The organism is Buchnera aphidicola (Hyadaphis tataricae), from assembly GCF_005081445.1.
Lineage (GTDB): Bacteria > Pseudomonadota > Gammaproteobacteria > Enterobacterales > Enterobacteriaceae > Buchnera > Buchnera aphidicola_AE.
This window is the reverse complement of the sequence record NZ_CP034873.1, coordinates 403,701-461,371: the sequence shown is the minus strand read 5'-3', so window position 1 is coordinate 461,371 and position 57,671 is coordinate 403,701. Positions and strand designations below refer to the sequence as shown.

Here is a 57,671-nt window from a genome sequence, read left to right as displayed (position 1 = left end):
AATTTGCTACTCAAAACACGTTATATAGTTCAATTCGATTAACTAATCGTCAAACTTTTCAATTTCATGGTATTTTAAAGAAAAAATTAAAAGATGCGCATAAAATGTTACATGAAATAGAATTAGATGCTTTAGGAACAGCAAATGACGTCAATAGAAATGTGCTATGCACATCTAACCCGATGGAATCTTTAATTCATAAAAGCGCTTATGCATGGGCTAAAAAAATTTCAGAATTATTATTACCACATACTAAAGCGTATGTAGAAATTTGGTTGGATCAGAAAAAAATTACTAAAAAAGATAAAGAACCTATTTTAGGTAAAACTTATTTACCAAGAAAATTTAAAACAACAGTAGTTATTCCACCATATAATGATGTCGATTTATACGCTAATGACATGAATTTTATTGTTGTTTCTAAGAAAAATAACATTATTGGTTTTAATGTTTTAATAGGTGGTGGTTTATCTTTTGTTCATGGAAATAAATTGACATGGCCTTTTCTTGCGCAAGAATTAGGTTATATTTCAATAGAAAAAACGTTATTGATTGCTGAATCAATAGTCACAACACAAAGAGATTGGGGCAATCGAACCAATCGTAATAATGCCAAGACTAGATATACTATTAAAAATGTTGGTTTAGAAAATTTTAAAAGAGAAGTTGAAAGAAGATCAGGCGTAACTTTTGAAGAAATTAGACCTTATAATTTTACAAATCGAGGAGATAGTTTTGGATGGAAAAAAGATATTTGTAATTACTGGAGTTTAACATTATTTATTCCTAATGGACGTATTGATGACAATAATAATCAATCATTAAAATTAGGATTGTCAAAAATTGCAAATATTCATGATGGTAATTTTAGATTAACATCTAATCAAAATATTATCATTACAGAGATCCCTGAAGATAAAAAAGATGACATTGAAAAAATAGCTATTACACATGGATTAATAAGAAATATAAGTAATTTGCGTCAAAATTCTATGGCTTGTGTTTCATTTCCTACATGTCCTTTAGCTATGGCTGAAGCGGAACGTGTTTTATCTTTTTTTATTACTAAACTAGAAAACATCATGCTAAAATATAATGTAGAAAAAGAAACTATAATTTTTCGTATTTCTGGTTGCCCTAATGGTTGTGGAAGATCTTTATTATCTGAAATAGGTTTAATTGGCAAATCAATTGGTAGATATAATTTATATATAGGTGGTAATAGAATAGGTAGCCGTATTCCTAAGATTTATAAAGAAAATATAACTGAAAAAGAAATATTAATTAATTTAGATTTTTTAATAAAAGTTTGGTCTAATCATCGTCAAAAAGAAGAAGATTTTGGAGATTTTACTATTAGAAAAGGCATCATTAAAGAAGTTGTTGATCCTGTGTATGATTTTTGGAATTAATGTGGAGAGACAAAAATGTCAAAACTTGATATTAAAAATATTAATCAATTGAGTTTAAAAGATAGAATTAAAGTTTTATCTAGATTAAATTTATTTATGTCCCGCATTTCTGCGGAAGAGCGAGTTTCTTGGGCATTAGATAATTTACCTGATAAACATATTATATCATCTAGTTTTGGTGTTAATTCCATGGTTTTATTACATATATTAATTCAACAAAAACCTAATATTCCTGTTATTTTAATTGATACGGGTTATTTATTTCCGGAAACATACCATTTTATTGATTTTATAACTAATAAATATCATTTAAATTTGCAAGTATTCAGATCAAAAATTTCTCCTGCATGGCAAGAAGCAAGATATGGACAATTATGGAATAAAGGAATACAAGGTATCAATCGTTATAATCAGATCAATAAAGTGCAACCAATGCATGTCGCTTTAATCCAATTATCTGTTCAAACATGGTTTGCTGGTTTACGTCGTGATCAGTCAAAAAGTAGAAGTTTATTACCGTATATTGAAATTAAAAAAGGCGTTTTTAAGGTTCTTCCTATTGTCGATTGGTCTAATAATCAATCGAATGAATATTTAAGAAAACATAATCTTAAATTACATCCTTTATCAAAAGATGGTTATTCTTCTGTTGGTGATGTTCATACAACGCTGAAACATGCACCAGGTATGCTAGAAGAGGAAACGCGATTTTTTGGACTCAAACGAGAATGTGGGTTGCATGAAGACTAGATGCTGATATTAAAAATAGTTTTTCTATAATCTAATCTGTTTAACTCTGTTTAAGTATGTTGAAACAACATTTGTTATCTTATCAAAATAAATAGAAAAAATATTAATATTTAAATACTGTTTTATTATTTTCTAGTACTTTATATCAGATGTGTGATTTTTGATTTTATTTTTTAAAAAAGGTTAACGTGAATTATCTTCCTGTTTTTTTAGATTTACACTTAAAAACTGTTTTAGTGATTGGTGCTGGAGAAGTGGCATTCAATAAAATTACACTGTTGCTTCGTTCAAAAGCTAAAGTTAATGTTATTGCAAAAAAACTGTGTTCAGGAGTAAAAATACTTTTTAATGAAAAAAAAATTTATTGGTTATCTCGAGAATTTAATGAAATTTATTTGAAAAACGTTTATTTAGTGGTTTCAGCGACAAACGATTTACAATTAAATAAATATATATTTCAATTATGTATAAAACATAGTTTATTAGTTAATGTTGTTGATGATAAGTCAAAATGTTCTTTTATCTTTCCTTCTATTATTGATCGTTCTCCAATTATTATATCGATTTCTTCTGGAGGATTTGCTCCAGTTTTATTGCGTTTGTTAAGAGAAAAAATTGAATCAATGTTACCTATGAAATTAGGTAATGTTGCAAAAATAGCTGGTGAATGGAGAGAAAAAATTAAACAACGTTTTCATACTTTATTAGAAAGACGTCGATTTTGGGAAAAATTGTTTAAGAGTATTTTTGTTGAACATGTTTTGAATGAAAATTATGAAAAAGCAATTAATATTTTAAAAAAAATGATGAAAAAAGATATTTTATTGCGAGGTGAAATTATTTTAGTAGGAGCTGGTCCTGGCGATAGTGGTTTATTAACTTTAAGAGGGTTTCAAATATTACAACAAGCAGATGTGGTTTTATATGATGCTTTGGTGAGTGCAGATGTGTTAGATTTAATTCGTCGTGATGCAAAACGTATTTATGTTGGTAAACGAGTTGGTTTAAAAAGTATTAAGCAAGATAAAATTATTAAATTGTTAATATTTTTGGCACGACAAGGCAAGAAAGTAGTTCGATTAAAAGGTGGCGATTCCTTTATTTTTGGACGTGGCGCTGAAGAAATAGAAGCTGCAAAAAAATATGGTATAGATTTTCAAGTGGTTCCAGGTATTACTTCTGCTATTGGAGTTTCTGCGTATACTGGAATACCGTTAACACATCGTAAATATTCTCATGGTGTTATTTTAATTACTGGTCAAAAATGTGGAAATATTTTTTCACAAAACTGTTCTGTGTTAGCAGATTCTTCTTATACCCTAGTAGTGTATATGGGAATGTTCAATGCAACAGATATTGCAAAAAAATTAATGCAGTGTGGTCGCGCAGCGTCAACTCCAGTAGCTATTGTTGAAAAAGGAACGACTGTAAATCAAAAAGTGATTATAGGCTGTTTAGAAGACATCGAAAAAATAATCAAATTTTCCATTACTCCATCTTTATTTATTATTGGCGAGGTTGTTCGGTTTCATAAAACATTAAAATGGTTTCAAACTTCAAAAACATTTACGTACGTTCGTAATACATCTTCTATAGTAAAAGTTATTTAAGGAAAAGTGATGTTGAAATTTAACACTACTCATTTAAGTCAATTAGAATCTGAAAGTATTTATATTATGCGCGAAGTCGTTGCAGAATTCAAAAATCCAGTAATGTTATATTCTATTGGTAAAGATTCTTCAGTGATGCTACATCTTGCAAAAAAAGCTTTTTATCCTGGAAATATTCCATTTCCTTTGCTTCATGTAGATACCGAATGGAAGTTTAAAGAAATGTATCAGTTTAGAGAACATATTGCTAATACTCATAAAATAGAATTAATAGTTCATGTGAATTCAAAAGCTAAAATGCTCAATTTAAACCCATTTGAACATGGAGGTGAAAAATATACTGATGTCATGAAAACAGAGAGTTTAAAAGAAGCGATAACAAAATATAATTTTGATGCAGCATTTGGCGGTGCTAGAAGAGACGAAGAGAAATCACGCTCTAAAGAGCGTATTTATTCTTTTCGTAACTCATTTCATCATTGGGATCCTAAACAACAACGACCAGAATTGTGGTGGAATTATAATAGTGAAATTAAAAAAAATGAAAATATTCGAGTTTTTCCTCTTTCGAATTGGACAGAGTTAGATGTTTGGCAATATATTTTTTTAGAAAAAATAGACATTGTACCGCTTTATTTTGCTCGTTTACGTCCTGTTCTAGAGCGTAACGGAGCGCTGATTATGGTTGATGATGAACGTATGAAAATACATTCTAACGAGATTGTAAATAAAAAAATGGTTAGATTTCGCACTTTGGGATGTTGGCCTTTAACAAGTGCAATTCTTTCTCAAGCAAAAAATGTTCCAGAGATTATTATAGAAACGCTAACTGTAAAAACTAGTGAAAGAAAGGGTCGAACTATTGATTATAATCAAAAGAGTTCAATGGAATTTAAGAAAAGACACGGTTACTTTTAAAAAAAGGTACATTAAAAATGAACGTAGATACAAATAATCATTTTCAAAGCTGGTTGAATACACATCAAAAAAAAACTTTACTAAAATTTTTAACATGCGGTAGTGTAGATGATGGCAAAAGCACTTTAATTGGAAGATTGTTACACGACACCCAGCAAATTTATGAAGATCAATTGTTTTCTTTAAAAAATGATAGCAAAATTCATGGAACTCAAGGAAAAGCAATAGATCTTGCATTAGTCGTTGACGGACTTGAATCAGAACGTGAACAAGGTATTACAATTGATGTAGCTTATCGTTATTTTTCTACTAATAAAAGAAAATTTATCATTGTAGATACACCCGGTCATGAACAATATACATCAAATATGATTACAGGAGCATCTACATGTGATTTGTCTATTTTATTAGTTGATGCTAGAAAAGGATTATCAGAACAAACATATAGACATAGTTTCATTTCACATTTATTAGGTATTCAACATTTTATCGTGGCGATAAATAAGATGGATTTAGTTGAATATAAAAAAGATGTTTTTATAAATATTCAAAAAAGTTTTTTAGATTTTGCCAAAAAAATTTCTAAAGAATTAAAAATTATTTTTGTACCTATTTCGGCTTTAATTGGAGAAAATATTGTTTTTAAAAAAAACCTTATGCCTTGGTATGATGGATGTACATTGTTAAATATTTTAGAAACTATTATAATTAATAAAAACGAAGATTCACGTGAAATAAGATTTCCAGTACAATATGTTAATCGTCCTAGTTCAGATTTTCGCGGTTATTCTGGAATGTTAGTATCGGGTACAATTACAACAGGACAGTCAATTAAAATATTACCCTCTAATAAGATTTCTCATGTTTCTCGTATTGTTAGCTTTAATAAAGATTTAAAAATTGCAGAAGTAGGAGAACCAATTACTATTGTTTTAGAAGATGATATAGATGTTAACAGAGGTGATTTTTTCGTCAATTGTGATTCTAATTTAACAGCTTCTCAAGAAGCTATTATTGATATTGTTTGGATGACAGATAATATTTTATCAATAGAACAATCATATAATGTTAAACTATCAGGAAAAAAAACACGCGCATACATTAAAGACATTTTATTTAAAATAGATATTCAAACATTAAAAAAAACAAAAAGCCATTTTTTATCTTTTAATAATATTGGAAGAGTAAAAGTAATATTTAGTGATTTTGTGATATTTGATGACTACTATCAAAATCGTTTTACAGGCAATATAATTTTTATTGATTTATTAACAAATATCACGGTTGGAGCAGGAATGATTAATAAAACATTAGAAAAAACAGACACTATTTTTTATAATGATAAAAATGATTTTGAATTACATTTTCACGCTTTCATTTCCCAACATTTTCCACATTGGAACATTCCAAAATTAGCAATCAAAAAGGTTTCCAATTAATATGCATGATAATTTTAGAAATAATATTATATGGCAGAAAAACACTATCACACGTATAAAACGTGAAAATAAAAATGGTCATAAATCTATTTTAGTATGGTTAACAGGATTATCTGGATCTGGTAAATCTAGTATTGCTAATGTTGTAGAAGCTATGTTATTTAAACATGGTGTTAATACTTATTTATTAGATGGAGATAATATCAGATTAGGTTTGTGTTCTGATTTAAGTTTTAGCTTGGTTGATAGACAAGAAAATATTAGACGTCTAGGAGAAGTTAGCAAAATAATGTTAGATTCTGGTATACTAGTTTTGGCATCAGTTATATCTCCATATAAATGTCACAGACAACTTATCTTTGATATTGTAGGAAAAAATAATTGTTTTGAAGTATTTGTTGATACTCCAATTAGTATTTGCAGAAAGAGAGATTCTAAAGGGCTATATAAAAAAGCCGATTCAGGAGAAATACGTGATTTTACTGGTGTTCAATCAATCTATGAAACTCCAGAAGCTCCTGATCTTATTTTAGATGGTACTTTACCATTAAAAAAAAATGCAGAAAAAATAATAAAAAAGTTATATAATAAAAATATTATACCGAAGTTTAAATCAATGGAATAGATATTCAATCATACTTTATTGATATCGATTATTTTGAGTCTTATATGAAAATATTAAAAATTTTTTTTTTATTATTGTTAATTTTTTTTCAATGTTCTTTTTGGTTAGGAAAAAATGGTATTATAGATTATATAAAAATGTATAAAAAAGTAGTTTCTTATGAACAAAATAATTTTTAATCTTAATTGTTTTAAAATAATCTATTTAGATATTAATTAGTTAAAGAACGTAATTAAAAAAATAAATAATAAAAAACATATCTAAATATTCACAAATATTCATATTAATCTCATTAATATTGATCTTGATCGTACTAAAAATATTCAACATTTTGATATAAGATGATTTTAAATAATAAAGTACCACCAAAAATTATTGCTATTGTTCCTGCATCTGGAATGGGTACGAGAATGAAATCTAGTATACCAAAGCAATATATAAAAATTAAAGGTTATACAATTCTTGAATATACCTTAAAAACATTACTATTACATCCTGCAATAACTCATATTATTGTTAGTTTGAATAAAAGTGACAACTATTTTTATAAATTATCTATATCATCTCATCTTCGTATCACTTCTGTGATAGGAGGAAAAAAGAGAATAAATTCAGTCTTATCAGGGTTAAGTGTCAAAACTAATGCAAATTGGGTGATAATACATGATGCTGTTCGTCCTTGTTTAAAATACCAAGATTTATCAAAATTAATTGATGTTGTTCATACAAAACTGATAGGTGCTGTTTTAGCGCGACCTGTTTCTGATACGATAAAATACAGCGATAAAAATAAAACAGTTTTATGTACTATAAATAGAACAAATTTGTGGCATGCGTTAACACCCCAATTATTTCAGATTCATATATTAAAAAATTGTTTATATAAAATTATTAAAAAAAAAATTGATATCACAGATGAAGCGTCCGCACTAGAATATTATGGATATTACCCAGTTTTAATTTTAGGCAGCGCGAGTAATATAAAAATTACTTATCCAGAAGATATTGCTCTTGCAGAGTTTTATTTAAAACGTTTTCATGTTATTTGATTTATAAAGGAAATATTCATGCGTATTGGATATGGTTTTGATATTCATTCTTTTGGAAGCATAAAACCTTTAGTTATTGGTGGTGTAACCATTCCTTATAAAAAAGGTTTAATTGCTTATTCGAATGGAGATCTATTAATACATGCATTAATTGATGCTTTATTGGGAGCAGTGGCAATAGGTGACATTGGTACATTTTTCCCAAGTGATAATATTCTTTATAAAGATATTGACAGTCGAGTATTATTAAAAAATGTTTGGAGTAAAATCCAACTTATGCAATATGTTATTTGTAACATAGATATCACTATTATAGCTGAATCTCCGAAAATGTCTTCTTATATATCCTATATGAAAACTAACTTAGGATCAGATCTTAATACTCAAGAAAATAAAATTAGTATTAAATCAACTACTGCAAAACAAATCAGCGCTATTGGTCGGAAAGAAGGTATAGCGTGTCAAGCTGTTGTTATGTTATTAAAAAAAGTTATAAACAATTGTTCTATAACATAATAATCATTAAAAACATTTTTTGATTTATTTGATTTAATAGAGTATATAATGCCTGTAAAAAAAAATATATTTAAATTGATTCTTGCTATATTGATATATACTCTATTTTATAGTTTTGCTTTTGCTTATTCTGTCAAAAAAAATAATATAAAAAAGTTTATTTTTTTAAAAAAAAATGAATGTTTTACCAATTTTAATTTTAATGTAGTTTTTTTTAAAAAAAAAGAACAGTTTGTTATGAAGAATAATCGTTTTTTTGGCATTTTGTTTCAAAATAGATTTAAAATGTTTTATGTTGTTAAAAAAAAAGAAACGCTTTATTCAATATCAAAAATATCTGGTCATAATTATCATAAATTATCTGAATTTAATCATATTAAATATCCTTATCAGATTTATGTAGGTCAAAAAATTTGGATAGGTGATATTTTTATTGATAATAATCAAAATATCTGTCTAGTTAATACCGTAAGTAAAAGCAATAACTTATCTAGTTGTCGAACGCTATTTAAAAATATCGCAGATTTTATAAATTTTTTAAAAAAAGATTTTTCAAATAATATAAAAAAAGAAAAATTATGTTTTTTAAATAATCCAAAAAAACAAAAAACAAATCCTTTATTTAAAAATAATCGTTTTCGTTTTTCTAATATTTGGTTTTGGCCTGTAAAAATTAAAAATGTTCAACATTTTTACAATCGTAAATCAAAAAATATTTTTAGTTTCACACAAGAACCTATATTTGCAGTGTCTTCTGGTGAAGTAGTATGTATTACTGATGTTTTTGAAAAATATGGTAAATTAATTATTATTCGACATAACAATCATTATCTTAGTATTTATGGTTGTAATGGTTTTGTTTTAGTCAAGGAAAAAGATAAAGTGTTTGCACAACAACAAATTTCTACAATGAGTTTATGTAAAAATCATTTGTTCCACATTTATTTTGAATTACGTTACAAAGGTGAACCCATAAATCCATTAAATATTTTACCAAAATAAATATGAAAAAGTAATTATTTTTAAACCATTTAAAAAGTATATCTTTGATAAAAATATGAAAACTACAATATTTAAAGATTTTTATTTTGAAGCTGCTCATTATTTACCCTATGTTTCCAAACAACATAAATGTAGACGATTACATGGTCATTCTTTTTTGGTGCGTTTAGAAATACGCGACAAAGTAGATCAAAAAACTGGATGGATCATGGATTATGCTGATATTCAATTAAAATTTAAACCTATTTATGATCAGTTAGATCACCATTTTTTAAATGATATACCTGGTTTAGAAAATCCTACAAGTGAAGTTTTGGTTAAATGGATTTGGAAACATTTAAAACCTCATTTACCATCTTTATACACTGTAACAATTAAAGAAACATGCACAGCTGGATGTACATATCAAGACGATTCAAAAAAAATCAAATCATAATAATGTGACAATATCATTTAATTGAAATATATTTATGCATTTGTATAGATAGACGCCAATTTTTTATGATACATGTTTCAATGCAAATATTTAGCGCATCTATCTTTTGACTAATAGGTTGTAAAAAAATGTGACATGGTTTTCTATGTTTTAACATGAATAAAATTTTATCTAAATAAAATAAATCTTGTTTTTTTGATACAGGAAATTTAATTTCATTGGCACGTAATATTGAAGATAATAATGGAAACTTGTGCAGTTTAGGTGAAAGAGTTACCCACGTTTTTGGAGAAGCATAAATTAATTGCGTACCACTTGTTTCTATTTGACATGTAAATCCTTGATGTTCTAAATCTTTGATTAGAAAAGATAAATTATATATACATGGTTCTCCTCCGGTAATAACTATATGTTTAGCTTGCCATTTTTGTTTTTTAATATTTACAAGAATGTTTTTTATGTTAACATAACTCCATGTTTTGTTAGAGATATTTTTATTAATTAATGCCTTATAAGATATTTGATTATCATTTATACAATTCCATGTGTATTTGGTATCGCACCAATGGCAATGTACTGGACAACCTTGTAATCGAATAAAAATCGATGGCATTCCAGTATAGTATCCCTCTCCTTGTATTGTTTGAAACATTTCATTAATTGGATAACGCATGTTTTTCAGTTAATTGTCCTATTTTTAAATATATTTTTGACTCGTTTTTTTATAAAAAGAAACAGGTATATTAATACAATACCTGATTCTTTTTGAATATATTTTTTTATAATTATTAAATTAATTGAAATTTATTTCAATTTTTGAAACGGTGCATTATTTGTTCCTAAAGTTTCTTCAATTCTAATTAATTGATTATATTTTGCAGTTCGATCAGATCTACTCATAGATCCTGTTTTGATTTGTCCTGCTGATGTCCCTACAGATAAATCAGCTATATATGCATCTTCTGTTTCACCGGATCGATGAGAGATTATATTATTATAGTTATATTGTTTTGCCATATTTATAGCGTCTAGAGTTTCTGTCAAGGTACCAATTTGATTTAACTTAATTAAAATTGCATTTGCAATATTGTTGTCAATTCCTTTTTTTAAAATTTTTGTATTTGTAACGAATAAATCATCTCCTACTAATTGAATTTTTTTGCCTAGTATTTTTGTTTGATAGGCAAATCCTTGCCAGTCTGATTCATCTTGTCCATCTTCAATAGATACAATAGGATATTTATTAGATAATTTTTCTAAATAATGAGTAAATTCTTTTGAGGAAAAGTTTTTATGCTCTCCTTTTAATTGATATATTTTATCCTTTTTGTTATATAATTCAGACGCAGCGCAATCTATAGCAAATTTAACATCTTCTCCTAATTTGTATTCAGTTTTATATATAGCGTCTTGAATAATATCAAAAGCCTCTTCATTTGCACTCAAATTAGGCGCATATCCTCCTTCATCTCCTACTGTTGTACTCATTTTTCTTGATTTCAATACAGATCCTAGAGCATGAAAAATTTCTGATCCCATACGGATAGCTTCTTTAATATTTTTTGCTCCAATTGGTTGAATCATAAATTCTTGGATATCGATGTTATTATTCGCATGTTTGCCACCGTTGATAATATTAATCATTGGCATCGGCATAGAAAAGATATCTGGAGTATTATTAATCTCTGCAATATGTTTATATAAAGGTATACCCTTCGATAGAGCAGCAGCTTTTGCTACTGCTAATGAAACAGATAAAATAGCATTGGCTCCTAATCTAGATTTATTTATAGTACCATCTAAATCAATCATGATATTGTCAATATATTTTTGATCTTTAGCATTTTTATTTTTTAATGATTTTGATATTTTATCATTAATCAATGAAACTGCTTTCATTACTCCCATACCAAAAAATCTTTTTTTATTACCATCTCTTAATTCAATAGCTTCTAAAGCTCCTGTAGAAGCTCCAGAAGGAGATGATGCTAAACCAACAAACCCGCCTTCTAAATGTACTTCTGATTCTACAGTAGGATTTCCTCGAGAATCTATTATTTCACGTGCTATAATGTTGATAATTTTAGACATTTTTCACCCTAATATTTAAAAAAAACGTTTTTGATTAATTTTTTTTGTATTTTTCTGCTGACTTTATAAAATCTATAAATAATGGGTGTCCGTCACGTGGTGTCGAAGTGAATTCTGGATGAAATTGACATCCTAAAAACCAAGGATGATTAGAGATTTCTATGATTTCTACAATGTTATTGTTTTGAGAACGTCCTGCAACTTTTAATCCAGCTATTTCTATTTTTTTTAATAAAGTACTATTTACTTCATACCTATGTCTATGTCTTTCTGTGATAATTTTTTTGTTATATAGTTTATAAGATAAGCTATTAAGACTCAATTTGCAAGATTGACTGCCTAATCGCATTGTACCTCCTAGATTAACATTATCTTCTATTTCTTTAGAATAACCCTGTTTTTTATTTTTATTGATATCTTTTATTAAGTCAATAATTGGATATTTACAGTATGGATCAAATTCTGTTGAGTTTGCCTCTTTTATGCCTACAACGTTTTGTGCAAATTCTATAATAGCTATTTGCATTCCTAAACAAATTCCAAAATATGGAACGTTATTTTCTCTGGCATATTGTATAGATAATAATTTTCCTATAATACCCCGATCTCCGAAACCTCCAGGTATTAAAATTCCATCGAGATGTTTTAGTATTTTATTTTCTTTATCCTCAATTTCTTGAGAATTAATTAATTTTATATTAACTTTTATTTTATTTTTTAAACCTGCATGTTTAAGTGCTTCTATCACTGATTTATATGCATCCGGTAAATCTATATATTTTCCAATAATACCAATAGTAATCGTTTTATTAGAGTTCTGTTCTGCATAAATGACTTTTTCCCATTCTTTTAAATTTGCTTCAGGTGCGTGTAATTTAAAATATTTGCAAATATAATCATCTAGTTTTTGATTTTTTAAGAGTTGTGGTATTTTATATATGGAATCAACATCTTTTAAAGAAATTACAGCATTCACTGGCACATTGCAAAATAACGCAATTTTATTTCTTTCATTAATAGGAATTATTTTTTCAGACCGACAAATTAAAATATCTGGTTGTATTCCTATTGAGAGCAACTCTTTCACTGAGTGCTGAGTTGGTTTAGTTTTGATTTCACCTGCAGTTGCAATATATGGTACTAATGTTAGATGAATATATATAACATTTTTTCGTCCTATATCTACTGCCATTTGTCTAATTGCTTCTAAAAATGGTAGTGATTCAATATCTCCAACAGTACCACCTATTTCTACAATAATCATATTGCTATGTTTGGCGCATAAAGTAATTCTTTCTTTGATGGCATTAGTAATATGAGGTATTACTTGAATAGTCGCTCCTAAGTAATCACCTCTTCTTTCTTTTTTTAATACTTGTGAGTAAATACTACCAGTAGTAAAGTTATTTAGATACGTCATTTTCGTGTTAATAAATCTTTCATAATGGCCTAAATCTAAATCTGTTTCAGCACCATCTTCAGTAACAAATACTTCTCCATGTTGAATAGGACTCATGGTACCAGGATCTACATTAATATATGGATCGAGTTTAATTATTGTTAATCTGATTTTTCTTGCTTTTAATATTGCGCCTAAAGAAGCTGCTGCAATACCTTTTCCTAAGGATGAAACAACTCCACCAGTGATAAAAATATAATTTTTAGTCATTCTAAATATAAAATATTAGTTAAGATAAATGAGTGTTTAATTAAAAATCATAATTTTTTAACTTGAAATATTTTATTATGATATTGAATTATAAAATATAGGTATGCATTAATAATGTTTATATGTACAACATGATTATGTTGTTGCAATTACTAAAATAAATCAATTTTATTACTAATTTATTTTATATTTAATTTCAAGAACTGTTGATTTTTATAAAAATGCAATCCTGTTCATTCTATATTGATATGTTTTTAGTTATATTATATTTATTCAATTCATATTTTTAGGATTCCATAGTTCTCGTAAGCTAACAGTACGATTAAAGATTAATTGTCTTTTTTTAGACTCTATCTCATCTATACAAAAATAACCAATTCTTTCAAATTGAAAAAATATTCGCTTTTCTTTTCGTTCGATTGTTTCTTGAATATTTTGCCCAATCTTCTTTTCAATAAAACCATTTTTTATAATTTTTGATTTTGAATTGATATATGATAAAAAATTTACTTCTTTTTCTGGATTTTGAATTTTGAATAACTGATCATATAATCTAAATTCTGCTGGAAATGCATTTTTTTCTGAAATCCAGTGGATCACCGAAGGGTTGGTGTTATTTTTTGTTTTTTTTCCTAAAGTATTGAGATCACAATAACATATTATTTTTGTAATATTACCTTCTCTATCTTTTTCTATTTTTTCTGCATTGATTACATAAGCATGCCTTAAACGTACTTCTTTTCCTAATGTTAATCGTTTATATTTTTTGTTATGCTGCTCTTTAAAATCATTTCGATCAATATATATTATATTAGTAAAAACAATTTCATGACTTCCTAAGTCTGGATTATTAGGATGATTAGGGACTACAAATATTTCCTTATGATCATGATCTAAATTATATAAAAATACTTTTATTGGCTCTAGTACAGCCATTGTACGAACAGCTGTTTTATTAAGTTCTTTTCGGATGCAATGTTCTAGCATTGAAAATTCTATTAAATGATTTTGTTTGGTAACGCCTATTTTTTTACAAAATTTTTTAATAGCATCAGGTGTATAACCTTTTCTTCTCAAACCAGATATTGTTGGTATACGGGGATCATCCCATCCTGTTATAATGTTTTTTTTAATTAATATTGATAGTTTTCTTTTAGATAAAATACAAAATTCTAAATTTAATCTCGAAAATTCATATTGTTTAGGATGCGTTTTTATATTGATATTTTTCAAAATCCAGTTATATAGTAACTTGTTTTCTTGAAACTCTAATGTACATAATGAATGAGTAATTTCTTCAATTGCATCCGATATACAATGAGCGAAATCATACATAGGGTATATACACCATTTATTTTTAGTTTGATGATGTTCAGCAAAAATAATTCTATATATAACTGGATCTCGCATAATAACAGAAGCAGATTTCATATCAATTTTTGCTCGTAAACAGACTTCTCCTTCAGAAAATTCACCCTTTTTCATTTTTTTAAATAAGGTTATATTTTCTTCTATGGTTCTATTTCTATAGGGGCTGTTTTTTCCAGGTTTCGTTAAACTACCTCTATATTCACGTATTTCTTCTTTTGTTAAGTGATCTACATAAGCAAGACCTTTTTTGATAAGTTCTTTTGCATATTGATATAATTGTGAAAAATACTCAGAAGTGTAACAAATATTATCATATTTATAACCTAACCAATGAATATCGTCTTGAATAGCCTGAATATATTGCACATTTTCTTTTAATGGGTTTGTGTCATCGAATCTCAAATTGCATTTACCTTGATATAATTTTGATAATTCAAAATTTAAACATATTGACTTAGCATGACCAATATGAAGATAACCGTTTGGCTCAGGTGGAAAACGAGTATGAAAAGATAAATGTTTATTTTGATTAAAATCTTTATTGATAATTTGAGCAATAAAGTTATTTTGATATTTTTTTATTTTAGTATTCATTTTTTTATCTTTTGATCTATGAAAAAATTCATAGAAATATTTTTGTTGATTATTAAACTAATATATTATAAAGTAGATTAATTGTTATGTATTTAATTTTTATAGGCTATGTAGCTCAGTTGGTTAGAGCACAGCACTCATAACGCTGGGGTCATGGGTTCAAATCCCGTCATAGCCAAAATTTTAGCGGGAGTGGCGAAATTGGTAGACGCACCAGATTTAGGTTCTGGCGCCGAAAGGTTTGCGAGTTCAAATCTCGCCTCCCGTATATTTTTACGTGTTTTTCATGATCATAATGGGGTATAGCCAAGAGGTTAAGGCACCGGTTTTTGATACCGGCATCCCTGGTTCGAATCCAGGTACCCCAGAACATCTTGACAATTTTTTTGAAACCTGTATCACATATATTTTTTTAAAATATCATTTAATATTATTTAAAATAAATAAATTTAACATTTATTATTTGGTAGTTTATTAAAAAATCAAATCATTTTTTATATCATGACCTTAAATCAATTTAAAAAAAAAGCGGCATTTGCTGCATTGCATTATATTCGTCCTGGATCTATCATTGGTGTAGGAACGGGTACTACGATTTTTTATTTTATTGAAGCTTTAAAAAATATAAAACATAAAATATGTGGAGCTGTCTCTAGTTCAAATACCTCTACTTTATTACTCAAAAAACAAGGCATACCAGTTTTTGACTTAAAAAATTTTCATTCTCTTACGATTTATATTGATAGTGCTGATGAAATAAATCATCAGATGCAAATGATTAAAGGCGGCGGAGCCGCTTTAACTAGAGAAAAAATTATTGCAGCGATCGCTAAAAAATTTATTTGTATTGTAGATAATTCAAAAATTGTAAGTGTTCTTGGAAAATTTCCATTACCTATAGAAATTATTCCTACCGCTTTGTCTTATATATCTAAAGAAATAGTTAAACTTGGGGGAAAGCCAAAATATCGAAACAATACCATTACAGATAATGGTAATGTTATTCTTGATGCATATAATTTAAATATAGAAAATCCTATACAGATGGAACATACTTTTAATGCACTACCCGGTGTAGTGACAGTTGGTTTATTTGCTTCACGATGTGCTGATATTGCTTTAGTTGGCACAAAAAATGGAGTAACTACAATGAAAAAAAATAAATAACAATATTATGGCGCTAAAAATTTTTAAAAATCATCTTCGTGCACATATTCGAAAAATTCGTAATTCATTAAGTATCCTGGAACAACAAAAACAATCTATTAAAATTGCTAAAATAGCTGATAATTTTATTTTTTTTAATAGAGCTGAACATATCGCTATATTTTTGCCATTTGATGGAGAAATAAATACTTATCCATTAATATATAACTTGCTACTGCATAAAAGAAAAATCTTTGTTCCGGTAGTACATTCTTTTACAAGAAAAGAGTTATTATTTGTTGAATTTAAAAATTCTTCTCTATTACAACGTAACAAATATAACATATTTGAACCTATTTTAAATAATAACAATTATATTTCGATTAATCAATTAGATATCATTATTGTTCCTTTAGTAGCTTTTGATCAAACTGGTCTTAGATTAGGAATGGGTGGTGGTTTTTATGACATACTTTTAAGAAATTGGACGATGAAAAAAAAGTATTTTCCCATTGGTTTGGCTTATGATTTTCAGTTTGTATTAAAAATACCTAAAGAAAAATGGGATGTATCGTTACCGGTTGTTTTAACACCAAAAAAAATATGGACTTTTTAATTTTTGAAATATTATAGTTTTTAGATGAATATATATATTTAATACTAAAATGTTGCAAAATCGCCAAATTTAGTTTGCAATACTGTAATAGCAGCTAAGGTTGCTGTTTCTGTTCTTAAAATTCTTGAACCTAATCTTATAGGAATGAAACCGTATTCAATAATTTTTTCCATTTCATACTTTGAAAAACCCCCTTCTGAACCAATGATTATTCTAAAATTTTTTTTTGGTTTTTTAAAATGACAAATGTTTAAATCAGATGTTGGATCAAAAACAATTTTTGTTTCATTTTTTTCATTTTCTTGACACCAAGAAAAAATATCTTTAGGATGGTTAATGTTAGGAATAATGTTCCTATGACATTGTTGACACGAAGAAATGATAATTTTCTTCCATCTTTCTATTTTATGTTTCACATTAAAAAACTTTTTCTGAATATTACAATATTCAGAAAACAACGGTGTAATCGTTGTGATACCCATTTCAACTGATTTTTGAATAATAAAGTCAATTTTGTCATATTTTGTCATCACTTGTCCCAAATGAATATTAATTAAGGATTCAATATTTTTTTCTTTTTTTTCAACAATTTGAACTGTCATAGTTGCTTTAAAAAAATTTATTATTTGAGCAAAAAAAACATAATTAGTATTATTGAATATTTCTATTATATGTTTATTTTGCATTCTTAAAACTTTTTTTAGGTAGTGTGTATTATTTTTTGATAGATAATAATATTGACTAATTATCAAATTTTCTTGCATATAAATACGTGGAAGATTATTTAGATTATTATAATTACTATTTTGAATTAAAGCATTTTTTATACACATAATAATTGTGATTTCCTTGGACTGAAAATATTAATTGTTCTCTTTTACACTCCCAGAATGTTACTGGAAAAGTCCTATCCCATATTTCAAATAATCTTTTTTGATTCTTGGATAAAACAATATTGTATTTTTGATGCATATAAAAATAAGTTCTAGCTATTGGGCCTCGAGCTCTTTTAGGTGGTTCAATTAATTTCTTTTTAAAATCAATTTTTACTTGACATTGTCCATATTTTGAGATTGAATTATTTAGTTCACTATACATAAAATTAGAACGATCACCGTTGATTTCGCCAATAGCGGGTTGTATATTATGAAGGTCTGATTCAATATAGGTGTACATTTTATCTTTCATGCATTTTTTACGACCTCCTTGTTTCCAACATTTTTTATTATGTCCAAATTGCCAAGCTGGTACTACATGTTCCCATTCAATTCTTGTTGCTCGATTATAATTCTTGCGAATTTTATATCCGCAAGATGATAAAATAGGAATGCCTTTTTTTTGTTTCCAAATAATTTTACACCCACAATAAAATGAACCTGGTGTCTTGGCATGAATTTTTATTGCTATGAGTTTTGTTTGATAGAAATTTTTTCTGCTATGTTTTTTAAAAATATTTTGCGTATTAAAAAATAAAAAAAAAACATACTAATTAAAATAAACAATTTTTTTATCATATTTTGTATTTTGAATGATTTTATATTAAATGTTTGATTAATAAATCTTTTATCAATGAAAAAATATTTATTATTTTTTTTATTAATCAATATATATAATATACTTTATTTTATAAAGAACAAATATTAAGTTAAAATTTTATAAAAATGGTTTTGAATATAAAAACTATATTTTAAATTTTTTATATTATTAAAACCTTTAATATTTTAAAAATAATAAAATATATCACTAATCAATATAAGGACGTTAAAAATGACTGAATATTTTTTTACATCTGAATCAGTATCTGAGGGTCATCCAGATAAAATTGCTGATCAAATTTCTGACGCATTACTTGATGAAATACTTAAACAGGATAACAAATCTCGTGTAGCTTGTGAAACATATGTCAAAACAGGTATGGTTTTAATTGGCGGAGAAATTACTACAAAAGCATGGGTTGATGTAGAAGAAATAACTCGTAATACGATTAAGAATATCGGTTATACTGATTCTGATACAGGATTTAATGCAGATTCTTGCGCGGTTTTAAGTACTATAGGAAAGCAATCACCGGATATTAATCAAGGAGTAGACCGATTTAATCCTTTAGAACAGGGTGCCGGTGATCAAGGAATTATTTTTGGTTATGCTACAAATGAAACTGAAGTATTAATGCCTGCGCCAATTACCTATGCTCATCTTTTAATGAAAAAGCAATCTGAATTAAGAAAAAATAAAGTTTTATCTTGGTTAAGACCAGATGCTAAAAGCCAGGTAACATTCAAATATCAAAAGGGGAAGATAATAGGTATAGACACTGTTGTGTTTTCTACGCAACATAAAGAAAATGTTACTCAAAATACTTTAAAAGAAGCTATTATGTATGAAATTATTAAACCAGTTCTTCCTAAAAAATGGTTAACAAAACATACTAAATTTTTTATCAATCCTACAGGTAGATTTGTTATAGGTGGACCTGTAGCCGATTGCGGATTAACTGGACGAAAAATTATTGTAGACACTTATGGTGGCATGTCGAGACATGGCGGAGGTGCGTTCTCGGGAAAAGATCCTTCTAAAGTAGATAGATCTGCAGCATACGCTGCGAGATATGTTGCTAAAAATATTGTAGCGGCTGGTTTATCCGATCGTTGTGAAATTCAATTATCTTATGCTATTGGTATAGCTGAACCAATTTCTATTATGGTAGATACTTTTGGTACAGGCAAAATAAGCAATAAATCTTTAATTTCTTTGATCCGTGATATTTTTGATTTACGTCCTTATGGATTAATTAAAATGCTTGATCTTTTAAGACCTATTTATCTTAATACAGCTGTTTACGGCCATTTTGGACGAAACGAGTTTCCATGGGAAAAAATTGATAAAGTAAAAGAACTTTTGAAATAAAATTTTTTGTCAAAAATATTTTTTATACTGAAAACAATCATTAATTTTTTATAAAAGTTCTGATTTAAAAAGAACTCATTCTTGTCCTTCTATTTCTTTTTGTTTTTTATGAGAGTTAATGACTTCTTGTTCTAACATATTTTTATGTATATTGTGACTACAGGTTTCAATAAAGTTTTTATGATATTGATTAGATAAATATAGTGCGGTATTCATTGCTCCATCTTCAAGAAAAAGTTTTAAACATTTTGCAGAATAGGTTAACTCAGGATTTTTAAAAAATAAAATCATTTTTTCACATGTTTTTTGATATAAAAAGTTCTTTTCGTTATCATCAAGAATCCATGCAATTTTTTTTAAATCATTAAATATAATTTTCACTATCTCTTCTAATGTGTTGGCTTTACTTGGATTAGTAATATATATTTTTTGATTGGGCTTTCTTCCTTCAAAAATAATTTTTTTCCAATTTTGAATAATCAATAAAAACTTATTTTTATTCATTGGCGGTGAATCAATTAAAGCACACCAAATTAAAAATAAATCTAAAAATAATATTTGAGTTTTGTTAATACCAATAGAAGAAAAAGGATTAATATCTAAAGAACGTATTTCTACATATTCCACGCCTCTTTTTTGAAGAGCTTCAGTAAAAGATTCATTATTATATGTTCGTATTTTAGGTCTGATTTGTGTATATAGTTCACTTTCCATTTGCAAAAAATTAGTATTTAATTGCTGAAGATTTCCGTTAGCATCTTTTAAACCGATATTGACAAATTTTTTTGATGGAGTTGTTATAGCATTGTTTAATGATCTAACATATGAATTCAAATCGTTAAACATAATATTCAAATCTATAATTTTTTTATGAATGCATTCAATGTTACTTAGTCTTAATGAAGTAGACCATGGCAGGTACAATATGTTTTCTTTTGGTTTTTTAAAGTTATATATTTGATGTTTATCTCGAAAAAGATGTTTTGATATAGCTGGAGAGGCTCCGAATAAATATGGAATAATCCAACCAAATTGATAATAATTTCTGATTAAATTAAAATATCCTGATGAAATAGATGTTACATATTTTTTTTCATTCCAACATTTCCAAAAAGTAATAGGTAATGAAAAATTATAATGCACACCTGAAATGGTGTTTTCTAGATCTCCATATCTTTTTTTTAAACCTATTCGGTACGTAGTCTTGATTTTTCCAATTTTAGAAAGACCATATTGAGCAATTTTAATATTAGTATCGGCATTATAAGAGTATGGTATACTAAATGGCCATATTCTTTCATGTGGTGTTTTTGATGCTACAAAAGAATGGAGATTTTTTAAAAAAGATAATAAATAGTCTATACTGTTACTGGTCGGTGTAATAAATTCTAATAAATTTTCTGCAAAATCAGTAGTAATCCATCGATGGGTTAAAGCTGATCCTATGTTATAAGGATGTTTGTTTTCAGAAAATATTCCATTTTTTTGAGTTCTTAACGCTTCACGTTCAATTCCTCGAAAAATTCCTTTTAGTATTTTTGGATTTTTTTTCAAACAGGAAAGTTTTTCTGAGATATCTGGTATCAATGTTTTCTCCTGATTTAAAAATCTTATTTTTTTGTATATTTTATTTTTTTAGTATTATTTTTTGCATCCGGAAGGATTCGAACCTCCGACCGCTCGGTTCGTAGCCGAGTACTCTATCCAACTGAGCTACGGATGCAATGTTTATAAAATTAATACTGGCGGTGAGAGAGGGATTCGAACCCTCGATGCAAAATTTTTTTACATACTCCCTTAGCAGGGGAGCGCCTTCATCCTCTCGGCCATCTCACCTAAAACGAAATTAATACTAATAGAACTTGTATTCTACTTTTTTTTATATATAAGTCAAACAAATTTTGCTTTTCGAATATTAGAAAATCAACTTTTTAAAACTGCATCTTACTAAACAAGTAAGTAAGATGCAGCATTGATTAACAATTTTTTTGTTGCTGTTTTTCAGCTTGAATGCGTTGATATATTTCTTCACGATGTACCGAAACTTTTTTAGGGGCATTTACACCAATTCGAACTTGGTTACCTTTAACTCCTAGTACTGTGACAGTTATTTCATCGCCAATTATTAACGTTTCGCCAACTCGACGAGTTAGAATTAGCATTTTTTTCTCCTTAAAAATTAAAAGAAGTTCGGTCTTTCCAGTTCCTGGTGTTATGAATAATATAGATTGAATAGTTAATAAAAAGATAATTTTATAATACATGTTTTTGTATTAAATCATGTTAATAAATCGATATTTTTTAAAAATATTTTTAGTTGAAATACGTTAATTTTATAATGCATGTTTTAGCTAACAACTATTTTTTAATTGATCACCAATCCATATTTCAATATCATTTAATATCTCAGGTATTTTTTTTGTATTTTTACCTCCTCCTTCAGCAATATCTTTTTTACCTCCTCCTTTTCCTAGAGTTTTTTCCATGAATTTATCTATAATTTTTTTAGCATTGATATCGTTAATTAAATTTTTTGTAACGCCAACAATAATAGTAAAACGATGATTAATAATATTTATTAAAATCACTATTGTTACTTTAAGTAATTTTTTTAATTGATCTAACATAATTCTCATGGATTTATGTTCATAATTATAAAATATTTTTGATAAAAATTTTACTCCTTTTATGTCTATTACTCTTTTCATCATATTTTTTATTTGAGATATGTTCTCTTGATGTTGTAGCGTCGTTATTTTTGTTTCTAAATGTTTTGTTGTATTTATTAATTTAGTAATTTTTTCTTTTATATAATCAATATCGCAATTTAATAGTGTTGATATATCGTGTATATCATTTTCTTTTTTATGTAAAAAATTTATTGCTGTTTGTCCGGTTATTGCCTCAATTCTTTTAATACCAGATGATACGCTAGATCGTGAAATAATTTTAAAAAAACCAATGTCTCCAGTTCTTTTTGTATGCGTTCCTCCGCAAAGTTCTATAGAAAAATCTTTTATAAATACAACACGTACAATTGAGCTGTATGCGTTATCAAATAAACACATTGCTTTCTTTTTTTTTGCTTCTTCCAAACTTAATTCTTTAATTTCAATGGGAATATTATCTCTAATTTTTGCATTCACAATGTTTTCAATATTTTGAATTTGAGCTATTGTTATAGAATTAGAGTAAGAAAAATCAAATCTTAAATATTTATTTGTGACTAAAGAACCCTTTTGATATACATTAGATCCGAAAATTTCTCTTAATGTTGCATGCAATAAATGTGTAGATGAATGGTTTAATTGAATATCATTTCTATGTTCTCGATCTATTTGACTATATAAACGATCGTAAATTTTAATTTTCCCAAAAATTAATCTACCAATGTGTCCTATTGTATTGCCATATTTTTTCGTATTTTCTACTATAAAACATGCGTTTTTATTATATAATTTACCTATATCGCTTATTTGTCCACCCGATTCACTATAAAATGGTGTTATGTTAAGAAAAATAATACTCAGATCGTTATTGGAAATTTCTTGAACAAATTTGTTTTTTGCGGCAATGTTTTTTACTAAAGATTTAGTTTTGTGTTCTTTGTAACCTTTGAACAAGCAAGTATCGTTTATAACAATATCGTTATTATAATTTTTACAAAATTGATTGTTTTCAAAAGATCTTTTTTTTTGTTTTTCTTTTAATATTTTATAACCTTGATAATCTATTTTGATGTTTTTTTCGCGACATATATCATTGGTTAAATCAACTGGAAATCCAAAGGTATCATAAAGATAAAATATCGTTTTTCCTGAAAGTGTATCATTTTTTGTATTCTTTATTTCATAATCTAATATTTTTAAACCTTTTTTTAATGTTGCAGAGAATTGTGTTTCTTCTTTTTTTAATATACTTTGTATTGTTTCCTTTTTGTTTTGTAAGATGTGAAAATCTGCATGCATAGTATTGATTACAGTGGATACTAATTTATAGAAAAAATGTTCTTTAATTCCGATTTTTTGTCCATGTCTTAAAGCTCTTCTGATGATTCTTCTTAAAACATAACCTCTATGCTCGTTAGATGGTAAAACATCATCTGCAATCATATATACAGCTGATCTAATATGATCTGCTATAATTTTTAAAGATATATGATTTGAACATTTTGTCGTACTAAAGGTAGATATATGTTTGATTAATACTTGAAAGATATCGATATCATAATTAGAAGAAACATTTTGTAAAACAGCAGCAATTCTTTCTAATCCCATACCTGTATCTACAGATATTTTTGGAAGAGAAATAATTTTGTTTTTTGAAATACGATTGAATGATATAAAAACAATATTCCAAATTTCAACAAAACGATTGTTTTTGTTCTCGATAAAACTTGATTGAGTATTTTCGTTTTCATTTCCATAATCATAAAATATTTCTGTAGATGGTCCACATGGTCCAGTGTCTCCCATTTTCCAAAAATTATCTGAATTATATTTTATTCCTTCTTTATCACCTATTTTTATAATTTTCTCAGGATTAATGTGAATGATATTTTTCCATATTTCATAGGACTCATAATCCTGTTCATATACTGAAATCCATAATTTTTTTTTCGGTATATTAAACCATTTTTCTGATGTTAATAGTTCCCAAGCATATTCTATTGCTTCTTTTTTAAAATAATCACCGAAACTAAAATTTCCAAGCATTTCAAAAAATGTGTGATGTTTTGAAGTATATCCTACATTATCTAAATCATTATGTTTTCCTCCAGTTCTTAAACAACGTTGAACTGTAGCAACACGAAGATGATGTGTATTTTTTTGACCTAAAAAAATTTCTTTAAATTGATTCATACCAGCGTTAGTAAATAATAAAGTAGAATCGTTATATGGTATTAAAGAACTACTTGGAAGAATAACATGGTTTTTTTCTTTAAAAAATGTTAGAAAATCTTGACGTATTTTATTGGTTTTTTTATGCATAATTATTTTTTGATTTGAAGAAAAAATTAATTCATTATTGAATATTTTTTAAAATTCTTATAAATATTTCTAATTATTTTTATAAAAAATTAGCGATCAGTATATTGTATTTTTGTTATTTCTCAATTTATACATTATTTAGTAACAGTATTTTTGATATCTTTTTAGCAGCGTCAAAAATCTTTAAAGCTGTATAAGATTTTTGCATGTACAATAGTGTTTTTTTTGCAACTGGTGTGTCTGGATATTTTTGAATGATTTCTATTCCTCGATTGATTACGGCTACGTGTTCTTTTAATGAAAAATAAAATTGTAAAATTTGAAAATCATATTCTGACAAACGATGTTGTATACATATAATCTGTTTTTTGGCATTGACAACATATGAACTATTAGGATAATAATAGATTAACTCTTTTAATTGAGACAACGCATGAATGGCATGAATAGGATTACTTGTATGATATTTTATAGGTAAAATATTAAAAAATCTATTTTGATCCATAGCCCAACTAATTAAAGATTGAAGGTATATCACATAATCTTTATTTTTGTGATTAGGATAAAGCATAATAAATTCTTGCGCAGTTTTTTGAGCCATATATAAATTTAAATTTTTATAATAAGCATAAATTAAATGAATTAAAATTTTATCCTGGTCTACATTATCCATGTGATTTTTAATTTTTTCTAGCATACTTATGGCATCATCAAATTTTTTTTCTTTTAATTTTTTTATTGAATACGCATAAAGTACATTTTTGATTACAAAAATTTTTTGATTTACAGCTTGACAATAAACCATTAAATTAAAACATATGATTACAAAAATCGATATAATTTTGTATTTTTTTTTCATTAGGATTGGTTCGAGTTGAATTGATAAACATTTTTATTAAATATATTTATATTTGATAGTATTATAGAAATTATTTCTTGTAAACGTTAAAAATTATTTTATTAAATCAACAAAACTGTATATTTCTTAATAAGGATTATATTCTTGAAACAAGAAGCATTAACGGCGGTTGTCTCCTGTTTATCTTTGTCAGGAAAAAGGTTAGATCAAGTCTTGTCTAAGATGTTTTCAGAATATTCTCGTTCTTATTTAAAAAAATTAATTCTGAAAAATAAAGTTGTAATCGATTCCGATATTGTAAATCGACCTGATAAAACAATATTAGGAGGTGAAATCATTTCTATTTATCCATATTTCACGATCGCAACACAAAATCTTCCTGAAAATATTGATTTAGATATTGTTTATGAAGATAATGAAATATTAGTAATTAATAAACCTGCTGGTTTCGTTGTGCATCCAGGATCTGGTAATAATACTGGAACACTTTTAAATGCTTTATTATATCGTTATAAGGATATAAAAAATTTGCCAAGATCAGGTATTGTGCATCGTTTAGACAAAAATACCAGTGGACTAATGGTTGTCGCGAAAACCATGTTTTCTTATAATTATTTAGTTGCATTATTGAAGAAAAGAAATATTTGTAGAGAATATCAAGGTATTGTTAAAGGAAATATGATCTCAGGAGGTACTATTGATGCACCTATTCAGCGTCATCTTTATAAACGAACCTGCATGATGGTTCATAATTTGGGAAAAAGATCAGTTACACATTATAAAATTATTCATCGTTTTAAATTCCATACACATATCCAGATACGTTTAGACACTGGAAGAACACATCAAATTCGTGTGCATATGCTGCATATTGGTCACCCATTAATTGGTGATTCACTATATGGTGGTCTCAATCGTTTTTCACAGTTTGTTAATCATAAACCATGCAATTATATATCTCAAGTAATAAAATTTCCCCGTCAAGCATTGCATGCAGGTTATATATCTTTTCGTCATCCTATAACTAGAAATCTTATATCTTGGACTATACCTCTTCCTAAAGATATAAAAAATCTTTTGTTATGTTTGTCAAAAATATAACAACTTGTTTTTTTATTTATTGTATTTCTTTTTAATAAAACATATTATCTTTTCTTATTGGAATTTTACAAAATATTCAGAGTAGATAAAAGAATGTTAGAAAAAAAAACGAAATCAGCATGTTTGATTGTACCTAATAAAAATTCTCAAGATCAAATTGCAAAAAGACCTTTGCGTGAATTAATCAAAAAATCTTTAAGGTATTATTTACTAAATTGCAAACATGAATGTTTAAATAATTTATATGCATTAGCATTAGCAGAATTAGAACAACCATTATTAGATATGATTATGCAACATACAAGAGGAAATCAAACTCGTGCCTCCAGCATTATGGGGATAAATCGTAGTACTTTAAGAAAAAAGTTAAAAAAATATGGTATGAATTAATTATGTTCTTTTTTTGAAATTTTTTCTATATAATTTGATAATATGTTATATACTTGAATGTGTTATATACTTGTTATTAAAAATTTTCTATATTTAACTTGGTTTATTTTTTTTAATTGCTCTATTAAAAATAGCTTGCAAAGCAAAAGAATAACCATCAAGACCCAGTCCACAGATGACACCTTTAGAAATATTTGATAACCAAGAATGAGAACGAAAATCTTCTCTAGCATAAATATTAGAAATATGTACTTCAATAAAAGGTATATCAACAGCAATTAATGCATCTCTAATAGCAATGCTAGTATGTGTAAACGCTGCGGCATTAATAATAATATAATCAATGCTATTTTTTGCAGAATGAATATTATCAATTAAAACATTTTCTGCATTAGATTGTATATGATGCAGTATAATATTTAATTTTTTAGCTTGTTTTTCTAATTTTTTTAATAAATCAGTTAAAGTGATATGTCCATAAATTTCATTTTCTCGTGTTCCTAGAAGATTTAAATTAGGTCCGTTAATTAATAAAACATTTATATTTTTTTTCATAGTACAACCTTTTATTAAAAATTTTTTATTTTTCAGAATATATATTTTTGAAAATACTTTTTATTTTTTTATTTTATATTTTATAATGATTTTTTACAAGACCATTATAAATTAAGTGAGTTTAAATGACATTAGAATTAGTTACTGAATCTTTATTAACTTTAAATAAAATTAATAATCAAGATTTGTTTATTTCTTTAGAAGAGCTTTGCAAACGCAAAATAGATTATGGAGATTTTTATTTTCAATCTCATCTTCATGAATCTTGGTCTTTAGAAAATAGAATAATCAAAGAAGGCAATTATCATTCAGATCAAGGCATTGGAGTTAGAGCTATTAATGGAGAAACTACAGGTTTTTCATATGCAGATCAAATATCTTTAGAATCCTTGAGACATAGCGCAAAAATGGCAAGTAGCGCAATTTTTTTAAAGGGAGAAAATAAACCAAAGAAATTGTTTAAGAAAAATGTTAAATCTTGTTATGATCGCAGTAATCCATTAAATATGCTGTCTACAAGAGAAAAAAATGAATTACTATATAGAGCTGATCATATTGCGCGAAGTTGTGATGATCGCGTTATAGAGGTCAATGCTAATTTAACCGGTTCATATGAACAAGTTTTAATAGTATCTACTGATGGTGTTTTAGCTGCTGATATCAGACCATTAGTATATTTTTCGATTAGTGTTGTAGTTGAAGATCATGGAAAAATCGAATCTGGTAGAAGCGGAGGTAGTAGTCGAGTTGATTATAGTTTTTTCTTTAACAAAGATGATGTTACTAAAGAAATTAGAATTGATTATTGGTCTAAAGAAGCAGTTCGTATAGCGCTTCTTAATTTATCTTCAAAAAATGCACCATCAGGAACTTTTCCAGTAGTTTTAGGTTGTGGTTGGCCTGGAGTATTATTGCACGAAGCTATTGGTCATGGTTTAGAGGGTGATTTTAATAGAAAAAAAACTTCAATCTTTACCAATATGATTGGGAAAAAAGTTTCATCTGAATTATGCACAATTATTGATGATGGTACTCTTTATGGTCAACGTGGATCATTAACTATCGATGATGAGGGTACTCCCGGACAGCGCAATATCCTCATTCAAGATGGAATACTTAAAAAGTACATGCAAGATAAGCTTAATGCACGTTTAATGAATGTCGAATCTACTGGTAATGCTCGTCGTGAATCTTATTCGTGTCTACCTATACCTCGTATGACCAATACTTATATGTTATCTGGAACATCTAAAATAGAAGATATAATCAATAGTGTTGATTATGGAATATATGCTGTAAATTTTTCAGGAGGACAGGTAGATATTACTTCAGGAAAATTTGTTTTTTCTACATCAGAAGCTTATTTAATTGAAAAAGGAAGAATTTCAAAACCAATCAAAAATACAACATTAATCGGATCTGGTTTAGAAGTCATGCAAAATATATCAATGATTGGAAATGATTTAAAAATGGATGACGGCATGGGAATGTGTGGTAAAGATGGTCAAAATGTACCAGTGGGAATCGGACTACCATCTATTAAATTAGATAGATTAACTGTAGGCGGTACTGCTTGATTCATTAAAAACATGTTTTTTTTATGTAAAAATGCAGTCAAGAATGTAGTCATGACTGCATGCAAAGTTTATTTCAAACAGATTAATTTAATTTTTCTCGAATGCGTGCAGCTTTACCCGTTCTAGTTCTTAAATAGTATAATTTAGCTTTTCTTACTAATCCTTTTCTTTTTATGAAAATCTCATTAATAGCTTTGGAATGTATTTGAAAAACACGTTCGATTCCTTCTCCATTTGAAATTTTTCTTACGGTAACGGAAGAGTTTAAGCCACGATTTTTCATTGCAATCACAATACCTTCAAAAGATTGCAAACGTTTTTTAGATCCTTCAATAACCCATACTTTTACTTCAATAGTATCTCCAGGATTAATAATAGGTATATTTTTTTTTAATTGTTTTTGTTCTATTATATGAATTATATTTTTCATATGTGCTCTCGTTCATGTTAAAGATATCAATAGTTAACTCTTGTTTTTTTTAAACTCATCTAATAGATTTTTTTCTTCTTTTGTTAATGTATTTTTTAACAGATCTGGTCGTTTCATCCATGTTTTAACGAGTGATTGTTTTAAACGCCAAAGTCGAATTTTATTGTGATCTCCAGACAATAATATTTTAGGAACAGACATGTTGTATATTGTTCTAGGTCTAGTATAATTTGGATAATCAAATAGATGATTAGAAAAAGTTTCTTCTTTTATCGACTCTTTTTTTTTAATTACACCTGGAATTAATCTAGAAATAGAATCTATCATTGTCATAGCAGCCAGTTCGCCTCCAGTAAGTATATAATCTCCAATCGACCATTCTTCATTTATTTCATGATCCATAAGTCTTTGATCTATCCCTTCATATCTACCACAAAGAAAAATAATTTTTTTTTTCTTAATGAATTTAGGTATATGTTTTTGTTTAAAAATTTTTCCTTGAGGAGATAAATAAATTACTGTAGCATTTTTTAATAAAGATTTAGCGTATTGAATCGCTAAGTATAAAGGTTCTACAGTCATTAACATTCCTGGTCCTCCTCCATAAGGACGATCATCAACAGATTTATATTTATTTTTAGAAAAATTTCTTGGGTTAATTAAATCAAGATGAATAATATTACTCTTAATTGCTTTTTTAGTGACGCCGTAATTAATTAGGGCATTAAACATTTCAGGAAAAATTGTAATGATTTTAAACCATATTAAAGTATGATCATATTGTGTTTTCATTTATGATATATGAATGTAGTGCTATTGAACTGTTATGATTTTTTTATTAATATTTACTTTTTTTATTATTGTTTTATCGATAAAGGGAATTAAGATATTCTTTTTATTTGATTCATTTTTGATGATTAAAATATCATTATTTTTGGTTCGAATAAGATCTATTACTTTTCCTAAATATTTACCACTTATATTGAATACGTCATAATTAATCAGATCATACCAATAATATTCGTTTTTTTTTAGTAAAGGCAATTGAGATTTGCTAATTATTATATCTGAATCAGTTAATTGCATAGCTTTTGAACGATCAGTAGTGCCCTTTATTTGAACAATAAAATTATTTTTGTATTGTTTCCATTTTTTTACATAAATTTTTATCCAATTTTCTTGTTTGTAAAAATACCATGGAAGATAATCGAATATATTTTCTTTATTTTCCGTAAAAGAAAAAATTTTTATCCACCCCAATATTCCGTAAGATTTTCCTACCTTTCCTATTAATATTGGATTATTTGGTTTATTTATATCTCTACCTCTTTTTTATCCGATAATTGAACAATCTTTTTTATTCTTGCTGACATTTGTGCGCCTTGTTTTTTCCAATATGTAATACGATCTAAGTTTAATTTGATTTTTTCAGATTTGCCTTTAGCAATCGGATTAAAATAACCTACATTTTCAATAAACTTACCATCTCTTGAGCAACGACTATCTGCTACGACCATTTTATAAAAAGGACGTTTTTTTGCACCATATCTTGCTAAACGAATTTTTACCATATATTTTTTCTTCTAAAAAATTGTTTTAATTAAAGTTGCATATACATTTCAAAAATAAATAATATTTTTATATTGAACAAAATTATGTTTTTTGTAGTTATTTAAAAGTTTTTAGGTAATATATGCTTCATTCCTCTCATGATTTTTGCTACGCCTCCGGTTTTAATTTTTTGCATCATTCTTTTTATATCATCAAAATTTTTCAGTAGTTTGTTGACATCTTGTATTTTCATACCTGAACCTAAAGCAATTCTACGTTTCCTAGATCCTTTGATAATACTAGGTGTAGCTCGTTCTTTTGGTGTCATCGAACAAATCATAGCCTCCATTTTATTTAATGAATTTTTGTCTTGTTTGAGTAATGATATACTATTAGACAATTGATTGTTATTGGAAAACTTATTAATAAAATAATTTAACCCACCCATTTTTTTTATTTGTTTAATTTGTATTAAAAAATCATTTAAATTAAAAAGGTGTCCTTTTTGCAGTTTTTCAGTAAATTCTTGAACTTGAGCTTGACTTACTTTTTCTTCGATGTCTTTAATTATTGCGATAATATTATTCATCCCTAAAATTCTTTCAGCTGTTCTTTCGGGATAAAAAGGCTCTAATTCATTAACTTTTTCTCCTGTTCCTATAAATTTTATTGGCTTTCCTGTAATGTAACGCATCGATAAAGCTATACCATTTCTAGAGTCTCCATCAGTTTTGGTTAATATTATACCAGATATTAATAATTGCTCATTAAATATTTTTGCCATATTAACCGCATCTTGACCCATCATAGAATCAACGACTAATAATGTTTCAATAGGTTTTGATACAGTTTGGATTTCATAAATTTCTGTCATCATTTTTTTATCAATATGTAAACGACCTGCTGTATCAATTAATAATACATCATAAAAGTTTATTTTTGCGTATTCAATAGATTTTAAAGTGATTTCTAATGGCGTTTGATTTGGACTAGGAGGTAAAAAATCTACTTTGATTTGTTTCGATAAAATTTCTAATTGTTTAATTGCAGCAGCGCGGTACACATCAACAGATATGATAAGTATTTTTTTCTTATGTTTATTTTGAATCCATTTAGCCAGTTTTGCTATATTTGTTGTTTTTCCAACGCCTTGTAAACCTACAAACAATATAACTGCTGGTGGTTTAGTAGATAAGTTTAAAAAATTATTTTTTTCACCCATGGCGAAGATTAATTCTTTTTTAACAATTTTGATAAACTCTTGTCCAGGAGTTAAACTTTTGTTAATTTCATTTCCAATAGATTTTTCTTTTACATTTTCTATAAATTTTTTTATTACTGATAGTGTTACATCTGCTTCTAAAAAAGCTTTACGAACTTCACGTATTGTATCTTTGATATTTTCTTCTGTAAGTCTTCCTTTATTTATAATTTTACGAAAACTTTGAGAAAGACGTTGAGTTAGGTTTTTAAACATTTTTAATCGCTTATGTCAAAATAAATTATATGTTAATTAAATTTTAAAAAACTATTTTTAAAAGTTTTTTAATAATTGTTTTTTGTTCATTCATTGTAAAAAAATAAGAAACAATGCAAATCATATTTCACTTGGATATGAACCTAGAATTTTTATAAAATTGCAATGTTTTTGAGCTGTTTTAAGGATATTTTTTATTAATATTGATGATAAATTATCTTGAATATCTAGATAAAAAATATCTTCAGAGATTACTGAATATTTTATATTGATTTTTTTGATGCTGATGATTTTATTTTTTAACATAAATAAAATATTATTTAAAGTATCTGATTTTTTTTTAATACTAAGTATTAATGTTGTTTTTGATAATTGATTTTCAGCGTTTTCTAGGGGTTTACGATGCAATACAATAAATCTTGTAGTGTTGTTTTTTTGATTTGCTAAATTTGTATGCAAAATATGTAAGTTATAAATTTTTTTTCCTATTTCACTACCTAATGCTGCCTTTGTGATGTCATTGTATTGCAAAATTTTTTTCATTGCATCAGCTGTGCTTTTTGTGTATTTTATTTTCCAATTAGAAAATTTTTTAATAAAATTACTACATTGTTTAAATGGTTGAGGATGGCTATATATAGTTTTAATCTCGCATAACTGTACTTTTTTTACAGCAAGTAAGCAGTGATTAATAGATATTTTAATTTCTCCCACAATAAACAAATTAGTTTTTATCAATAATTGTAAAGTTTCATCAATATATCCAGAGCAAGTATTTTCTATAGGTAGAATAGCATAGTCAGATTCATTGTTTTCAACAGAACATAGAGTTTCTTCAAAGGTGGAACATGCTTTCATAAAATATGTTTTAAATTTTTTTTTGGCATATTCACAAACAGCAATATGAGAATAAGAACCCTTAGGACCTAAAAAAGAAAAAAAAGCAAAATTTAATTTTTTGTTATAATAAAATTCTTGTAACAATTCCATTTGCGTTGATACAGAGTCTTCAATTATCAATTCAAAAATTTTAGTGATATACTCCGCTGTTAAATAATTGTCTTTTCCTATGTTAATTAATTTTTGTAATAACTTTTTTTCACGTTCTGTGTCTCTCACAGACTTATTGTTTTCTATTTTAGATTTAGCAATTTTAAATGCTAATATTTTTCTTTTAGATAGCAATTTCACTATTTTTTCATCAATATCATTAATTTTATCACGAAAAATTAATAAAGAATTTTGTTCAGGCATGATTTATTACCTATAAATATATAGCAACTTTTAATATGTATAAAATATTTTTAAGAAAATTTTCTTTCTAAAATACAATGTATTGTACAATATCATGTTATAAATAATGATTAATAGATTCTATTGTATTAAGAAAATATATTATATTAAGTAATTTTATATAGAATTATAGAAAAAAATTAAATTTTTTACTGTATCTTATTAGATTTAATCATAGTATGATTTTGTGAATAAATCATTATATTTAAAGGTGAGTTTTTAAATGAAAACTTTTACAGTTAAATCCAGTAACATTATAAGAAATTGGTATTATGTGGATGCGACCAATAAAATATTGGGTAGATTCGCAAGTGAATTATCAATTCGTCTTAGAGGAAAGCATAAAGTACAATATAGCCCTCATATTGATACAGGAGATTATATTATTGTTTTAAATGCTTCAAAAATATTAATCACAGGAAAGAAAAAACAAAACAAGATATATTATCGTCATACTGGTTATATAGGCGGCATAAAAGCATTAAGTTTTGAGGAGTTAATATCTCGTGCTCCAGAAAAAGTTATTCAAATTGCAGTAAAAGGTATGTTGCCGAAGGGTGCTTTAGGACGTTCTATGTTCAAAAAATTAAAAGTATTTTCTGATGAAAATCATGATCATATAGCTCAATGTCCTCAGTTATTAAATATTTAATTAAAGGTATAAGAAATAATGCATAATCAAATGTATGGAACCGGTCGTCGAAAGAGTTCTTCTGCTAGAGTTTTTCTTAGATTTGGAAGTGGAGACATTATCATCAATCAACGTTCTTTACATGAATATTTTGGACGCGAAACCGCATGTATGATAGTGCGTCAACCGTTAGAATTAGTTGATATGATTAGTAAATTTGATATTTATATTACGGTTAAAGGAGGAGGCATTTCTGGACAAGCAGGGGCGATTCGTCAAGGAATTACTCGAGCTTTAATTAAATATAATTCATCTTTACGCGCTCAATTAAGACAAGCTGGATTTGTAACGCGTGATTCACGTCAAGTAGAACGTAAAAAAATAGGTTTGCGTAAAGCTAGAAAAAAACCACAATTTTCTAAACGTTAGAATACTAGCATGATTAAAAAAAAGTAAAGTTAAAGTTCAAAGAACTTGGCCGTTTAAGAAACCAAGTTCTTTTTTGTTTTATTCAGGTAATTGAACAAATCAAAACATAGTTTTTTCGTGCCCGTTTTTTTAATAGAGGAAATAAAATAATATTTTTCTAAATTAATTTCTTGTTTAATGTCATTAACTATATTTTTAACGTCTTTTTCACTTAATAAATCAATTTTATTTAAAATTAACCATCTTGGTTTATCGTATAGTTTTTTGCTATATTTTTTTAATTCATTTAATACTATTGTTATATTTTTCAATGGATGCAAGTTATTCTCAGGTTTCAAATCGACAACATGTAATAATATTTTACATCTTTCTAAATGTTTTAGAAAACGTATTCCTAAACCACAACCGTTAGCAGCGCCTTTAATAATACCTGGTATATCTGCTATTATAAATGTTTTATTTTTTTGAATTGTGACGCTACCTAAAATTGGATTTAATGTTGTAAATGGATAGTTTGCAATTTTTGTTTTAGATCCAGAAATGCTTCTAACTAAGCTAGATTTTCCAACATTAGGCATTCCTAATGTTCCAACATCTGCAAGTAAAATAAGTTCTAATTGGATATCTCTTTTTTCTCCTATAGATCCAGATGTACTTTTTCTTGGAGCTCTATTAGTAGATGATTTAAATCTAGTATTGCCTAATCCATGCCAACCACCTTTTGCAACTAATATTTTTTGTTCATGATAAAGTAAATCTCCTATGATTTCACGTGTTTGATGGTTTATGACTTTTGTACCAATAGGAACATATATAGTAATATCGTTACCTGTTTTACCAGTGCAATTTTTGCCTGATCCATTTTTTCCATGTTCTGCTTGAAATTTTTTTTTAAATCTCAAATCGATTAAAGTATTTAAATTATTATCAGCCTGTATCCAAACATTTCCACCATCTCCACCATTTCCACCATCTGGACCGCCTTTAGGAATATATTTTTCTTTTCTAAAACTTATACATCCATTACCACCATTTCCAGCAGAGACTTCTATTATAGTTTCATCAATAAATTTCATCTTTTGTCCATGTAAAATACTGTTTTTAAATTAGTTGAATGACGTTTCAATGACGCTAAATTTGATTTTTTAAACCCCCCCTGGTAAAAGGGGTCTATTATATCTCTTAGTTTATTATATTTATATAAGTTCTATTTTTAGATCCTTGTTTTTTAAATTGTACTTTACCTTGTAAAATAGCAAAAATTGTGTGATCTTTGCCACATTTTACATTTTTACCAGGATGAAATTTAGTTCCACGTTGTTTTACAATAATACTTCCTGCAGAAACTAATTGACCACCAAAACATTTAACTCCTAATCGTTGTGCATTGGAATCTCGTCCGTTTCTAGTTGAGCCTCCAGCTTTTTTATGTGCCATTTTTTTTGTTTTCCTCTAAAATATTGTTTATATTTATTATTTTTACATCGGTAAAATATTGACGATGACCCTGTTGTTTTTTATAATGTTTTCTACGATTGAATTTAATCACTTTTATTTTTTTGCAACGACCATGATTTTCAATATTTGCTGTAATTTTCGCTCCTTTAATAAAAGGATTACCGAAAGATACATGTTCTTTATTAGCAACCATTAAAATACTATTAAATTCTACAGTTTCACCAAGTGAATAATTTAATTTTTCTAATCTAACAATTTGATTTTTAATAGCACGATATTGTTTTCCACCACTTAAAAAAACTGCATACATAAAATACTCCGTTTTTATCAATTATTGAAAAATTTTTTTAGACATTAAAAATCAATCAAAAATTCCGTGATTTTGCAAGTAAAATAGCAAAAATTTTATCTTTATTATTAATTGAAATTATTGATATATTGTATTTTACATCATTTTAATATCAGCTCCTAATTGGTTTAATTTTTTGGTAAAAGATTCATAGCCTCTAATTAGATAATCAATTTTATCTACTATTGTGATGCCGGAAGCAATACAGCCTGCTAAAATTAATGTAGCGGATGCTCTCAAATCACTGCAAAATACTTGAGCGCATGATAAAGATTGAATTTCATAGCATTGAATTGTGCTGTTTTGAATCTTTATTCTAGCCCCCATTTTTATTAATTCTGTAACATAATGAAAACGGCTTTCAAATATAGTTTCAGTGATACTACCATTACCTTTCGCAACAACATTTAATAAAGCAAATTGAGCTTGCATATCTGTTGGAAATCCTGGATAAGGTTTAGTGCAAATGTTTAAAGATTGGGGTCTTGTTTCTCTCATATCTAGTTTTATCCAATTTTTTCCTGTGCTAATTTTAGCTCCGGATTCATTCAATTTTATCAATACTTTTTCTAAATGTTGTGGTTGAGTTTTATGGCAAATGATGCAACCCTTTGAGATTGCAGCTGCAACTAAAAATGTTCCTGTTTCAATTCTATCTGGAATAATTTTATGTTCATTTCCTTTTAACTGTGATACTCCTAAAACATATATTTTATTGCTTCCTGCGCCAGTAATATTAGCACCTAAATTATTTAAAAATTTTGCTATATCTACTATTTCAGGTTCTTGAGCTGCGTTATCAATAATAGTTAAACCTTCAGCTAAAACAGCAGCACTGATAAGTGTAATTGTAGCGCCGACACTAATTTTTTCCATTAAAACATATTGTCCTTTAAAACGTCCTTTTATTGAAGCTGTAATACAATCATTTTTGATAGTAATTTTAGCTCCTAATTGAGTTAAATATTTTATGTGTAAATCTATCGGTCGAGCTCCTATATTACATCCACCAGGAAAAAATATTTTAGCTTTCCCGAAACGTGTCAATAGAGGAGCTAATATCCATATAGAAGCCCTAATTTCTTTGATTAAATGATATGGAGCAGAAAAATTATTAATTAAACTGGGATCAATGTATAACACTTTTTCAAATGTAACCCTAGCACCTAAACATATCAGTATTCTTAATGCTATGTTAATGTCTTTTAAATCTGGTACATTTTTAATTGAAATAGCTTTATCTGTTAATATACTCATAAATATAATTGGTAACGCAGCATTTTTAGAACCGGAAATTATAACGTGTCCATTTAAATTTTTATTACCGGTGACATACAATTTAGTCATTGATTAAGCAATCTCTACTTTATTTATATGAATTTTTTCACCTTTATATCTTTAGAATTATTAATTTTCCTCCATTCATCTAATGTATAAGAAAAAATGGATACAGCATGAATGTGCTTGTCTTTGATCATCTGAATTAAAGGTTTATAAACTATTTGCTGTCGTTTTACCGGACTAATTCCATTAAATCTTTCTCCTACAGCAACTATTTTAATGTGATTATCATCACCTGTTACATACACTTTTTTGAGTTTTAATTCATTCATAATTAATGATTTAATTTTTTCATTGTTCATTTTTTAATGTGCTTTAATAATATGTTTATATTTACGTTAATTTTATACAAAAATTTTTGATTGTTTATGTGATTAATATCTTTTTAACTACATTTTTTAAAATTTTGATAAATTGCATTTTTTAATTTAAAATAAAATACAGTAGACATGTTTCTAAGTAGACATGTTTCTATATATTAATCATCTCAATCTATTCAATGATAACTTTGTAAAGTATATGTGTTGAAAAATATCGTGTACTCAATCATTTATGGTCGATTTTATATGTTTTTAATAAAGCTCTGCTTATTTTTATACGTTTTCAAAAAAATTTACGTGTATAAAAGAAAATGTTCATGTTTTAAAAATTACATTCAAGATATAATATTTTAAAATGTAAAATATAAATTTTTTAACGATTTGAATTAAAATTTTAACATTTTTTACAATTTTAAAAAATATTTTTATTGATATTGTCAATATATGCATGTTTTTTTATATTTAATTAATATATTTATTGAAATATATTTGAATAAAAAAAACAATGGAGTCTTAAATATGATGAATTTAATACCTATGACATTAAGAGGCGCAAGAAAACTTCGTCAAGAGCTTCAAGTATTAAAAAATATTAAACGTCCTCGCATTATTGCTGCAATCGCAGAAGCTAGAGAACACGGTGATTTAAAGGAAAATGCTGAATATCATTCTGCTCGTGAAGAGCAAAGTTTTTGTGAAGGACGTATTAAAGAAATTGAAGCCAAACTATCAAACTCTCAAATTATAGATGTAACTAAATTTTCTAACAGTGGAAGAGTAATTTTCGGCTCTACTGTTACTATTTTGAATATAAAAAGCAATGAACAATTCATTTATCAAATTGTTGGTGATGATGAGTCTAATTTTAAAAAAAATTTAATTTCTATTAACTCTCCAATGTCTCGAGGTCTTATTGGAAAAAAAAACAATACTATTGCAGTAATACGTACACCAGCTGGTAATGTTGAATATAAAATTTTAAAAATTGAGTATATTTAAATCAAAAGCTGTTGTTTGTTTCTTTTAATTAAATAATTCTAATCATATGATTGTTAAAAAAAAAACACATCGTTCTAATAATTGGTTATTAAAACATTTTCAAGATCCATATGTCAAGGCAGCCAAAAAAAATAAAATACGTTCAAGAGCTTGGTTTAAATTAGCGCAATTAGATGAACAATATAAATTGTTTAAAACCGGCATGAGTGTCATAGATTTAGGTGCATCACCAGGAAGTTGGTCTCAATATGCAATTCATAAGATAGGAACAACAGGACGTTTAATAGCTTGTGATATATTACCCATGAAACCTATAAAAAGTGTATATTTTTTTCAAGGAGATATTCGTGATAAAAACGTATTACATTTAATTTTTGATTCTCTGCATGATGCTAAATTTAATTTGGTGATGTCAGATATGGCTCCTAATATTACAGGAAATTTTTCTATTGATATGCCAAAAATTATTACTTTATCTGAATTAGCATTGAAAATATCAAGTTATTTTTTATCTAAAAATGGTATTTTTTTGTTAAAATCATTTCAAGGAGAGGGCTTTAATGAACTTCATAATAAAATTCAAAGAGTTTTTAAAAAAATTAAAATTTGTAAACCTAAATCTTCTCGAACGCGATCTCGTGAAATATTTATACTAGCAGTTCGTTAAAATTATAGTATTTACTCTATGTGTTGTGTTGTTGTTTAATATAGATTCAATGAGAGGTTGTTCCTTTGAATGATATTGTTAAAAACTTGATCTTTTGGTTAATTGTAACAGTTATATTAATGTCTATTTTTCAAAACTTCAATACAAATGATGTGAATAATGGTAAGGTTGATTATTCAACTTTTTTATCAGAAGTAAATCAAGATCAAGTTCGTGAAGCGTACATTAATGGACGTATAATTAGTGTTGTTAAAAAAGATAGCAGTAAATATTCTACTTACATACCTATCAATGATCCTAAATTGTTAGATAATCTTTTAACAAAGAACGTAAAAGTAACTGGATCTGTTCCGGAAGATCCAAGCGTATTAATGTCTATTTTTATTTCTTGGTTTCCCATGCTCTTGTTAATAGGTGTATGGATTTTTTTTATGAGACAAATGCATCTAGGTGGCGGAAAGGGTGCAATGTCTTTTGGCAAAAGCAAAGCTCGCATGCTATCAGAAGATCAAATACAAACTACCTTTGCAGATGTAGCAGGTTGTGATGAAGCAAAAGCAGAAGTCAGTGAATTAGTTGAATATCTTAAAGAACCTAGTCGTTTTCAAAAATTAGGCGGAAAAATTCCTAAGGGAATATTAATGGTTGGACCTCCTGGAACGGGTAAAACGCTGTTAGCTAAAGCGATTGCAGGAGAAGCTAAAGTTCCTTTTTTTACCATTTCTGGATCAGATTTTGTAGAAATGTTTGTTGGTGTAGGGGCTTCTAGAGTAAGAGATATGTTTGAACATTCTAGAAAATCTGCTCCATGTATAATTTTTATTGATGAAATTGACGCAGTAGGAAGACAAAGAGGTACAGGATTAGGTGGTGGACATGATGAGAGAGAACAAACTTTAAATCAAATGTTAGTAGAAATGGATGGTTTTGACGGCAATGAAGGAGTAATTTTAATTGCCGCTACAAACAGACCTGATGTTTTAGATCCTGCTTTATTAAGACCTGGTCGTTTTGATCGTCAAGTAATAGTAGCATTGCCGGATATTCGAGGAAGAGAACAAATTTTAAAAGTGCATATGAGAAAAGTACCTTTGTCTAAAGATGTAGATGCGATGATTATTGCGCGCGGTACACCAGGATTTTCAGGCGCTGATTTAGCTAACTTAGTTAATGAGGCTGCACTTTTTGCAGCTAGAATTGATAAGCGTGTGGTTTCTATGTTGGAATTTGAACGAGCTAAAGATAAAATGATGATGGGTTCTGAAAGAAAATCTATGGTAATGAGTGATTTTCAAAAAGAATCTACTGCTTATCATGAAGCAGGTCATGTTATTATAGGAAGATTGGTTCCTGAGCATGATCCTGCACATAAGGTAACTATTATTCCTAGAGGACGTGCATTGGGGGTAACTTTCTTTTTGCCTGAATCAGATATTTTAAGTATAAGTCGTCAAAAGTTAGAAAGCCAAATTTCTACGTTATACGGTGGTCGTTTAGCGGAAGAAATTATTTATGGATCTAAAAATGTTTCTACTGGAGCTTGTAATGATATAAAAGTTGCTACAAATTTAGCACGGAACATGGTAACTCAATGGGGGTTTTCGGAGAAATTAGGACCGTTGTTGTATGCTGAAGAAGAAGAAGAAGTTTTTTTAGGTCGTTCGGTTTCTAAAGCTAAAAATATGTCTGATGAAACTGCAAGAATTATTGATGAAGAAGTAAAATTTTTAATTGAAATAAATTATAAAAGAGCTCGTGATCTTTTAAATGAAAATATTGATATATTGCATGCAATGAAAGATGCTCTAATACAATACGAAACTATTGATTCATTTCAAATTGATGATTTAATGCAAAGAAGAGAAGTTCGTAAACCAAAGGATTGGATAGACACTGATATTAATAATTGATTTTTTTAATTTAGAACATAAATATGTTTTGTAGTATACCCTAGAAAAAAGTTTTTTATCAAGAACATTCATGTATTTTTTAAAATTTTTATATTCAAACAGATCTTAAAATAAGATGAAGTACTAGATTAATTTTGCTTCATCTTATTTTGAATGTAAAAGACATTATAATTTATTGCAAATATAATTATATTTAAATAGCACGGGAACAAAATTGTCATGGCTGGTTTGCAATATTTCAAAACAGATGGTATACGTGGAAAAGTAGGAAAAAGTCCAATGACACCTGATTTTTTATTAAAATTGGGGAAAGCTATTGGCATTGTTTTAGGCAAAAAAAAAGAACAAAAAATCATTATAGGTAGGGATACACGTGTTTCTGGATTGATGTTACAGTCTATTTTAGAATTTGGTGTTTTATCAACAGGCATTTCAACTCTATTGGTTGATTGTATACCTACTCCAGCCATTGCATATTTAACAAAATTTTTTAATGCTTCAGCTGGTGTTGTGATTTCAGGTTCTCATAATCTTTTTGATGATAACGGAATTAAGATTTTTGATAAAAATGGTATTAAGTTAACCAAACAAATAGAACATAATATTGAACAACATATCAACAATGTTCGTTTATATTATCATGCTAAAAACTTTGGTTTTTCTTCTCGAATTCATAACCCTGAAATGCAATATATTAATTTTTGCAAAAAGATTTATCCTAATGATTTTAGGTTATCTAAATTTACTATTATTTTAGATTGTGCAAATGGTGCAACGTATCAAATAGCTCCAAAAATTTTTCAAGATCTAGGAGCAAAAGTAATTACTCTTGCTATTTCTCCTAATGGAATTAATATCAATAATAATTCTGGATCTACTAATGTTGCATATCTTAAGAAAAAAGTTTTATTAGAAAAAGCAGATATTGGTTTAGCTCTAGATGGAGACGGAGATAGAATTATTATGATAGATCACTTAGGTCATATCATTAATGGAGATCATATAATTTATATTATTGCGCAAGAATATTTACAACAAAAAAAAAATATCGGTGGAGTTGTCGGAACCTCTATGACGAACATGGGTATAATTTTAGGATTAAAAAAACTGGGAATTCCTTTTTATACTTCAGAAATAGGAGATCGTAATATATATCAAACTATGTTAAAAAACAGATGTATTTTAGGAGCAGAGCCATCTGGACATATTATTTTATCAGATCAAAATAGTACTGGTGATGGCATTATAGCAAGTTTACAGATTTTATCAATTATGATGAATAACAAAAAAACTTTGTATGAGTTATCACGTAAAATAAAATTTTTTCCGCAAATATTAATAAATATTCCTTGTAAAAAAGAAATTAATTTAGATAAAAACACAAAAATACAAACTATAATTTCTAAGTATAAAAAATTTTTAGGTAAAAAAAGTCGTATTTTAGTTCGTCAATCTGGAACAGAATTATATGTTCGTGTTATGGTAGAAGGAGAAAATTATAGCCAAGTTTCTAAAGCAGCTCATCATATTGCAGAAACAATAAAATTACTTTAAGGTAGTAATAACACATTTTAAATGGTTTCTTTTTTTGTATTTTTGTATTTTTAACATGCATCATATTATTTATATATTATATTGATAATATAAACAATGTAAGTAATTTTATGGTGTATAAATCATTTACGAACAGTAATAATTTTGCATATTTTTTTTTGAAATTAAAACAAATATTTAGTTTTTATAAACAAGGATAATTTTTTATGTATGTATTTTTTTTAACTTGTTTTATTATTGTTTCTATTTGTTTAATTTTCTTAATTTTATTACAACCTGGAAAAGGCATTAATAATTTTTCTAATTCTGATACAATAAATAACATTAAAGTTTTTAATAATATCAGAGCAAACAATTTTATAACAAAAATTATCGCATTTTTTACTTTTTTATTTTTAATGATTAGTATAATTTTATGTAATGTAAATAGTATTCATGATATAGAAAATAACTTTTTTTTAGAAGACTCTACAACAAAAATTATAAAAAATAAACCTTTGATAGAAAAAAAATCATTTCATTCTGAACTGCCTGATTAGTTGTTAGAATGTATGCATTACATAATAAAATCAATAAATATGAAATAATTTTTTACCGAGGTGGTGAAATTGGTAAACACGCTATCTTGAGGGGATAGTGCCGAATAGGCATATGGGTTCAAGTCCCATCCTCGGTACCATTACATGTTATTTTGAAATAATTTTTTGATGAACTATGTCAAATGTTTATTGTAAAAATTTTAAAGAATATATTTTTTTCAATTCATTAATTAATATGTAGGGTGATGTTAAAAAACCCCGAATTTTCGGGGTTTTTTATTAGAATATTTATTCTATTTATACAAAAATTAATATTTTTTTTAAATATTAGTGAGTCATTAATTATATAAACTCTTGATTAGTAAAAATTAGTGTATTAATTATCTAATTTCGTAATTAATTTGTTTGTAATTAATACATGTAAAATGAGTTGTTGTAACTCATTTAAAAAATTTTTATTTTGAGGTTCTTTAAAATGAATAAAGAAATCTTAGCTGTAGTAGAAGCTGTTTCTAATGAAAAATCTCTTCCTCGTGAAAAAATTTTTGAAGCTTTAGAAATTGCATTAGCAACAGCAACCAAGAAAAAATATGAACAAGAAATTGATGTTAGAGTTAGTATAAATAGAAAAACAGGCAGTTTTACTACTTTTCGACGTTGGATGGTAGTAGAAGTAGTAACACAGCCTACTAGAGAAATTACTTTAGAAGCAGCGTGTTTTGAAAGTGAACAAGTATATGTGAATGATTTTATAGAAGATGAAATAGAATCTGTTAAATTTGATAGGATTACAACTCAAACTGCAAAACAAGTCATTGTACAAAAAGTTCGTGAAGCGGAAAGAGTTATGTTAGTTGATCAATTTCGAAAATATATTGGTCAAATTATTACTGGTATTGTCAAAAAAATAAATAGAGATAATCTAACATTAGATTTAGGTAATAATGCTGAAGCGTTAATTTTGCGTGATGGCATGTTGCCTAGAGAAAACTTTCGCATCGGTGATCGTATTCGTGGTATTTTGTACGGAGTTAACCCAGAATCGCGTGGTGCGCAATTATTCATTAGTCGCTCAAAAACAGAAATGTTAATTGAATTATTTCGCATAGAAGTTCCAGAAATTGGAGAAGAAGTCATTGAAATTAAAGCTGCAGCGCGCGATCCAGGTTCACGTGCAAAAATTGCAGTTAAAAGTAATGATAAACGGATTGATCCAGTTGGGGCATGTGTCGGTATGAGAGGCGCTAGAGTACAAGCTGTATCTACTGAATTATGCGGAGAGCGCATCGATATTGTTTTATGGGATGATAATCCAGCTCAATTTGTCATTAATTCTATGGCTCCCGCTGATGTATCTTCAATTGTAGTTGATGAAGATCGACACGCTATGGATATAGCGGTAGAACCTAACAATTTAGCTCAAGCCATTGGTAGAAATGGTCAAAATGTTCGTTTAGCTTCACAAATTAGTGGATGGGAGTTGAACGTCATGACTACAGAAGATCTTCATTTAAAACATAAAGAAGAGGCTGCAGCTGCTTTTAATATTTTTAAAAACAGTTTAAATTTGCATGATAATGTGATTAACGTTTTAGTAGAAGCAGGTTTTTCTTCTCTAGAAGAATTAGCTTATGTACCATTTCACGAATTGTTATCAATTAAAAATTTAACTCAAGAAGAAGCGATTTTAATACGTCAAAAAGCTAAAAATAAAGTTGTTTCAATAGAACTAGAAAATCAAAACACGGTAAAAAAACTTAAAACAGATCAAGATTTATTAAATATTAATGGAATGAATGCAATATTGGCATCACAGTTAGCAGAAAAAAATATCTTTAGTTTAGAAGAATTAGCAAATCAAGGAATAGATGATTTAACCGATATTAAAAATTTAAATGCTGAAGAGGCTGGTTTATTAATTATGACAGCTCGTAATATCTGTTGGTTTGGCAATAAAGTTTAACAATAGGAAGCAATAGTATGACAGATATAAGTATAAAGTTTCTATCTAAAGAAATAAAAATACCAGTACAAGAATTAATACAAGAACTATTAGAGATAAATATAATAAAATCTGAAAATGATTGTATTAGTTCAATAGAGAAAGATGCTTTATTAAAACGTTTAGAATACAAAAAAAAACTATCTTTAAAAACGTTAATTGTGCAAAGAAAAACTCGTAGCACTTTAAACGTTCCTACTTTAGGAGGCAGAAACAAATCTATCACAATAGAAGTAAGAAAAAAAAGAACATATATAAAGAATAACAAGTTCGATAATGATTTATTATCAAAAAATAGCAAAAAAAATAACAAATTGTTTAAAAATGATGTTGTTTTGAAAAAACAAGAAAATAAAAATTTCGAACAATCAATAAAAATGAGTACTATAGAAACAATATATAAACAGCATAAAAATGTTGTAGATTTAAAAAAAATACACGAATCACAATATTTTAAAAACGTCAATCAAGAGGAAAATAATAAAAAAGTTAAAATAGATACTAAAAATATTCGCATCAATACTAAAAATAAAATAAAAGAAAAAAATTTAGATTCTCATAAAAAAATTATAAAAAATCATCATTTAAAGATGTTTTTAAATCATAATGTATCTGATGATAACAGTATTCAAAAAATAGAAAAAGATAAAAGAAATCATAATCGCGTTATTAAAAAAAATCGTTACCAGAAAATTAATAAAAATGCTTTACACGAAAAAAAATATAGAGAAAATAAACATATTATTAACCGTAATAAACTTAAAAATAAAAATCACCCTGTTATTTTACAACAAGCATTTAAAAAACCAGAGTTTATTATTAATAGAGATGTGTTAATTAGTAGTGCTATATCGGTTTCTGAACTAGCTAACAAAATGGCTATAAAAAGCTCTGAATTAATTAAAAAAATGATGAATATTGGTATTGTTGGAAATATTAACTACGTTTTAGATCAAGATACAGCTCAATTAATTGCAGAAGAAATGGGTCATAAAGTTATTTTGCATAAAGAAAATGCTCTAGAAGAAATGATCATGAAAGATCGTGATAAGGGTAATAATATTTCTATTATTAGAGCTCCTGTAGTAACTATAATGGGACATGTAGATCACGGTAAAACATCATTATTAGATTATATTCGTGCAACACAAGTAGCTGCTTATGAAGCAGGAGGTATTACACAAAACATTGGAGCCTATCATGTGAAAACTAATGTAGGTTCTATTACTTTTTTAGATACACCAGGACATTCAGCATTTACCGCAATGAGATCTAGAGGCGTTCAAATTACTGATATTGTTATCTTAGTAGTAGCTGCAGATGATGGAGTTATGCCTCAAACAATTGAAGCAATTCAACATGCAAAAGAAGCGAATGTTCCAGTAATTATTGCGATTAATAAAATTGATAAAACAGATTCAGATATCAGCAAAATAAAAAATGACTTAATGAAGTATAACATACTTTCAGAAGAATGGGGAGGAGACAACATATTTGTTCCAGTGTCGGCTAAAACAGGAGAAGGTATTAATGAATTATTAAATGCTATTTTATTACAATCAGAAATTTTAGAATTAAAAGCCGTTTCTACTGGGATGGCAGAAGGTGTGGTAATCGAGTCTTCTTTAGACAAAGGTCGAGGACCAGTATCTACTGTTTTAGTTACAAAAGGAAATTTAAAAAAAGGCGATATAGTGTTATGCGGTTGTGAATATGGTCGTGTTAAGGCATTACGTAATGAAATTGGAAAAGAAGTTTTGACTGCAGGGCCATCCATTCCTGTAGAAATACTAGGATTATCTAAAGTCTCTTTTTCTGGCGATAAAATTACTGTAGTACGTAGTGAAAAAAAAGCAAAAGAAGTAGCCTCTTATCGTAAAGAAAAATCTAGAGCAATAAAATTATCAGAACGTAATAAAACAAATTTAGAAAACATGTTTGAAAATATTAATAAAAATGATTTTTCTGAATTAAAAATCATTTTAAAATCAGATGTTCAAGGTTCTTTAGAAGCCATATCTAGTGCATTATTAAAATTATCTACGAAAGAAGTAAAATTAAACATTATTAGTTTAGGTATTGGTGGCATTACAGAAACAGATGCTTCTTTAGCTTTAGCTTCAGATGCTATTATTTTAGGATTTAACGTGAGAGCTGATTCATTGGCTAAAAAAATTATTACTGCAGAAAACTTAGATCTTCGTTATTATTCAGTAATTTATGATTTAATTGATGAAGTAAAATCAGCTATGACAGGACTTTTATCACCTAAATATAAACAAAATATTCTTGGGTTAGCTGAAGTTAGAAACATATTTAAATCACCAAAATTTGGTTTAATTGCCGGTTGCATGGTATTAGAAGGCATCATTAAAAAAAGCAATCCAATTCATATATTAAGAAATAATATAGTAGTGTATGAGGGTGTCTTAGAATCATTACGGCGTTTTAAAGAAGATGTTAATGAAATTCGTAGTGGATTAGAATGCGGAATAGGAGTAAAAAATTATAACGACATACATGTTAAAGATATTATAGAAGTATTTGAAATCACAGAAATTAAAAGAAAATTATAAATAACAATATATACTTTATTCGGTAATGTAATTATGGAAAAATTATTTAATCGTTCTGTTCGAATAGCTCAAGAATTACAAAAAAATATAGCCATAATTATACAATATTCACTTAAAGATCCTCGTATTCAAACTATAATTACAGTTTCTGAAGTGCGAGTTTCTCGAGATTTATCTCATGCTCAAATATTTATAAGTTGTTTGAATCAGGAAAACGGCTTGCATATCAACAAGATTTTATTAATTTTAAATAAAGCTTCTAGTTATATTCGTAGACTATTATGCAAACGAATGAAATTAAGAATTATACCTAATATTATTTTTTATCATGATGATTCTTGTTTAAAAGGAAACAATATCGCTTTACTTTTAAATCGACTATCTAATAAAAATGCACAACTTTTTAAGTTATGAAAAAAAAAGGATAGATCAATGTTTTTTCATAAAAAACGACGTGTTGATGGATTTTTATTGTTAGACAAACCACACGGTATATCTTCTAATAAAGCATTACAAATCGTTAAAATTATTTTTCATGCAAAAAAAGCAGGTTATATAGGCACTCTTGATCCTATGGCAACAGGAGTACTTCCGATCTGTTTTGGAGAATGTACAAAATTTGCTCATTATTTAACTGATTTAAATAAAAAATATCATGTTATTGCTAAGTTTGGTGAACAAACGTCTACATCTGATGCCAATGGTATAGTTATAAAAAAACGTCCTATTTGTTTTAGTTATATGAAACTTTGTTTATCTATTAGAAAATTAACTGGTTTGATAGATCAAACACCGCCTATGCATTCAGCAATTAAATATAATGGAATACCCTTATACAAGTATGCGCATCAGGGTTTGAAAATAAAAAGAAATGCGAGAAAAGTTATAATACATAAAATTGATTCTATTTATAAAGAAAATAATTTAATTAATTTCACAGTATTATGTTCAAAAGGCACTTATGTTAGAACGTTAGTTGAAGATTTAGGAGAAATATTAGGTTGTGGTGCACATGTTGTATTTTTGCGTCGTTTGCAAGTCGGAGCATATTCTCATGCTAATTTAACAACAATATCTAATTTAAATAAATTAATAGAACAGCAAGATATAAACAAAAATAATGATTTTCAAGCAATAGATAATTTATTAATGCCTATAGATAGTCCTGTATATTTTCTACCAAAATTACATCTTTCTGAAAAAAAATCATATAACTTTAAATTAGGACAATCAGTAGTAATTAGTTCTGATATTGAAAATGTTTTAGTGCGAGTAATAGAAAAAAATAATATATTTCTTGGTTTAGGAAAAATTATAATGAAAAAAATATTAGTCCCATATAGATTAGTTTCAATTTTTCAAGATTAATTTATTAGCTGTTATATTAATAATTTGCATGATATTATTTTTTTAATATCTTGATTGAGTAATGCTATTTATTTAATAATATTTCAAATAAGTGGAGTACAACATGTCTTTATCTTTAAAAAACAAAAAAAAGATTATTTTAAAATACGGAAAAACTCAACAAAACACTGGACAAACAGAAGTACAAGTTGCTTTATTAACAAATCAAATTAATCATCTTCAAACACATTTTTCTAAACATAAAAAAGATCATTGTAGTCGTCGAGGTTTGTTAAATATGGTATCTCAACGTCGAAAATTACTAGATTACTTAAAAAGTAAAAATATATTGCGTTATACTAGTTTAATTGAAAGTTTAGCATTAAGAAGATAAGTTATTAAAAATACTATATTTTATGACGATTTTTCAAAGGGCTTTATCAGCCCTTTTTTTGCAATTTTTAATTATTATTTGTTAATATAAAATGTTTTATTATGTTAAAATTTTTAAAGTATGCAGTTTATAGCAATTTAAAAATTAGTTTATTTTAAGGATATTATTTTGCTAAATCCCATTGTACGTAAATTTCAATATGGTCAGTATACCATTACTTTAGAGACGGGTATAATGGCTCGACAAGCAACTGCTGCTGTTATGGCTAGTATGGACGATACAGCAGTATTCGTTACTGTTGTCGGACAAAAAAAAATTAATACCAGTCAAAAATTTTTTCCTTTAACTGTTAACTATCAAGAACGTACATATGCGGTAGGACGTATACCTGGTGGTTTTTTCAGAAGAGAGGGACGACCAAGTGAAAACGAAATATTAACGGCTAGATTAATAGATAGACCGATTCGTCCTTTGTTTCCCAAAAATTTTTTTAATGAAATTCAAATCATTGCAACAGTAGTATCCGTGAATCCAAAAATTAATCCAGATATAATATCTATTATAGGGGCATCAGCGGCATTAAGTTTATCAGGTATTCCATTTTATGGTCCAATAGGTGCGGCAAGAGTAGGATACATTAATAATCAATATATATTGAATCCTACTAGTGAAGACATGAAGAAGAGCGCTTTAGATTTAGTGGTATCAGGAACGCAGAATGCGGTTCTTATGGTAGAAGCAGAAGCTAAAATATTAACAGAAGACAAGATACTTGAAGCTATTATATTTGGTCATCAACAACAACAAGTAGTAATTAATAATATTCGTTCCTTATCAAACGAAGCAAGTAAATTACCTTGGAGTGTTTTATATCAAGAAACAAATAAAAATTTAGAATTAAAAGTAACTGAATTTGCTGAAAAAAAAATAAAATCGGCTTATTTAATTGTTAATAAACAAGAAAGATTTGATAGATTAAATATTATTAAAGAAGAAATTGCAGAAGCTTTTTTAAAAAAAGATTCGAATATTGATGTTCTAGAGATAGAAAATCTTTTCCATAGCATTGAAAAAAATATTGTACGTAAAAGAATTTTAAACGATGAAATTAGAATCGATGGTCGTGAAAAAGATATGATTCGCGCTCTTGATGTTCGAACAGGTGTATTACCTAGAACTCATGGTTCTGCTTTATTTACTAGAGGTGAAACTCAGTCTTTAGTATCAGTTACCTTAGGAACATCTAGAGATGCACAAAATTTGGATGAATTGTTAGGAGATAGAATTGATAATTTTTTATTTCATTATAATTTCCCTCCTTACGCAGTTGGTGAAATCGGATTAGTCGGATCTCCTAAAAGGCGAGAGATTGGACATGGTCGTCTTGCAAAAAGAAGTCTTTTAGCTGTTATGCCTAAATTAGAAGATTTTCCTTATACAATTAGAATTGTTTCTGAAATTACTGAATCTAATGGTTCTTCTTCTATGGCATCCGTATGCGGCGCTTCTTTAGCACTAATGGATGCTGGCGTACCCATTAAATCAGCTGTAGCTGGCATATCTATGGGTTTAGTTAAAGAGGGTCACCAATATGTATTACTTTCAGATATTTTAGGGGATGAAGATCATCTAGGAGATATGGATTTTAAAGTTTCTGGTACAGAAGAAGGTATTACAGCATTGCAAATGGATATGAAAATAGAAGGAATTACTAATGACATTATAAGTTCAGCTTTAAGTGCTGCAAAATCAGCTAGATTACACATTTTAAAGATCATGAATCAAGCTTTAAGTACAGCAAGAAAAGAAATTTCTGATTTAGCGCCTAGGATTCATACTATAAAAATTAATCCTGAAAAAATCAAAGATGTAATAGGTAAAGGGGGTTCTGTTATTCGTATGCTAACTGAAGAAACAGGCACTGTAATTGAAATCGAAGATGATGGAACAGTGAAAATATCTTCTTCTGTTAGAGAAAAAGCAAAAAATGCTATTCGTAGAATTGAAGAAATTACAGCTGAAATTGAAGTAGGACGCATTTATTCTGGAAAAGTGACTCGCATTGTTGATTTTGGCGCTTTTGTTTCAATTGGATTTGGGAAAGAAGGATTGGTGCATATTTCGCAAATTTCTGAAAAAAGAGTAGAAAAAGTATCTGATCATTTAAAAATTGATCAAATAATTTCTGTAAAAGTTTTAGAAATTGACCGTCAAGGAAGATTAAGACTAAGTATTAAAGGAACAGAAAAATTTATTATTTCTAATAAATTAATAAATAATCATATTATCTGATATAATCATTTATAATGATATGATTTTTATAAAAAATAGATTTTTTATGTCTAGTTAGCACGATAAACACATTATAAAATGCATTTTTTATTTTTTGATAAAAATGTCTAATTTTTTAAAAACATGTTTTTTAAATATCTAATAAAACATTTAAAAATTATTTTAGAACAAAAAATATTAGTAATATATCATATATAAACTGTTTGATTTTTTTAAAAATCAACTGTTTTATTCATTCATTTAATTTGAGCCGGTTCACACACTTTTCAATGAGAATAAATAATATATTTTCATCATGAGCTATGTAGACTGGCCACTGTAACTTAAAAGGCATATCTACTGCATGACTCGTATTGAAAGCACATTTTCTTTTCTTGGTTTAAATTCTTTTATTATTCAATCTTTAAATGAAATGGGTTATGTTAAGCCATCTCCTATTCAAGAAACTTGTATTCCATTGCTATTAGAAGGACACGATGTATTAGGTATGGCGCAAACTGGAAGTGGTAAAACAGCTGCTTTTTCCTTACCTTTGCTACATAATCTTAACGTTAAGTTAAAGTCTCCTCAAATCTTAGTGTTGGCTCCTACAAGAGAATTAGCAGTACAAGTAGCCGAAGCTTTTTCTAGTTTTTCTAAATATATGATTGGAGTGAATGTTTTACCTTTATATGGTGGTCAAAGATATGAACTACAACTACGCGCGTTAAGACAAGGGCCTCAAATTGTTGTCGGAACTCCAGGTCGTTTATTAGATCATTTAAAAAGAGGAACTTTAAACCTTTCTAATTTACATGGATTAGTTTTAGATGAAGCAGATGAAATGTTACGTATGGGATTTATAGAAGATGTAGAAACGATTATGAGCAAAATCCCAAAAGAACATCAGACTGCATTATTTTCAGCTACAATGCCAGAAGTAATACGACGTATTTCTAAAAGATTCATGAGAAACCCAAAAGAAATTAAAATTCAATCTAATATAACTACACGACCAAATATCAAACAAAGTTATTGGATGGTACATGGTCGTAAAACTGATGCTTTAATTCGTTTTTTGGAAGCTGAAGATTTTTCTGCTACAATTATATTTGTTAGAACAAAAAGTGCCACTTTAGAAGTTTCTGAAGCTTTAGAACGCAACGGATATAATAGTGCAGCATTAAATGGAGATATGAATCAAGCTTTAAGAGAGCAAACATTAGAAAGATTAAAAAATGGTAGATTAGATATTTTAATAGCAACAGATGTTGCTGCTCGAGGTTTAGATGTAGATCGCATCAGTCTTGTGATTAATTATGATATTCCTATGGATTCAGAATCTTATGTTCATCGTATAGGTCGAACTGGTCGAGCAGGTCGAACTGGTCGAGCTTTATTATTTGTTGAAAATCGTGAGCGTCGTTTATTGCGAAATATAGAACGTACTATTAAGCAACCTATCCCTGAAGTGCAACTTCCAAACGTTGCATTGTTATCTCAAAGACGTCTTGAAAAATTTGCAAAAAAAGTACAACAGGAATTAGAAAGTCATGATTTAGATCAATACGTTGCTTTATTAGATAAATTATACTCTTCAGATGATTTAGATATTAAAACTTTAGCTGCTGCATTATTAAAAATGGCTCAAGGAGAGCGTCCTTTAATAATTAAACCAGATTTAAAAAAGTCTTCATTTTATAGCACTTTATCATCAAAAGACAATCGTAATCGCGAAGAAAATGTTCGTCACAATCGCTCACGACGTGAACGTCGTGATTACAATAAAGAAATAGATTTATATCGCATTGAAGTAGGTCGAAATGATGGAGTAGAAGTACGTCATATAGTTGGAGCTATTGCTAACGAAGGAAATATTAATAGTAAGAATATTGGCAATGTTAGGTTATTTTCTTCTTATTCTACTATTGAACTACCTAAGGGATTATCTAAAGAGGTATTACATAATATTTCCACTACAAGAATATTAAACAAAGCAATCAATATAAAAATATTGAAACATAATAAAACAGATGATAGTACAATTTCTAATCGTTCTCTAACTTATAAAGAAAAAAACAATCATCGTCGTTTTTCTGAATATCGTGCAAATAAATTAAAATTATCTAGAAATGAATTAAAACCTTCTTCTTCCCGTCGTAAAAATGTTTGATAGTAATTTTTATGCCGCTTCGCGGCATATTAATGTGAAATAGTATTGATTATGTTCTTATAAAAAAGATAAATATATTTTTTATCTTAATAAAATTTATATATACTTATATGCTATGACTTCTATTTCTATTTTTACATCTTTTGGTAATCTTTGAACTTCTACACAAGATCTAGCAGGGAATTGCGATTCATGATCTGAAAAAAATTTCATATAAATTTCGTTAATGATGTCAATTTTTTTCAGTTCAGTAGTAAAAATCGTTGTTTTAATAATATTTTTTACTTGAAAATGCGCGTTAGTTAAAATAGTTTTTATATTTTTTAATACGATATACGTTTGTTCACCAATATTTTCTGGAATTGCTTGCGAGTGCGCATCAATAGGTATTTGTCCAGACAATATAATAAAATTGTTAATGATAACTGCTTGAGAATAAGGACCAATAGTTTTTGGTGTATTTTTAGTATGAATAATATGACGCATATAATACCATTATAATTTATGTTAAGTTAATATTGCTGTATTTAATATGACAATACTATATTTTTAGAAAATTCTTTTTCACAATATTTGCATTTTAAATTCGTATTAAAAAAATTATCCTTTTTAACTAGAAAACTTGAATGGATGAAATTATTATGACTAACGCAATTGCTATTTGGACAAATGAGAATACGATCTATTTGTTCAGGTAAAGCTGGAAATGTTTTGCCTACTAAATTGTATTGGTTGATATAATTAACAGTGGCATCTGGAGCATAAATTGCTAACTGATTAATTTGATCATCGCTTAAAAATGTATCTTCTATTTTTATAATATCTTTTATTCCTAATTTTTTAGAAGGTAAATTGAAACCTATAGTAATTCGTTTTTCTGTTTCAGTAAATCTAAACAAAGATAACAATTTAAAACCAATATGAGCTGGTATATGATCAATAACACTACCAGATTTGATGGCTTCTACTTGAAGTTTTTTGTTTTGCATGGTTACATTATAAATGTTTTTCTATTAATACTAAAGATAAAATTGCTTGACGAGCATAAATGCCATTGGCAGCTTGTTTAAAATACCAAGCATAAGGTGTACGATCAACATCGTAATCAATTTCATCTATTCGCGGAAGTGGGTGTAATATTTTTAAATTTTTTCGCGCATTTTTTAACGTTTGAACATGTAATATAAATTTTGATTTTGCATTCGCGTATTCAGTTAAATCCAGTCGTTCTTTTTGAACACGAGTCATATACAAAATGTCTATTTCGGAAATAATTTCTTCAATATTATTGTATCTTTTCCAATAAACTCCTTTTTCATAAAGCATATCATTAATATGTTTTGGCATCATTAATGCATCAGGTGAAATAAAATAAAATTTGTTTTTTTGAAATTTAGCAAGAGCTTGTGTTAATGAATGAACTGTTCTTCCGTATTTAAGATCTCCAACCATAGCAATATTTAAATGATTTAGTCTGTTTTGAGTTTCTTGAATAGTAAATAAATCTAATAATGTTTGTGTTGGATGTTGATTTGCCCCATCTCCTGCATTAAAAATAGGTATGCCATTGGAGAATTCTGCAGCTAAACGCGCAGAACCTTCTTGCGGATGACGGATAATAATACCATCTACATAAGAGCTGATTACTGCTATCGTATCTGCTAATGTTTCTCCTTTTGTTTTCAAAGAAATATTGTTTCCATCAGAAAATCCGATTATTGATGCCCCTAAACGATATAAAGCGGTTTCAAATGATAAACGAGTACGAGTAGATGATTCAAAAAAACAACTGGCTATAATTTTATTTTTTAATAAATTTGGTTGCGGTGTTTTTTTAAGAAATGTAGATTTTTTTAAAACTAATTCTAATTCATAGCGTTGTAGTTCATCAATTGAAATAATATGTTTTTTGAATAGAGGATTTCTCAACTTTTTTTCCTTTACGATTTCAGAAAAGAAAGGTTTTTTCTGTTAGTCTGTAAAACCCTGCGCAAATATTTAATAATCTATTGATAAATCTAAATAGATTATTTTTCACGTTTAATTTAAAAATATATTGTTCTTTACAAGCTAATTGTTTTTGATAAACTAGATACGAGAAGAGCTTTAATGGTATGTAATCTATTTTCTGCTTGTTCAAAAATCGTTATTTGATGTTTTTGAAAAATGTCATCTGTTATTTCCATACCGTTTTTTAATCCATATCGTTGTAATATAGATTTTCCTATAACAGTTTTTTGATCATGCAAAGCAGGAAGGCAATGGAGTATTTTAACATGATCATTATTAGTTATATCTAACATTTCATTGTTTACCTGATATGATTTTAATGATTG

Annotated in this window: 57 protein-coding genes and 6 tRNA genes (2 of these 63 cut by a window edge); 35 read left to right on the top strand and 28 right to left on the bottom strand. The window is 27.4% G+C overall.

The window, feature by feature from the left end; all coding sequences use genetic code 11:
* From cysI to queD, 11 genes are all read left to right on the top strand, one after another.
* Nucleotides 1-1,412, top strand: partial view of an assimilatory sulfite reductase (NADPH) hemoprotein subunit gene (cysI, locus tag D9V69_RS02140; protein ID WP_158356685.1) — the 3' portion only. The gene continues 295 nt to the left of window position 1, outside the view; the window shows 1,412 of its 1,707 coding nt (coding positions 296-1,707); the start codon falls outside the window, past its left edge; the stop codon is at nt 1,410-1,412.
* 15 nt (nt 1,413-1,427) lie between these two features.
* Nucleotides 1,428-2,162 carry a phosphoadenylyl-sulfate reductase gene (locus tag D9V69_RS02135; protein ID WP_158356684.1) on the top strand — a complete coding sequence of 245 codons (735 nt, stop codon included), beginning with the start codon at nt 1,428-1,430 and terminating at the stop codon, nt 2,160-2,162.
* Nucleotides 2,163-2,350: 188 nt separating this feature from the next.
* Entirely contained in the window at nt 2,351-3,772 is a 1,422-nt protein-coding gene (cysG, locus tag D9V69_RS02130) for a siroheme synthase CysG (protein ID WP_158356683.1), read from the top strand.
* Nucleotides 3,773-3,781: 9 nt separating this feature from the next.
* Nucleotides 3,782-4,690 (top strand): sulfate adenylyltransferase subunit CysD, encoded by a 909-nt coding sequence (cysD, locus tag D9V69_RS02125; RefSeq protein WP_158356682.1) that lies wholly within the window; start codon nt 3,782-3,784, stop codon nt 4,688-4,690.
* 17 nt (nt 4,691-4,707) lie between these two features.
* Complete coding sequence (gene cysN / locus D9V69_RS02120) at nt 4,708-6,129, top strand: sulfate adenylyltransferase subunit CysN (protein ID WP_158356681.1); 1,422 nt, start codon at nt 4,708-4,710, stop codon at nt 6,127-6,129.
* Nucleotide 6,130: 1 nt separating this feature from the next.
* Complete coding sequence (gene cysC, locus D9V69_RS02115; protein ID WP_158356680.1) at nt 6,131-6,754, top strand: adenylyl-sulfate kinase; 624 nt, start codon at nt 6,131-6,133, stop codon at nt 6,752-6,754.
* A 44-nt stretch (nt 6,755-6,798) separates the two neighbouring features.
* Complete coding sequence (locus tag D9V69_RS03135) at nt 6,799-6,933, top strand: hypothetical protein (protein WP_261979618.1); 135 nt, start codon at nt 6,799-6,801, stop codon at nt 6,931-6,933.
* A 162-nt stretch (nt 6,934-7,095) separates the two neighbouring features.
* On the top strand, nt 7,096-7,803 hold the full coding sequence (gene ispD / locus D9V69_RS02110; RefSeq protein WP_158356679.1) for a 2-C-methyl-D-erythritol 4-phosphate cytidylyltransferase: 708 nt from the start codon (nt 7,096-7,098) through the stop codon (nt 7,801-7,803).
* Nucleotides 7,804-7,821: 18 nt separating this feature from the next.
* Nucleotides 7,822-8,319 (top strand): 2-C-methyl-D-erythritol 2,4-cyclodiphosphate synthase, encoded by a 498-nt coding sequence (ispF, locus tag D9V69_RS02105; protein WP_158356678.1) that lies wholly within the window; start codon nt 7,822-7,824, stop codon nt 8,317-8,319.
* 48 nt (nt 8,320-8,367) lie between these two features.
* Complete coding sequence (locus tag D9V69_RS02100; protein ID WP_158356677.1) at nt 8,368-9,321, top strand: peptidoglycan DD-metalloendopeptidase family protein; 954 nt, start codon at nt 8,368-8,370, stop codon at nt 9,319-9,321.
* A 55-nt stretch (nt 9,322-9,376) separates the two neighbouring features.
* The gene (queD, locus tag D9V69_RS02095) at nt 9,377-9,757 is read left to right on the top strand and encodes a 6-carboxytetrahydropterin synthase QueD (RefSeq protein WP_158356676.1); all 381 of its coding nucleotides are present in this window, start codon (nt 9,377-9,379) and stop codon (nt 9,755-9,757) included.
* A 13-nt stretch (nt 9,758-9,770) separates the two neighbouring features.
* Here the strand turns inward: queD and queE are convergent, their stop codons facing one another.
* The 4 genes from queE to glnS all read right to left on the bottom strand — a co-directional run bounded on the left by queE (nt 9,771) and on the right by glnS (nt 15,482).
* A complete protein-coding gene (gene queE / locus D9V69_RS02090) occupies nt 9,771-10,430 on the bottom strand; it encodes a 7-carboxy-7-deazaguanine synthase QueE (RefSeq protein WP_158356675.1) in 660 nt (219 codons plus the stop codon).
* A 131-nt stretch (nt 10,431-10,561) separates the two neighbouring features.
* On the bottom strand, nt 10,562-11,848 hold the full coding sequence (gene eno, locus D9V69_RS02085; protein WP_158356674.1) for a phosphopyruvate hydratase: 1,287 nt from the start codon (nt 11,846-11,848) through the stop codon (nt 10,562-10,564).
* A 34-nt stretch (nt 11,849-11,882) separates the two neighbouring features.
* Nucleotides 11,883-13,517: a CTP synthase gene (locus tag D9V69_RS02080; protein WP_158356673.1), complete on the bottom strand. Its 1,635-nt coding sequence runs from the start codon at nt 13,515-13,517 to the stop codon at nt 11,883-11,885.
* A gap of 273 nt (nt 13,518-13,790) precedes the next feature.
* Nucleotides 13,791-15,482 (bottom strand): glutamine--tRNA ligase, encoded by a 1,692-nt coding sequence (gene glnS / locus D9V69_RS02075; RefSeq protein ID WP_158356672.1) that lies wholly within the window; start codon nt 15,480-15,482, stop codon nt 13,791-13,793.
* A gap of 104 nt (nt 15,483-15,586) precedes the next feature.
* On the opposite strand from glnS, the gene D9V69_RS02070 reads away from it, so the two are divergent.
* The 5 genes from D9V69_RS02070 to D9V69_RS02050 all read left to right on the top strand — a co-directional run bounded on the left by D9V69_RS02070 (nt 15,587) and on the right by D9V69_RS02050 (nt 17,244).
* Nucleotides 15,587-15,660, top strand: a tRNA-Met gene (locus tag D9V69_RS02070).
* An 8-nt stretch (nt 15,661-15,668) separates the two neighbouring features.
* Nucleotides 15,669-15,750: transfer RNA gene (locus D9V69_RS02065), tRNA-Leu, on the top strand.
* 28 nt (nt 15,751-15,778) lie between these two features.
* Nucleotides 15,779-15,850: transfer RNA gene (locus tag D9V69_RS02060), tRNA-Gln, on the top strand.
* Nucleotides 15,851-15,983: 133 nt separating this feature from the next.
* Complete coding sequence (rpiA, locus tag D9V69_RS02055; RefSeq protein WP_158356671.1) at nt 15,984-16,649, top strand: ribose-5-phosphate isomerase RpiA; 666 nt, start codon at nt 15,984-15,986, stop codon at nt 16,647-16,649.
* Between the two features lie 7 nt (nt 16,650-16,656).
* Nucleotides 16,657-17,244 (top strand): 5-formyltetrahydrofolate cyclo-ligase, encoded by a 588-nt coding sequence (locus tag D9V69_RS02050; RefSeq protein WP_158356670.1) that lies wholly within the window; start codon nt 16,657-16,659, stop codon nt 17,242-17,244.
* A 44-nt stretch (nt 17,245-17,288) separates the two neighbouring features.
* Here D9V69_RS02050 and D9V69_RS02045 read toward each other — a convergent pair whose 3' ends face one another.
* Together D9V69_RS02045 and D9V69_RS02040 are read right to left on the bottom strand one after the other, a co-directional pair.
* Complete coding sequence (locus tag D9V69_RS02045; protein ID WP_158356669.1) at nt 17,289-18,077, bottom strand: 16S rRNA (uracil(1498)-N(3))-methyltransferase; 789 nt, start codon at nt 18,075-18,077, stop codon at nt 17,289-17,291.
* The gene (locus tag D9V69_RS02040; protein ID WP_158356668.1) at nt 18,046-18,696 is read right to left on the bottom strand and encodes an endonuclease; all 651 of its coding nucleotides are present in this window, start codon (nt 18,694-18,696) and stop codon (nt 18,046-18,048) included. The genes D9V69_RS02045 and D9V69_RS02040 overlap by 32 nt, the downstream gene beginning before the upstream one ends.
* Nucleotides 18,697-19,011: 315 nt before the next feature.
* Between D9V69_RS02040 and metK the strand changes: the two genes are divergently transcribed.
* Entirely contained in the window at nt 19,012-20,151 is a 1,140-nt protein-coding gene (gene metK / locus D9V69_RS02035) for a methionine adenosyltransferase (protein ID WP_158356667.1), read from the top strand.
* Between the two features lie 75 nt (nt 20,152-20,226).
* On the opposite strand, the gene gshA is transcribed toward metK, so the two are convergent.
* The 6 genes from gshA to D9V69_RS02005 form a co-directional block, all read right to left on the bottom strand.
* Complete coding sequence (gene gshA / locus D9V69_RS02030) at nt 20,227-21,738, bottom strand: glutamate--cysteine ligase (RefSeq protein ID WP_158356666.1); 1,512 nt, start codon at nt 21,736-21,738, stop codon at nt 20,227-20,229.
* Nucleotides 21,739-21,800: 62 nt separating this feature from the next.
* Nucleotides 21,801-21,874: transfer RNA gene (locus D9V69_RS02025), tRNA-Arg, on the bottom strand.
* Between the two features lie 20 nt (nt 21,875-21,894).
* Nucleotides 21,895-21,987 (bottom strand) — tRNA-Ser (locus D9V69_RS02020).
* Nucleotides 21,988-22,127: 140 nt separating this feature from the next.
* Entirely contained in the window at nt 22,128-22,313 is a 186-nt protein-coding gene (gene csrA / locus D9V69_RS02015; protein ID WP_158356665.1) for a carbon storage regulator CsrA, read from the bottom strand.
* A 189-nt stretch (nt 22,314-22,502) separates the two neighbouring features.
* Nucleotides 22,503-25,142 carry an alanine--tRNA ligase gene (alaS, locus tag D9V69_RS02010; protein WP_158356664.1) on the bottom strand — a complete coding sequence of 880 codons (2,640 nt, stop codon included), beginning with the start codon at nt 25,140-25,142 and terminating at the stop codon, nt 22,503-22,505.
* Between the two features lie 127 nt (nt 25,143-25,269).
* Nucleotides 25,270-26,001 carry an outer membrane protein assembly factor BamD gene (locus D9V69_RS02005; RefSeq protein ID WP_158356663.1) on the bottom strand — a complete coding sequence of 244 codons (732 nt, stop codon included), beginning with the start codon at nt 25,999-26,001 and terminating at the stop codon, nt 25,270-25,272.
* A 144-nt stretch (nt 26,002-26,145) separates the two neighbouring features.
* Between D9V69_RS02005 and rluD the strand changes: the two genes are divergently transcribed.
* Both rluD and fis read left to right on the top strand, forming a co-directional pair.
* Entirely contained in the window at nt 26,146-27,102 is a 957-nt protein-coding gene (gene rluD / locus D9V69_RS02000; protein WP_158356662.1) for a 23S rRNA pseudouridine(1911/1915/1917) synthase RluD, read from the top strand.
* Nucleotides 27,103-27,195: 93 nt separating this feature from the next.
* Nucleotides 27,196-27,492 (top strand): DNA-binding transcriptional regulator Fis, encoded by a 297-nt coding sequence (gene fis / locus D9V69_RS01995; RefSeq protein WP_158356661.1) that lies wholly within the window; start codon nt 27,196-27,198, stop codon nt 27,490-27,492.
* A gap of 93 nt (nt 27,493-27,585) precedes the next feature.
* On the opposite strand, the gene aroQ is transcribed toward fis, so the two are convergent.
* On the bottom strand, nt 27,586-28,047 hold the full coding sequence (gene aroQ, locus D9V69_RS01990) for a type II 3-dehydroquinate dehydratase (protein ID WP_158356660.1): 462 nt from the start codon (nt 28,045-28,047) through the stop codon (nt 27,586-27,588).
* Nucleotides 28,048-28,172: 125 nt separating this feature from the next.
* Here aroQ and tldD point away from each other — a divergent pair, with 125 nt between their 5' ends.
* Nucleotides 28,173-29,624, top strand: a complete 1,452-nt coding sequence (gene tldD / locus D9V69_RS01985) for a metalloprotease TldD (RefSeq protein ID WP_158356659.1) — start codon at nt 28,173-28,175, stop codon at nt 29,622-29,624.
* A gap of 82 nt (nt 29,625-29,706) precedes the next feature.
* On the opposite strand, the gene rplS is transcribed toward tldD, so the two are convergent.
* The 6 genes from rplS to D9V69_RS01955 form a co-directional block, all read right to left on the bottom strand.
* Nucleotides 29,707-30,054, bottom strand: coding sequence for a 50S ribosomal protein L19 (gene rplS / locus D9V69_RS01980; RefSeq protein WP_158356658.1), 348 nt, complete (start codon nt 30,052-30,054; stop codon nt 29,707-29,709).
* A 33-nt stretch (nt 30,055-30,087) separates the two neighbouring features.
* Nucleotides 30,088-30,846, bottom strand: coding sequence for a tRNA (guanosine(37)-N1)-methyltransferase TrmD (trmD, locus tag D9V69_RS01975; protein WP_158356657.1), 759 nt, complete (start codon nt 30,844-30,846; stop codon nt 30,088-30,090).
* 21 nt (nt 30,847-30,867) lie between these two features.
* On the bottom strand, nt 30,868-31,371 hold the full coding sequence (gene rimM / locus D9V69_RS01970; protein ID WP_158356656.1) for a ribosome maturation factor RimM: 504 nt from the start codon (nt 31,369-31,371) through the stop codon (nt 30,868-30,870).
* A complete protein-coding gene (gene rpsP / locus D9V69_RS01965) occupies nt 31,368-31,625 on the bottom strand; it encodes a 30S ribosomal protein S16 (RefSeq protein ID WP_158356655.1) in 258 nt (85 codons plus the stop codon). Before rpsP ends, rimM begins: the two co-directional genes overlap by 4 nt.
* 101 nt (nt 31,626-31,726) lie before the next feature.
* On the bottom strand, nt 31,727-33,082 hold the full coding sequence (gene ffh, locus D9V69_RS01960) for a signal recognition particle protein (RefSeq protein ID WP_158356654.1): 1,356 nt from the start codon (nt 33,080-33,082) through the stop codon (nt 31,727-31,729).
* Nucleotides 33,083-33,202: 120 nt separating this feature from the next.
* Nucleotides 33,203-34,336 carry a chorismate mutase gene (locus D9V69_RS01955; protein ID WP_158356653.1) on the bottom strand — a complete coding sequence of 378 codons (1,134 nt, stop codon included), beginning with the start codon at nt 34,334-34,336 and terminating at the stop codon, nt 33,203-33,205.
* A 262-nt stretch (nt 34,337-34,598) separates the two neighbouring features.
* Between D9V69_RS01955 and rplM the strand changes: the two genes are divergently transcribed.
* Nucleotides 34,599-35,027 carry a 50S ribosomal protein L13 gene (rplM, locus tag D9V69_RS01950; protein WP_158356652.1) on the top strand — a complete coding sequence of 143 codons (429 nt, stop codon included), beginning with the start codon at nt 34,599-34,601 and terminating at the stop codon, nt 35,025-35,027.
* Between the two features lie 15 nt (nt 35,028-35,042).
* A complete protein-coding gene (rpsI, locus tag D9V69_RS01945) occupies nt 35,043-35,435 on the top strand; it encodes a 30S ribosomal protein S9 (RefSeq protein ID WP_158356651.1) in 393 nt (130 codons plus the stop codon).
* 53 nt (nt 35,436-35,488) lie between these two features.
* Here rpsI and cgtA read toward each other — a convergent pair whose 3' ends face one another.
* The 5 genes from cgtA to D9V69_RS01920 form a co-directional block, all read right to left on the bottom strand.
* Nucleotides 35,489-36,511: an Obg family GTPase CgtA gene (cgtA, locus tag D9V69_RS01940; protein WP_158356650.1), complete on the bottom strand. Its 1,023-nt coding sequence runs from the start codon at nt 36,509-36,511 to the stop codon at nt 35,489-35,491.
* Between the two features lie 106 nt (nt 36,512-36,617).
* The gene (gene rpmA / locus D9V69_RS01935) at nt 36,618-36,872 is read right to left on the bottom strand and encodes a 50S ribosomal protein L27 (RefSeq protein WP_158356649.1); all 255 of its coding nucleotides are present in this window, start codon (nt 36,870-36,872) and stop codon (nt 36,618-36,620) included.
* The gene (gene rplU / locus D9V69_RS01930) at nt 36,862-37,203 is read right to left on the bottom strand and encodes a 50S ribosomal protein L21 (RefSeq protein WP_158356648.1); all 342 of its coding nucleotides are present in this window, start codon (nt 37,201-37,203) and stop codon (nt 36,862-36,864) included. The genes rpmA and rplU overlap by 11 nt, the downstream gene beginning before the upstream one ends.
* A 135-nt stretch (nt 37,204-37,338) precedes the next feature.
* A complete protein-coding gene (gene murA, locus D9V69_RS01925) occupies nt 37,339-38,589 on the bottom strand; it encodes a UDP-N-acetylglucosamine 1-carboxyvinyltransferase (RefSeq protein ID WP_158356647.1) in 1,251 nt (416 codons plus the stop codon).
* A gap of 23 nt (nt 38,590-38,612) precedes the next feature.
* Nucleotides 38,613-38,885 carry a BolA family protein gene (locus D9V69_RS01920; RefSeq protein WP_158356646.1) on the bottom strand — a complete coding sequence of 91 codons (273 nt, stop codon included), beginning with the start codon at nt 38,883-38,885 and terminating at the stop codon, nt 38,613-38,615.
* A 537-nt stretch (nt 38,886-39,422) separates the two neighbouring features.
* Between D9V69_RS01920 and greA the strand changes: the two genes are divergently transcribed.
* From greA to D9V69_RS01855, 13 genes are all read left to right on the top strand, one after another.
* Nucleotides 39,423-39,902, top strand: a complete 480-nt coding sequence (gene greA, locus D9V69_RS01915; protein ID WP_158356645.1) for a transcription elongation factor GreA — start codon at nt 39,423-39,425, stop codon at nt 39,900-39,902.
* A gap of 46 nt (nt 39,903-39,948) precedes the next feature.
* Nucleotides 39,949-40,569, top strand: coding sequence for an RlmE family RNA methyltransferase (locus tag D9V69_RS01910; RefSeq protein WP_158356644.1), 621 nt, complete (start codon nt 39,949-39,951; stop codon nt 40,567-40,569).
* Nucleotides 40,570-40,634: 65 nt separating this feature from the next.
* A complete protein-coding gene (gene ftsH / locus D9V69_RS01905) occupies nt 40,635-42,479 on the top strand; it encodes an ATP-dependent zinc metalloprotease FtsH (RefSeq protein ID WP_261979616.1) in 1,845 nt (614 codons plus the stop codon).
* Nucleotides 42,480-42,698: 219 nt separating this feature from the next.
* Nucleotides 42,699-44,033, top strand: coding sequence for a phosphoglucosamine mutase (gene glmM / locus D9V69_RS01900; RefSeq protein WP_158356643.1), 1,335 nt, complete (start codon nt 42,699-42,701; stop codon nt 44,031-44,033).
* A gap of 206 nt (nt 44,034-44,239) precedes the next feature.
* Nucleotides 44,240-44,572, top strand: a complete 333-nt coding sequence (secG, locus tag D9V69_RS01895) for a preprotein translocase subunit SecG (RefSeq protein ID WP_158356642.1) — start codon at nt 44,240-44,242, stop codon at nt 44,570-44,572.
* A gap of 54 nt (nt 44,573-44,626) precedes the next feature.
* Nucleotides 44,627-44,712 (top strand) — tRNA-Leu (locus D9V69_RS01890).
* A 335-nt stretch (nt 44,713-45,047) separates the two neighbouring features.
* The gene (gene nusA, locus D9V69_RS01885) at nt 45,048-46,535 is read left to right on the top strand and encodes a transcription termination factor NusA (RefSeq protein ID WP_158356641.1); all 1,488 of its coding nucleotides are present in this window, start codon (nt 45,048-45,050) and stop codon (nt 46,533-46,535) included.
* Nucleotides 46,536-46,552: 17 nt separating this feature from the next.
* Nucleotides 46,553-49,150, top strand: coding sequence for a translation initiation factor IF-2 (gene infB / locus D9V69_RS01880; protein WP_158356640.1), 2,598 nt, complete (start codon nt 46,553-46,555; stop codon nt 49,148-49,150).
* A 33-nt stretch (nt 49,151-49,183) separates the two neighbouring features.
* Nucleotides 49,184-49,564: a 30S ribosome-binding factor RbfA gene (rbfA, locus tag D9V69_RS01875; RefSeq protein ID WP_158356639.1), complete on the top strand. Its 381-nt coding sequence runs from the start codon at nt 49,184-49,186 to the stop codon at nt 49,562-49,564.
* A gap of 18 nt (nt 49,565-49,582) precedes the next feature.
* Nucleotides 49,583-50,518 (top strand): tRNA pseudouridine(55) synthase TruB, encoded by a 936-nt coding sequence (gene truB, locus D9V69_RS01870; protein WP_158356638.1) that lies wholly within the window; start codon nt 49,583-49,585, stop codon nt 50,516-50,518.
* 103 nt (nt 50,519-50,621) lie between these two features.
* Nucleotides 50,622-50,891 (top strand): 30S ribosomal protein S15, encoded by a 270-nt coding sequence (gene rpsO / locus D9V69_RS01865; protein WP_158356637.1) that lies wholly within the window; start codon nt 50,622-50,624, stop codon nt 50,889-50,891.
* Nucleotides 50,892-51,059: 168 nt separating this feature from the next.
* Nucleotides 51,060-53,183, top strand: a complete 2,124-nt coding sequence (pnp, locus tag D9V69_RS01860) for a polyribonucleotide nucleotidyltransferase (RefSeq protein ID WP_158356636.1) — start codon at nt 51,060-51,062, stop codon at nt 53,181-53,183.
* Between the two features lie 343 nt (nt 53,184-53,526).
* Nucleotides 53,527-55,335 (top strand): DEAD/DEAH family ATP-dependent RNA helicase, encoded by a 1,809-nt coding sequence (locus tag D9V69_RS01855; RefSeq protein ID WP_158356635.1) that lies wholly within the window; start codon nt 53,527-53,529, stop codon nt 55,333-55,335.
* Between the two features lie 96 nt (nt 55,336-55,431).
* Here D9V69_RS01855 and D9V69_RS01850 read toward each other — a convergent pair whose 3' ends face one another.
* From D9V69_RS01850 to argF, 4 genes are all read right to left on the bottom strand, one after another.
* On the bottom strand, nt 55,432-55,821 hold the full coding sequence (locus tag D9V69_RS01850) for a Rid family detoxifying hydrolase (RefSeq protein ID WP_158356634.1): 390 nt from the start codon (nt 55,819-55,821) through the stop codon (nt 55,432-55,434).
* Nucleotides 55,822-55,862: 41 nt separating this feature from the next.
* A complete protein-coding gene (gene pyrI / locus D9V69_RS01845) occupies nt 55,863-56,324 on the bottom strand; it encodes an aspartate carbamoyltransferase regulatory subunit (protein ID WP_158356633.1) in 462 nt (153 codons plus the stop codon).
* A 7-nt stretch (nt 56,325-56,331) separates the two neighbouring features.
* Nucleotides 56,332-57,264 (bottom strand): aspartate carbamoyltransferase, encoded by a 933-nt coding sequence (gene pyrB / locus D9V69_RS01840; protein WP_158356632.1) that lies wholly within the window; start codon nt 57,262-57,264, stop codon nt 56,332-56,334.
* A gap of 134 nt (nt 57,265-57,398) precedes the next feature.
* Nucleotides 57,399-57,671 carry the end of an ornithine carbamoyltransferase gene (argF, locus tag D9V69_RS01835; protein ID WP_158356631.1) on the bottom strand. 744 nt of this gene lie beyond the right edge of the window, so 273 of the gene's 1,017 nt are visible here — the last part of the coding sequence; its start codon lies off the right edge, out of view; it ends in the stop codon at nt 57,399-57,401.

What these genes read in the sequence shown, in the direction of transcription:
- D9V69_RS02135 (WP_158356684.1), top strand. Translation starts at nt 1,428, where the DNA reads ATGTCAAAACTTGATATTAAAAATATTAATCAATTGAGTTTAAAAGAT.
- cysD (WP_158356682.1), top strand. Translation starts at nt 3,782, where the DNA reads ATGTTGAAATTTAACACTACTCATTTAAGTCAATTAGAATCTGAAAGT.
- cysN (WP_158356681.1), top strand. Translation starts at nt 4,708, where the DNA reads ATGAACGTAGATACAAATAATCATTTTCAAAGCTGGTTGAATACACAT.
- cysC (WP_158356680.1), top strand. Translation starts at nt 6,131, where the DNA reads ATGCATGATAATTTTAGAAATAATATTATATGGCAGAAAAACACTATC.
- D9V69_RS03135 (WP_261979618.1), top strand. Translation starts at nt 6,799, where the DNA reads ATGAAAATATTAAAAATTTTTTTTTTATTATTGTTAATTTTTTTTCAA.
- ispD (WP_158356679.1), top strand. Translation starts at nt 7,096, where the DNA reads ATGATTTTAAATAATAAAGTACCACCAAAAATTATTGCTATTGTTCCT.
- ispF (WP_158356678.1), top strand. Translation starts at nt 7,822, where the DNA reads ATGCGTATTGGATATGGTTTTGATATTCATTCTTTTGGAAGCATAAAA.
- D9V69_RS02100 (WP_158356677.1), top strand. Translation starts at nt 8,368, where the DNA reads ATGCCTGTAAAAAAAAATATATTTAAATTGATTCTTGCTATATTGATA.
- queD (WP_158356676.1), top strand. Translation starts at nt 9,377, where the DNA reads ATGAAAACTACAATATTTAAAGATTTTTATTTTGAAGCTGCTCATTAT.
- queE (WP_158356675.1), bottom strand. Translation starts at nt 10,430, where the DNA reads ATGCGTTATCCAATTAATGAAATGTTTCAAACAATACAAGGAGAGGGA.
- eno (WP_158356674.1), bottom strand. Translation starts at nt 11,848, where the DNA reads ATGTCTAAAATTATCAACATTATAGCACGTGAAATAATAGATTCTCGA.
- D9V69_RS02080 (WP_158356673.1), bottom strand. Translation starts at nt 13,517, where the DNA reads ATGACTAAAAATTATATTTTTATCACTGGTGGAGTTGTTTCATCCTTA.
- glnS (WP_158356672.1), bottom strand. Translation starts at nt 15,482, where the DNA reads ATGAATACTAAAATAAAAAAATATCAAAATAACTTTATTGCTCAAATT.
- rpiA (WP_158356671.1), top strand. Translation starts at nt 15,984, where the DNA reads ATGACCTTAAATCAATTTAAAAAAAAAGCGGCATTTGCTGCATTGCAT.
- D9V69_RS02050 (WP_158356670.1), top strand. Translation starts at nt 16,657, where the DNA reads ATGGCGCTAAAAATTTTTAAAAATCATCTTCGTGCACATATTCGAAAA.
- D9V69_RS02045 (WP_158356669.1), bottom strand. Translation starts at nt 18,077, where the DNA reads ATGTGTATAAAAAATGCTTTAATTCAAAATAGTAATTATAATAATCTA.
- metK (WP_158356667.1), top strand. Translation starts at nt 19,012, where the DNA reads ATGACTGAATATTTTTTTACATCTGAATCAGTATCTGAGGGTCATCCA.
- csrA (WP_158356665.1), bottom strand. Translation starts at nt 22,313, where the DNA reads ATGCTAATTCTAACTCGTCGAGTTGGCGAAACGTTAATAATTGGCGAT.
- alaS (WP_158356664.1), bottom strand. Translation starts at nt 25,142, where the DNA reads ATGCATAAAAAAACCAATAAAATACGTCAAGATTTTCTAACATTTTTT.
- D9V69_RS02005 (WP_158356663.1), bottom strand. Translation starts at nt 26,001, where the DNA reads ATGAAAAAAAAATACAAAATTATATCGATTTTTGTAATCATATGTTTT.
- fis (WP_158356661.1), top strand. Translation starts at nt 27,196, where the DNA reads ATGTTAGAAAAAAAAACGAAATCAGCATGTTTGATTGTACCTAATAAA.
- aroQ (WP_158356660.1), bottom strand. Translation starts at nt 28,047, where the DNA reads ATGAAAAAAAATATAAATGTTTTATTAATTAACGGACCTAATTTAAAT.
- tldD (WP_158356659.1), top strand. Translation starts at nt 28,173, where the DNA reads ATGACATTAGAATTAGTTACTGAATCTTTATTAACTTTAAATAAAATT.
- rplS (WP_158356658.1), bottom strand. Translation starts at nt 30,054, where the DNA reads ATGAAAAATATAATTCATATAATAGAACAAAAACAATTAAAAAAAAAT.
- trmD (WP_158356657.1), bottom strand. Translation starts at nt 30,846, where the DNA reads ATGAAAACACAATATGATCATACTTTAATATGGTTTAAAATCATTACA.
- rpsP (WP_158356655.1), bottom strand. Translation starts at nt 31,625, where the DNA reads ATGGTAAAAATTCGTTTAGCAAGATATGGTGCAAAAAAACGTCCTTTT.
- ffh (WP_158356654.1), bottom strand. Translation starts at nt 33,082, where the DNA reads ATGTTTAAAAACCTAACTCAACGTCTTTCTCAAAGTTTTCGTAAAATT.
- D9V69_RS01955 (WP_158356653.1), bottom strand. Translation starts at nt 34,336, where the DNA reads ATGCCTGAACAAAATTCTTTATTAATTTTTCGTGATAAAATTAATGAT.
- rplM (WP_158356652.1), top strand. Translation starts at nt 34,599, where the DNA reads ATGAAAACTTTTACAGTTAAATCCAGTAACATTATAAGAAATTGGTAT.
- cgtA (WP_158356650.1), bottom strand. Translation starts at nt 36,511, where the DNA reads ATGAAATTTATTGATGAAACTATAATAGAAGTCTCTGCTGGAAATGGT.
- rpmA (WP_158356649.1), bottom strand. Translation starts at nt 36,872, where the DNA reads ATGGCACATAAAAAAGCTGGAGGCTCAACTAGAAACGGACGAGATTCC.
- rplU (WP_158356648.1), bottom strand. Translation starts at nt 37,203, where the DNA reads ATGTATGCAGTTTTTTTAAGTGGTGGAAAACAATATCGTGCTATTAAA.
- murA (WP_158356647.1), bottom strand. Translation starts at nt 38,589, where the DNA reads ATGACTAAATTGTATGTCACCGGTAATAAAAATTTAAATGGACACGTT.
- D9V69_RS01920 (WP_158356646.1), bottom strand. Translation starts at nt 38,885, where the DNA reads ATGAACAATGAAAAAATTAAATCATTAATTATGAATGAATTAAAACTC.
- greA (WP_158356645.1), top strand. Translation starts at nt 39,423, where the DNA reads ATGATGAATTTAATACCTATGACATTAAGAGGCGCAAGAAAACTTCGT.
- D9V69_RS01910 (WP_158356644.1), top strand. Translation starts at nt 39,949, where the DNA reads ATGATTGTTAAAAAAAAAACACATCGTTCTAATAATTGGTTATTAAAA.
- glmM (WP_158356643.1), top strand. Translation starts at nt 42,699, where the DNA reads ATGGCTGGTTTGCAATATTTCAAAACAGATGGTATACGTGGAAAAGTA.
- secG (WP_158356642.1), top strand. Translation starts at nt 44,240, where the DNA reads ATGTATGTATTTTTTTTAACTTGTTTTATTATTGTTTCTATTTGTTTA.
- nusA (WP_158356641.1), top strand. Translation starts at nt 45,048, where the DNA reads ATGAATAAAGAAATCTTAGCTGTAGTAGAAGCTGTTTCTAATGAAAAA.
- infB (WP_158356640.1), top strand. Translation starts at nt 46,553, where the DNA reads ATGACAGATATAAGTATAAAGTTTCTATCTAAAGAAATAAAAATACCA.
- rbfA (WP_158356639.1), top strand. Translation starts at nt 49,184, where the DNA reads ATGGAAAAATTATTTAATCGTTCTGTTCGAATAGCTCAAGAATTACAA.
- truB (WP_158356638.1), top strand. Translation starts at nt 49,583, where the DNA reads ATGTTTTTTCATAAAAAACGACGTGTTGATGGATTTTTATTGTTAGAC.
- rpsO (WP_158356637.1), top strand. Translation starts at nt 50,622, where the DNA reads ATGTCTTTATCTTTAAAAAACAAAAAAAAGATTATTTTAAAATACGGA.
- D9V69_RS01855 (WP_158356635.1), top strand. Translation starts at nt 53,527, where the DNA reads ATGACTCGTATTGAAAGCACATTTTCTTTTCTTGGTTTAAATTCTTTT.
- D9V69_RS01850 (WP_158356634.1), bottom strand. Translation starts at nt 55,821, where the DNA reads ATGCGTCATATTATTCATACTAAAAATACACCAAAAACTATTGGTCCT.
- pyrI (WP_158356633.1), bottom strand. Translation starts at nt 56,324, where the DNA reads ATGCAAAACAAAAAACTTCAAGTAGAAGCCATCAAATCTGGTAGTGTT.